This is a genomic window from Methanosarcina thermophila TM-1, assembly GCF_000969885.1.
Taxonomy (GTDB): Archaea; Halobacteriota; Methanosarcinia; order Methanosarcinales; family Methanosarcinaceae; genus Methanosarcina; species Methanosarcina thermophila.
On record NZ_CP009501.1, the window covers coordinates 2,595,218 to 2,652,888 of the forward strand.

The following is a 57,671-nucleotide window of genomic DNA, read 5'->3' on the forward strand; positions in this document are numbered from 1 at the left end:
CGCCAGAGCCGCGGATATTTCTGCACAGATCTCTCAGGGTTCGCCAGGCTCGAAATTGACTTCCAATCCCGTCCTGATAGGCGTGGTTACTTCAGTATCCAACCCTTATTTCTGGATTTGGTGGCTGACTGCGAGCAGTGCCCTTATACTTAAGGAATATGAGCTGGGAGTTATATCTGCAATAGCTTACATGCTCGGGCACTGGACAGCAGATCTGAGCTGGTTTACTATCGTATCTGGATCGTTCAGCCGTGGGAAAAACCTGCTCTCCCAAAAAGTGCACAGGTATATTCTCTATACCTGCGGGATATTTCTGGCTATTTTCGGGTTTTATTTTATGCTTAACTATAATAATTCAATTAAGCTTGCCTGAAAACTTAGCTTTCATGAAGTCCAGACCACACTAGACCACACTGTTCTGAAAGTTCAGTCATTTTACGAGAAATTGTCGCCAGGTTAATCAATCATCCTGAGCTTGTATATGGTTTCCAGCTTATGAAGTTATGAATTTATGGTTTTATTAGCACCTTTTAGCTGCAAGTTTCTTTTTAATAGATCTCTTTTTTGCAAGCGCATCTCTTTTATAAAACTTTGAGAACATGTAGACCCCTCCACTGAAAGTAGACAGGAAGAGAACCAAAAGAATCCTCATGTTTCTGACAGTTTTCCAGCTCCACCTGTTAGCCACGAACAGGGAACTGAGAGCCAGAGTTATAATCCCAAGGAAACCGTGAATATACATAATTAAAGGAGCCGCCCTGGCAATAATTAGCCTTATTCCGGAGTATAACATAAACAGTAAAGATAAGGCTCCAAGGGTATACCCGGCAGTGTTTATTTTCCCGTGTCTTAAAATTCCGTCTTTCTTTAAACGGCTTAGCTTCAGTGCAGTAAATCCAAATATATAAGTTAATAAAGTCGAAGCCTGCAAACCAAGCGAGATTTCCCTGAGTTGATTAATACCCACTCCCATTACCAATTTTAGCACCTCATTAAGGTTAAGTTGTGTTTTTACCTTATTTGAAAATAAGGCTCACGCTTAATGATCTCTTTGGAAGCAAAGATTCTGAGAAATCTTCCGTTACTGAAAAGCCCATCAGACTTCTCTGATTTTTTCAGATTTTAACGTCTGGGAAAATAGCTGGATAAGTGCAGGATAAGTAACTGGGCAGTTATTGAGACAGCTTATTAATAGAAGGATAGCCTTAGGCTTTCGAAAGGTCGATTTTCCATGAGAAGGCAGTGCATAAAAGTTCCTAAAAAGAAAGGAGAATCAACAAGAAGAATTCTCCTTAAGCTTGAGATTCTTGACAGTTCCGTAAAAATAGGCGCAGATGAGACGTTTCTTTATCTTCCTCTGACCAGAGAGCCTACTCCTGACGAACTGAGGAGTTTCCCTAAAGAAGCTGAGCTTAATGAATGTGATTTCCAAATTCAGAAAAAAAAGCCTGTTCCTGAAGATCTGCTTGGTTTCAGCCCAGCCTATGAGGTTATAGGAGATATTGCCCTTCTGGAAGATCCTGATCTTGATACCCAGAAAGCCTCAAGAATTGCTGACGCCTTACTCCGGACGCATCCAAATGTAAAAACTGTACTTAAGCCTCTTACACCTGTAATTGGGGAATTCCGGGTCAGGGATTTTGAGGTTGTTGCAGGCGAGCCCAGAACCGAAACAATTCACAGGGAATACGGCTGTCGATATAAGGTTGACCTTGCGCGAGTTTATTTTACTCCCCGCCTTTCGACTGAACGCTCAAGAGTTCTCTCCTGGGTTAAAGAAGGCGATATCGTTGTTGATATGTTTTCAGGCGTAGGTCCTTACAGCATTCTGATTGCGAAAAAGAAAAAGCCTTCAAAAGTCCTGGCAATCGATAAAAACCCGGACGCTGTACGGTATCTCAGGGAAAATATAATTCTTAATTCTGTGAAAAACATCGAAGCAATCGAAGGTGATGCCAGGGAAGAAGCAAAGAGGTTTGCAGGCGCTGCTGACCATGTGATTATGAATCTCCCTCATAAAGCTTTTGAATTTCTGGATTCTGCGGTGCTCTTGACAAAGCCCGGCGGAATAATTCATTATTACGGAATAACCCCTGAGAACGACCTTTTCGAAAGCTCTATTGAACTAATAAGGGCGGCTGCGGAAAAAGCAGGAAGGAAAATTGAAATTCTGGATAAAAGAGTAGTTCGCTCTTATGCCCCTCACCAGTACAATATCTGCATGGAAGCCAGGATTATTTAAACAATGCAGGGTTATTAATTATAGGATTATTAATTAATGTCAGGGTTATTAAGGGACGCCATAATTATTTAAATGAATCAAAATTATACAGAATCTGTAAAAGCAGACAGCTCCGCCCGAGCGAAATAATTAAATTCTTGATCGCTATTTTAAGTCTGCTTATTCTTCTTATTCATTTGCCGTCGTGGCTTAGCGGTATAGCGGCTGATTCGTAATCAGCAGGCCGAGGGTTCGAATCCCTCCGGCGGCTTAATAATTTTTTTCAGTTCTGTATCTCTTTTATTAGTTCTGTATCTCTTTTATTTACCTACTTAATAATTATCCACCGGATTATAGCATACCTTTTAATGGGTTATTGAGTTAGGGTAAATGTGGATTATGTTTAACTATCCAGAAAAGGGGAATATTTGCTGGACTATCTACTCGATTTTTTGTTAAGGTCAAAATTAAGATAAAACCGATAAATTTAATACACTTATTTGATAACAATAGCAGTTGTTCCTTTGTTTTCTGTGGGGATAAAAAATAAGGAGCATTTTTACAACTTTATTTTTTTAATTTTTGGGTAAAAATAGAATTTAGAGGGTTTCTACAGAGCTGAAAATAAGGAGTAATGTTAGCTAAAGTAATAATCTACCCTGTTTAGGGCATATTACTATCAAAGAAGATCCCGAGGGGAAAAATGGAAAAAATGAAGCTATTTCCCAAAAGGAATCCGGATCCTATAATCAGTGTGGGAAAAGATGGGCGGATTCTTTACTCAAATGGGGTATATGAGCACTTATTGCGTGGATGGGGCATGGGAGTCGAAGAAAAATTGCCTCCCTTTATCATAGATTTTGTGCAAGGGATAATTTCACGGAATAAAGCCGAAGAAATAGAAGTTAAAGTGGGAAATGAAGTATACATAGTCTCTTTTCACCCCTTACCCGAAGAAGAATGTGTAAACATTTATGGATTTGATATAAACAATCAGAAAGATCTTAATGAAAAAGTTCAGGAAAGTGGATCTAAGGAAATAGCGAACGTGGAGCTTGCCGAGATCATTGATATCCAAACAATCCAGTCCCTTATCGATGATTTCTATGAACTTACTCATATTCCAATTGGCTTAAGAGATCTCAAAAACATCGTTCTGGCAGGTGCTGGATTCCAGGATATCTGCTCTAAATTTCACAGGGCTCACCCAGAAACTTGCAAGCACTGTATAGAGAGTATTGTAGAACAATCCAGGAATATACTCCCTGGAGAGTATAAGCTGTACAGGTGCAAGAACAATATGTGGGACATATTGACTCCCATCATGGTGAGTAACCAACATGTAGGCAATATCATCGCAGGGCAGTTCATTTTTGATGACGAGCCTCTTGACTATGAGCTTTTCCGATCACAGGCTAGAAAATACGGCTTCAACGAAGAGGAATATATAACAGCACTTGAGAAAGTTCCGCGGTTAAGCAGGAAAGCCGTGGATACAGCCTTGTCTTTCTTCATGACCATTGCCAATATACTCTCACAGTTAAGCTATAGCAATAACAAGCTGGCTCAATCGCTAGCTGAACGCGAAGCTCTTTTAGAAGCGTTGAGCGCAAGTGAGGAAAAGTACCGCAATATCGTTGAGACCGCAAATGAAGGCATAAGCATAATTGATGCTGAAGAAAGAATTACTTTTGTCAATAAGAAGATTGAAGATATGCTTGGCTACAGTTCAGAAGAACTTATTGGCAGATCGATGTGGGACCTTCTCAGTAATGAAAGTAAGGCTATTATCAGCCAGATGATAGAAAAGGGATGTAAAAGCGCCAATGAAAGTTTTGAAATTAAACTTATACGCAAGGACGGTCATCCTATCTGGATGTATACAAATTCCAAATCTCTTTTTGATAAGGATGGTAAGTTTATCGGGGTTCTGAACCTCCATACTGACATTACAAAACGAAAAGAAGCTGAAGAAGCTCTAATGAATTTCGAGACTTCCCGTAAAAAGGAAATCCATCATAGAATCAAGAATAATCTTCAGGTAATCTCCTCTCTCCTGGATCTTCAGGCTGAGATGTTTAAAGGCAGAAACAACATTAGAGATTCAGAAGTGTTGAACGCTTTCGCAATAAGCATAGACAGAGTTCTTTCTATTGCTCTTATACATGAAGAACTGTACAAAGATGAAAATATCGATGTGCTTAATTTTTCTAAATACATCAAGGACTTAGCTGATAACCTGCTCCTTACATACAGGCTTGAAACCGATGTTAACTTGAATCTCAATCTGGAAGAAGACCTATTTTTAGATATGGATACTGCTGTTCCGCTAGGGATAATTATCAACGAACTGGTTTCAAACTCTCTTAAATATGCATTTCCTGACCGGGATAAAGGAGAGATCCAAATCAAGCTCCATAGGGACGAAACAGGAGAATGCAAAAACAATGGCTGTAAGGGTACTGACTTTGTTCTAATTGTTTCAGATGACGGCATAGGCATACCTGAAGATCTTGATATTAAAGAACTCGATAGTTTGGGGCTTCAGCTTATAACTTCCCTTGTAGACCAGTTAGATGGTGAACTTGAACTGAAAAGAAACAATGGGACAGAGTTCACTATCCGGTTTAGTGGTATAAGAAATGAACCTGAACCATTACAGCGTATCGCTCGTTCCTAATTCCCTTTCTCTCTATAACTCTAGACAAACCAAATCCCGCTCACACTCAAACCCCTTCAATGCCAGAGAAATAAGTGTACCTTAATTGGGGAAGGGCTGCTGATATACAAATATACAGGAATGATTAGTTGATTGGCTGTGCTTTGTAAGTGCAGCATTGTTGTGAAAATAATAAGCCTTTTTCCCTTAAAATACTACATATGTGCTCCTGTAATATCATAAAAAGCCTTAATAACCCCGGCATACAGAAAAAAACTTCTAAGATGTAGTATGTTTGGATATAAAGAACTATAAAGAGATATAAAGAGCCACTACTTCTTCATATATGTTAAATTTATTATTTAAGAGATATACATTAAAAGTAAAAAGATTTTTGGTTTTATAATGTTTTAATTTTGAGTATAAAGTATTATGAAGTTTTAAATTTCTCTTTCTGTTTTTATAAAATATAATAAAAATAAGTATGTATATATTTGAAGATTTCCAAGTGATTTCGATTATAAATGGCTCTTTATTAAACCCAGCCTATTGGGTAAAAAATGTAAAGAAATCGAATAAAACAAGGAATTAGCAGTGATTGTGATTTTTAATCCTTAAATATTTAAGTCCTATGAAATTAAAAACTTTGCAAGGGGAAAGATATGAAGATTAGAGTAGTTAGCTCAAAAGAAGAAATCTTTACATTAAATCCTAATGAACGTGTTGTTCACTTGGCTTTCAGGCCGTCGAACAAGGATATTTTTACACTTGTCGAAACCTGCCCGAAAATTGAGGCTATACAAATTCCAAAATCTTACAGACGTACGGTCTCAAAATCCATTGGAATGTTCCTTGAAATGCAGAGAATCCAGCTTATTGAAGGCGATGTTTGGGGTCACAGAAAGGATATAAACGAGTATTATATCATTCCCCCCTCGGTCTTTGAGAAAATAAAGGAAATGAAGATTGCAGGTAAATCCAATGAGGTGATTGAGGAGAGAATCTTAAGGGAAAGCAGACTTAACCCTGATATGGTTGCCTACATTATGAACAAAGAAGCTCAAGCCTGGGCTTGAGTCAAATAAAAAATTTCTATAACCGGTAAAGCCAGTTATACTATTTTATTATTAATTTATTGACTTATATTTCTGTAAATTTCTGTAAGAAACTCAGAGATTTATAAAGGGTATATGTATTAAAATCAGTGTTTTCAATAGCAATACAAACCGTCATTCCCAATTTAAATCTACCATATCTCCAATTTAAAATCTACTACAATATTACCCTCTTGATTTCTATAAAACTCTATGTTAGAAAGGCTCGATATTGGAATCATCAGATAATGTGAGTCACAACATTTTCGAATAGGCTCTTAAATAAGATAACATCTTATGAGATATTGTGGCATTATCAACAGCTCTATCAGTATAGAATCTGAAGCGGAAGAATTGTTGATAGGCTTGAAAAATATATCCTCAAGAATCTCTTGATTCTGTAATAAAAAGATTAGCTACTTGTGCTTATGATTGGCAGCCTCTTAGTGAAGAGGATATGAAATCAATAGAAGAGGGGTCAAAAGATTATAAGGCTGGTAATTTTACATTGAGAAAAAAGTATGGGGAGATTTGGAAAAAGAATAAAAATTAGGATTGAAGCAGCTGAATTACAAACTCAGTAGCATAATCCTTCATCTAACTCATACTTGACTTTATCTCAAGTACGTAGTCTTGTTTACAATAACCTTTGGGTAAAGCGGGGGGATAGTTATAGTATATTTTTTTATAAAGCACAGGGTCGAAGATTATTCAAAGTGGAAACCTGTTTTTGATGAAGATGGATCAAGGAGAGAAAAAGCAGGCTGTAAAGGCTGGCAGCTTTTCCGCAGTTTGGATGACCCCAATGAGATCTTCATCCTTTTGGAATGGGATACAAAAGAACACGCAACCAACTTCGTAGAATCCGAAGAACTGAGAAAAATAATGAAAAAAGCAGGGGTAATCACAAAACCTGAAATCCGCTTTTTTGAGAAAATCGAGGACTTTTCGTTATGAGTTGTAAAAAGTTCAATGTGGTGGTGGAAGAAATTTACTTTAATTGGTAAGCTTCAAGCTGTCTTAATTTATTGTATTCCCTTTCTTAGGATACCAATCTTTTATAACATCCAGGTTGTAGAAGTCTTTCTCATGCCATTCAATGAGTATAGCGGTTGATTCGTGATCAGGCTGAGAGTTCGGAGTCCCTCCTGCGGCTATTGCAATGGAGGACCACCGCGGCTGTATTCCGTTGAATCCAGGACAGCAAGCCAGTCAAAGTCAGTGAAGCTTTGCGGAGTTAGTGCGAAGTAAGTCGAATTCTTCATACTGCCCGAGCGAATTGGAAGAGCTTCAATTTCAGAAGCTGGAAGTCCCTGACCTTTATAGGTTGGAATGAATCGCCCCGGTCCTGGTGAGCTGGTCAATCGAGCCTCAAGAGTACCGGCTTCGGGTTCACTGATGCCATTGGCTTCTGAAACGCCCACGGCTGTTCCGATTACGGCATAATGTGAGCCGAATATCTCATTGAGTTGGGCTCCTGCTGGCCACCAGATGAGTAAATCAGTGCCCAGTTGCCATTGCGCCTTTCCACGCTGCAGGTGGCTGTTGTGAGCGAAGGCAAAAACTTTCCCCCTGCCGCGTTCACGGCACACCATATACGTCAGATTATCTGCCATTATCAGGTCACGAATGCCGAGGCCTTCGACAAGCCTTTCTTTTGGTTTGGCAGAAGTCCGCGCCAGCACCGCATGATAGTTAAGTAACTGCCTGGAGAGCACTGCATATTGCACAGCTTCCAGATAACGGCTCTCATCACTCTTAGCTACCAATTCGGGACGGCGTAGGCGCAATTCCATAATGAGATCTTCCACTTTAATCCGAAGTGAGGTTGCAGCCGGTGATAAGCCTATTGACTTAGATGGGTCCATCATTGCATCAGGGTTCTCCCAATCAGAGTCCTGACCAAGAAATGCGTCTATACGTTCTCGATGTTTCTGGCTGCTGACACTATCGATCGAGGCAAGGTAATTGAGAACGAAGTATAGAACTTGCCTTGGGCTATCGCTGTAGGTCATTTCTGTCGGGCTATCGAAGCCATAGAATCGAAGTTTGATTGGATGGGAAGGATCAGCGTTGTATTGCCGCATCCACTCCACCAGCTCTCGATTCGCATCGAGCCTGCCAAAACCGTGGCTAAATCCGGAATCCTGCAAATCCTCATATGATGCCGGACCGCGGCCAGCTATGTACTCATTCACAAGGTGCGCTCTGGGAAAACTGCTTTCGATGGCAATGGCACTGTAGCCGTGTGCTTCTACCAGGCGCTGGAAGAGCCGGTTGCGAAGTATATGAGTATCTTCGCCGCCGTGGAGTGCTTCTCCAAAGCCAAGCAACTTCACCGAGCTACCAAGTGAGGTGATAACCCTGTCGACGGCGACGTTGAAGGTTTCGGGTGAATTTACAGAGAAGGGAACCGTTTCGTGTGAAATCCAGTCGTCTAGAGTGGCATACGTCGGGTTGGAATTTCTGTTAAGAGATAGATTTTTTTTCATTTTCCAGGGACTCCTGATAGTCGGAATAATCCAACATTCTGTATTTAATGCTTTTTTGTTAAAGCTAATAGACTTTAATTCTTGGATGCCGGGTGCCTGATAACTAGCAACACTTATTCCGATTTTGAAGTAAAGATATTAATTGATAATTTATTCGATAAAACCGAGAATCTCTGAATCGTAATCTGTGGAGATTTCAATGCGGAATTTGATGTGGTGCTTCTTGGTCCCATTCAGGAAAATAGCCTTCAACAGAATTATTTCCTCTCCGATCCTGCCAGTTATTTCCCTGTCATAATCGGTAGATTTTTAAGAACAAATTTATATATATAATAACATAGATAAAAATAGAGTCAGACTGATTTGGATTTCTGACTGATTTAGATTCTAAATACCGAAATGCTTACAAAATGCTGATCTGAACAGGACAGTAATAGGAAGAGTACAGAAAAGGTATTGAGAAAAACGCAATAAAGGAGTCATAAAAATGCCAGCAAAAGTCAACAAAGAAGAATGTACAGGCTGTGGAACCTGTGTGGAAGAGTGTCCTGTAGAAGCAATCGTCATTGATGAGGACGAAGGTTGTGCAGCTGTGGATGAAGAAGAATGCGTAGAGTGCGGCGCATGTGAAGAGGTTTGCCCTATAGAGGCTATAGAGGTCGAATAACCCCAAAAAACCAGATAGTCAAAAGAATAGAACTACACGCTAGAGCAGCTTTTACAAACAAAAATCACGATTATCTGGAAATTGTAAGAGAGTGGGAACCAGGAAAAGCCTATAAACACTTTAAAGCTGCTTCCCATTCTGATTTTCTATTTTTCAGGAACCGCCGGTTAGCTCCGCTTGAGGAAGGAAGGACTTTCGTTTTATATCCCATTGCCCTTAGAATTGGTTCATACCCTCCTGATTTTTTGCCATTAAAAAGAACAAGTTTCAGGTTAGGAGCCTTATCTTTCAGCATTGAGAACTGGTTTATTTCTTCGTCCTTTATCTTTGCATCCTCGCTTCCTTCTCGTTCTCCGGCTTTAAATACATCCCAAAGCCCTATTTTGTGACGTTTAAGAGTATCAAGCCTGGCTTGATAGCTCATGTCCTGAAGGTTTTCTCCAATAATACTGCCGACCAGCCTCCAGAAGTCGTTGCCCGGATGCGCGTAATATTGATGTTTTCTGATAGAAACATCTCCTGGAAGGGACCCGAGAATGAGGATCTCGGTATTTTTATCAAGAACTGCTGGGAAACCCTGCTTTTTCATATATTAAAGAAGTTAATATATAACACTATATCAAACTTTGGAGGCAAAAATTTAAATTCCAGTTAAACTTCAGTTAAAATTTCATTTGAGCTTTAACTGGATTTATTTGAATCTCAATTGGATTTCAATTCAGTTATCTCTTCGGACAGATCTTTATAATATTTAAAAAGCTCCTGCCCCCAGGCAAGGGCACTTTTCTCAAAGCTTACCATCTCATGATTATAATATCTTCCTTCTTTAGAGATCATGGATAAGGAAATAAAGCGATCTGTAACAATACTGGAGGCAAGCTCAATTTTATTGTCACAGACAAAAAGATGAGTATTCTCCAAACTTAAGAATTCTTCAGCATCTGTCCTGTAGTCAGAAATCAGTTTTTCATAGATTGACCTCTCCAGAACAAGCGAGACTTCAATACCTCTTTTTGCAAGGTCGAGATAGAGGCTCGGATATCCGGGGCGGAAGAACGAAGAGATCTCCATGACTGTTTTTGACCTGTAAAGAGGATCCATGATCTCAGGAGGGTAATCAAAAATATGGGTTCTTTTGGGCAGTATCTCCTTACAACTTCCAAGCTCTCCGATCCGGTCAAGCAGATGGGAAGGAAGGGTCTTCAAATCCTGCCTTGCCCAGTAATCATGGTTTTCATCAAAAACCCGGAAGGTAGAGAGAAGAGGTTCCATTTTGGGGACAATAAGTTTTCCTTTTATAGAGAGCTCATAACTATCTCTTTTTTGCACCAGCAGCCCTTCCTTGAGCAGAATACGAATCTGAGCCATTATAGGGCTGGAACTGACGTTAAGCTCGGTCTTGATTTCCTCAATTGTCTTTGGTCCTTCCTTCAGGAGTAAAAGCAAATTTTTCCTTTTGTCCGAAAAGAAAATTGTGTCTATTAATTGCAGTTCCGCGCTCATTAAAGTTAACTCCGGAAAAATTCTTGGTTAATATCAGGAATTTGGTTGGAAATCTGACTCTAAAGTTAAACCTGCATAAGCTGTCTTGCAATTTGCTTACAAACTACCTTATAAACTACCTTACAAATTAATTTATATACTACTTATAAACTGCTTTATAAATTTCCTTTCAAATAGCCTTTCAGATTACTTTTGAAGCTGCCTTTCAAACTGTTTTTATATCTCAGTGCAGGCTGAGTAGCATGGATTCTGGGAAAGCTTCACTTTCAACTGTACAGACAAAGTTATCAATGCTCTTCTCGCTATCGATCTTCCATGCTCTTGATTTATAGAATTCAAAAAGTTCTTTTGCCCAGTTTACAGCTTCAGGCTCGGAACAGGACATGTAATTATGATAGAATCTTCCATTACTATCAAAGAGTGAGATCATCATTCCATGATCCGAGACCATGAGTTCAGCCAGCTTGACCTCATCATTATAGACAAAAAGTTCAGTGTTTTTCATTGTAGAAAGTTTCCTTATTTTCTTCTCATAATTGTACAGGAATTTTTCGAGTACTGACTCCGTGAAAATAAGGGTAACCTCTGACTCCAGTCTTCCAAGTTTTGTATAAAGGGGCAGGAACTCAGGTCTGTAGAAGGACGAAAATACCATAAGAAAACGTGAAGAAGAGAAGAAATTCAAAAGTTCTGTACGCGGCTCAAAAATCTGGCTCGGATCGGCTTCAATCAGTTTACAGCCCTTAAGGTCTCCTATTCTATCGAGCAAGTACTGAGGAATTCCACTGAGGTCGTGCTCGATCAAGTAATTGTCTCGCTCAAGCAAAATAAGGACATTGACAAGGGATTGAACTTTTTTAAATACAATCTTTCCCATATCTGTCAACTCATAGCTTCCGTTTTTTTGAATAACCAGGTCACTGTCTGTAAGCCTTTTGATCTGGGGCAGGATAGCTGTGGGAGAAACATCAAGTAGAGTTTTGATTTCTTCCATCGTTCTTGGTTTCTCTCCCAAGAGTAAAAGGAGATCTCTTCTCTTCTGGGAACGAAATACGACATCTATTAACTCATGTTGCATTCAAACCACTTCTATCGCGTTTTTGTATAAGTATAAAATACCTGTATCGTGTGACACTAAAGTCTCCGCGCAAAGACGGATGAAAATTTGAGTTCCAGTCTGGTCCTGCAGGATCTGAATGGGAAAAAGTGTTTGTGCCATATATTGGGAATATTCGATATTATCATTTATATAAAAGGATTTGGATGAAAAATTTCAAACGTAAGGGCATCAAGGTAATATAATTTATGAAGTTTTGGAATACCCTTAATTTTCCCTAAAAACGATATCAGCCGGCAGGAATAAAATATTACATGTCCAGACTGGTCGAATAATAAAATTATGTAAAATTATGAAAACTCAAAATAGACATTGAAATTTTTGATCGCTTTTATCTGAATAATTGAATTGTTCAAAAAAATATTCAAAGTTCAAATCCAAATTTTTATCATAAGTTGAGAAATCGGGTCAATTCACCTCAAAAATTTAAGGTCCATTTTTCAGGAAAGAAGCCAGCAAAAAATTTCAGGTATAAAGCAGTGCAATCGGTTCAAAATTTTAGATCTCGTGTTGTTCTGTAAAAACAAGGAAAAAATTCCCGCCGGTTATGGTATATGTGATGATTTCCCCTAATTATGCTGTATACGCTTGTTAAAAGTATAGACAAGCGAACTGCTCAAAAAGGAAAAGTTCCGGTGAAAAGGAGAAGATTAGTTTCGCTGGAAGGTTGCTGAGAAAATCTGGCGAAAGAATCCTATGGCACGGATATACTGCAGATTTTTCAGAACTTAATGCTCCAGAAAGAGGAAAATTTCACGGAGGAAAAGCCGGAACTCACGATGCCGAATATTTCCGGGACTGCAGACCTGGGAACGGTAACGACCTTTTTGCTAAAAACCAAAACGGAGGTTTAAAAATATGTTGGACTTTACAGAGGCAAGTCTGAAAAAGGTATTAACCAGATACAATGTGGCTCTGGAAAAGGCAATGACACCTGAAGAAGCCGCAGAAGAGCTTTATCCTAAAGACGAACTTATTTACCCGATCGCAAAAGCCATCTTCGAAGGCGAAGAAGATGACGTTATCGAGGGTCTCCAGGCAGCAATCGATGCAGGCAAGGACCCAATTGCACTTATCGATGACGCTCTCATGGTCGGTATGGGCGTTGTCACAAGACTTTATGATGAAGGTGTAATTTTCCTTCCAAATGTCATGATGTCTGCTGATGCCATGCTCGCAGGTATCGAATTCTGCAAGGAAAACTCCCAAGTTGCTCCTGTAACAAAGGGAACTGTTGTCTGCCACGTCGCAGAGGGTGACGTTCACGACATCGGGAAAAACATCGTTACCGCTCTCCTCAGGGCAAACGGCTACAATGTAGTCGACCTCGGAAGGGACGTCCCAGTGGACGAAGTCCTTGCAGCAGTTGCTGAGCACAACCCAATAATGGTAACAGGTACTGCACTTATGACCACCACCATGTATGCATTCAAGGAAGTTAACGACAAGCTCCTCGAGAAAGGATATAAGATTCCATTTGCATGCGGCGGCGGCGCAGTTAACCAGGACTTCGTATCCCAGTACGAACTTGGCATTTACGGTGAGGAAGCCGCTGATGCCCCTAAGATTGCTGACGCAATTGTTGCAGGTACTACAGATATCGCAGCATTAAGAGAGAAATTCCACAAGCACTGAGGTGAGTTAAATGGCAGCAAAAAGATACACTTCAATGGCATACGCAAGCGCAGACGAAATGACCTTTGGCGTATCCAAGTACCCAGTAAAGGCAGGCCTCGGTCTCGAGATCGGTGCAGGCTACACAATTCCTGAAGTTAACTACGCACCAAGACCAGAAGCCGGTGCATCCAAGGAAAAACTCATAAGGGAATATGAGAGGATCACCACCGACATTATGTCAAGGATGGTCCAGGTCGGTTTCCCAGCAGTTATCCTCGAAACCGAACACGTTCAGCAGATGTCCAACAACCCTTCCTGGGGAGCAGAAGTTGCACATGCCCAAAAGACCATCATGGAAGAATATCACGATGAATACGGCATAAAGTGCGCACTCCGCCACACAATCGGTGACATCCGTGAGAACAGGGATTTCCTCCAGCTCAGAGGCGACAAGTACTCTGTCTTCCTCGAAGCCTTTGAAGAATGCGCTAAGGCTGGTGCAGACCTGCTTTCCGTAGAGAGCATGGGTGGTAAGGAAGTTTTCGACTATGCAGTTCTCAGGAACGACATTGCTGGTATTCTCTACTCAATCGGCTGCCTTGGCTCCATTGACATGGAACTGATCTGGTCCGACATTGCCGCAATCGCAAAGAAGACCGGCACTGTTGCAGCTGGTGACACCGACTGCGCTCAGGCAAATACCGCAATGTTCATTGGCGGTGGGCTGCTTGACAAGAACCTTGCCCACACCCTCGCAATCATCGCAAGGGCAATCTCTGCCCCAAGGTCCCTTGTTGCATACGAATGCGGAGCACAGGGTCCTGGTAAGGACTGCGGATATGAAAACGTCATCGTCAAAGCCATCACTGGTATGCCGATGACCCAGGAAGGTAAGACCTCCACCTGTGCCCACTCCGATGTTATGGGTAACCTCATTATGCAGTGCTGTGACTGCTGGTCCAACGAGTCTGTTGAGTACCACGGTGAATTCGGCGGTACAACTGTTCAGTGCTGGGCAGAGTCCCTCGCATACGACTGCGCCCTCATGAACACCGCTCTTGAAACCAAGAACGACAAAGTTCTCAGAGACCTTCTCATGCTTTCCGACAGGTACAGAGACCCACAGGCCTATGTGCTTGCATACGACAACGCATACAGAGTCGGTGAAGCAATCGTCAAGGACGGAGAGAACATCTACCTCAGAGCAAAGAACGCCGCAATAGAATGCTGCAACATCGTCAGCGAAGGTGCCGCTGGCAAGCTCGAGCTCTCCAGGTTCGAAGCCAAAGCCCTCGCAGACGCAAAGGCAGCCCTCGAAGCTCTTCCAGACGATATGGACAAGTTCATGGACGACTGCCTCACAAAATACCAGAGTGAAGTTAAAGTCTTCCTGCCGGAGAACTACGGCTTCTAAGCCCTCAGTTCTCTTTTTCTTTTTTAAATTCAATTTGAATCCGTGAATTTCTCCTCATTTCTTACTACTTTTAACCTCTGTTTTTGCAATGATTTTACACGGCTGTCATCATTTTGTGCTCTTCTTTTCTGCCCTTTGATTCACTCAGTTAACAAATTGACAAAAAAGAAATATAAAGAGTAAGAATTGAAGAAGGCAGGACAACAAAATGTAAAATTAAATTAGAGAAATAAAATATATTCTAAGAGCATAAGAACAATACTTAATTGAAGAATTACATAGAAAAAAGAAAAGCATATATACCTGAGAAGAGTATCGATAAATAGTAGCGTGGGACAAAAAAATATATGAACAGACCAAAAACCGTGCCATCAGTAGGAAGTTTTATATAACTCTCCCATGTTACTTCCTTTCCTTTTATTTTAGAATCCTCATAATTCTCTAATTCTAAAGATTAGTAAGTCTCACTCTATAGATTAGACGTTGTTCTAATGTTTTCCCAGTAATTCTCGTAGATTGAATGCTAAGCCGGAAGTTGTCCGCAAATTTTTTAATAAGACCAGAAATATAGAATTAAAAGCTGAAAACTAAGGGAAGAATAAAGGGAAAATAAGTACAGCTTTAAAGGAAAGGATGGGAATGCGAATAATTATTTTAATCTGTGGAGAGGGACTTGGTCATACCAGCCGATGCCTGGCACTTGGAAAAGAGTTTCTTGCGGGCGGGCACGAAGTACATTTCGGAGCTTATGGATACTCAAAGGAAATGGTTGAGAAGACAGGTTATTCGGCACATGAAATTCCTTCTGAAATAAAGCTTATCGGAAAGGCGGGAACCCTGGATTTCAAGGGTTCAATTGAGGCAACTCTTAAAAACGTAGATATTTTAGGGGGACCAAAGCTTCTGAAGCTGATAAAAGATACAGATCCCGATGTCATCTTTTCGGACAGCTATTATCTGGGAACGCTTGCCGGCTTCACACTTAGAATTCCAGTATACCTTATTTTGAACCAATCAAATATGGAGGAATTTTTTAAAAATCGAGGAGTTTCTCTGAGACTTCTTGGGAAAATGACAAGAAGCTTCTACAACCAGATTTTTGAGAAAGTAAACAAAATAATTGTTCCTGATTTTCCCCCTCCCTACACCGTTTGCAGGAAAAATCTGAATTTCCGGGGTAAAGTTCAGGAAAAAGTATTCTACAGTGGTCCCCTTTTAAGGGAGAAGTATGAAGAAGTGGAGCAAATTCCCCTTAAAAAGCCGCATATTGTTTCCCTTATTGGAGGTTTCGGATACAGGGAACCTATTCTCAAAAAAGTAATCGAGACCGCAAAGCTTGATACTTCTATCAACTATACTCTAATTTCAGGTCCCTCCCTTGATCCCTTAAAGCTTGCTGACCTGCCGGAAAATGTAGAACTCCTTAAGTTCATAGAAGATACATACCCATACATGAAGGGCTCGGATGCAGTAATAGCCCCAGGAGGGCACAGTACCATTATAGAAGCCCTGAGCTTCGGAATTCCTATCCTTTCTTTTCCTGACAAGGAGCATAGCGAGCAGGAAAATAACTCTGAAGTGATTGAAGAGGAGGGCTATGGAAGGATGCTCAGCTATTCCACACCTCCTGAGGTAGTTCTCGAATGTATCCGGGAAGTTCTTGAGGAAGAAAGGTACAGAAATAAAACTCAAAGGTTGCGAAGGCTTGCCCGAGAACTGAATGGTCCCAGTGCTGTGAGAGAAATGCTTGAAAAAGAGTTTAAAGAAAAAGCGTTCTGAAAAGCCTCCTTAATTTCCGTCAATAATATCTCTGAAAACTTGGGCTGAGTGGAGAAGTGATCAGGAGAGAACTGCGATCACTTTGGGATAAGGCTCTTCAGATATTCGAGAAGGGCAGCATGATCTTCGAGTACAAGATCCGCATGCTCTACTTTTTCAGGTTCAAGCATACTTGCAACCGCGACACAGTAGAGTCCTGCCCTCTTGGCAGCAGTTATGCCCAGAGGTGCATTTTCAATTACTATGCATTCATTCTTTGTCAGGTCGAGCATCTCAAGGGCTTTGAGATAAGGATCGGGATCAGGTTTCCCACGCTCAAGGTCGCTGCCGGTAACTATGACGTCAAAGCAGTTAGAAAAATACTTATTTACAACCTCAGTTACCGTGTCGACATGTGACCCGGAAACTATGGCAAGCTTAAAGTGCTGTTTTAATTCCTTAAGGCAATCCAGAATACCTTCAAAGGGTTTTATTTTATCAAATTCAAGAGCTTCGCGTTTCTTTTCAGGCAGCTGCTCTAAATGCCAGGTCTCAAGCTCTTTTCCCGCCTTCTCGAAGATTGATTTAATTAACCTCTGGTTATTTGAGCCTTCGAGTTCGTAAATATCTTCCCTGGTGATGCTAATACCCACTTCCTTGAAGGTTTTAATCCAGGCTTCGGCCTGGTAATACATGGAATCTACAAGAACCCCATCCGCATCAAAAATTATTGCTTTTAACATCCATTCAATAGATTGTTATAATCTATGATAAAGATTATGAAAATCAAAGTTCAGTAAAATCTCTATATAGATACATCTTAGATTGTGAAGTCAGAATATTTTTCGAGCAGGTATTTTTCACTTTATATACTTCTCGTACAGGATGCCTCCTAACCAATATCCCAATAAAGCAAAAATTAGTGTGCCCGGAACATAGACTGGTGTGTCTGAGTCCTGAATAGGAAATAGAAGGTTGAAAAACAGAAGGTAGAAGATTAAAAAGATTAAAAATCCTAATATCTCAAAATACTTTTTTTGCAATTTCAAGTTCCGCCCAAATCCCCCTTTCTCCAGCTGTAGAATCTGTAAATTTCAAAGATCCGCTTAACCTGATCTGGTTTTTGATCTTCCTACTTTCTTCCTGGTTTGATCTTCCTACTCTCTTTGCGGTTTGATCTTCCTGCTTTCTTCCTGGTTTAATTTTCCTACTTTCTTCCTGGTTTGGTCTTCCTACTTCTTTTTTGAGCTTACTTTCCTTCTCCGCCTTGCTTGTCTTCTTCCCCTTCTTTCTTAAAATTAAGAGCGATTGAATTAATGCAGTAACGCTTCCCGGTTGGTGCAGGTCCATCGTCAAAAACGTGACCCAGATGACTTCCGCAGCGAGAACACACTACCTCTATTCTGCTCATGAAATAGCTGGTGTCCTCTTTGAGCTTTACCCTGTCACTCGAGATTACATCATAGAAACTTGGCCAGCCTGTGCCAGACTCAAACTTTGTATCCGAGGAAAATAGTTCTTGCCCGCAGGCAGCACAGGTGTAAATTCCTTTTTCTTTATTATAGTACAGACTGCCGGAAAAGGGTCTTTCTGTACCTTTCTCCCTCATGACATGATATTGCTCGGGCGTGAGCACTTTTTTCCATTCTTCTTCGGATCTTTCTATTGTTTTCTGTGCCATTTGCAAACCCCCCCTGTGTATTTAAGTTAATTTTTGTGGAAATATCTTTTTTTCTTGAAATAAGAAGCGGATCAATAAATTTCGTATAAAGCAGGATATTTAAGCAAAATGGAAATTATAAAGAATTATATAATATTTAATATAAATAAAGTTTCAGGAATAAAACCTGTTTAAAAATCTGTTTATCTGAGGCGGAATGGGAGAAGACCTGGTGAAGGGAAAGGATCACAGTATAATTGCCGCTGCACTTATTTTCGCTGTACTTATTTTCTTAATTCTTGCGGCAACCTTTGGAATTGTTGTTTTTAAGCAGATTAATCCTGGAAAGTTTACGCTTCTATTGATTTACATGTGGCGACCTGTTTTCCCCGCAGGCATAGGATTGGAGCAGGTTTGTTAATGAGCAGTTAAAGCCAGAAAGGAACCCTTTGAGCGCGGAAATTCTTGAGGTTTGAGGAAGATAGATTAAAGAGTAAAATTGGGTTTAAAAGGGTAAAATTAGGTTTAAAGGGTAAAATTAGGTTTAAAGGGGTAAAAACAAGTCCAGATAACAAAAATTGCAGACAAAAGGAAAATAAAACGAAGTAAATCAGAGAAGTGGAGTTAAGCATGACTCGGCTTTTCTGAACTCAGGACCAGTAAGGTTAGGAGTCGAGGCAAGTTTTCCGAGCGCTCTTGCTTTTTCAAGCAGCCTGGGTCTGAAGGACACTTCAAGCTTATCCGTGCCAGCGGCAATTACAGTATCCAGAACATCAAAACCGAGATAGTAAAGAAGGCCAGCTGTGTATTTAAAATATGGTTTGAAGGCATCTCTGTCCGGACTGCCCTGGGAGAAGACAAGAATCAGTTTTTTATTGTCAAGTCTGCTCGAAAAATTAGGTTTTAAGAAGGCTGTCATTCGGTCAATTAAGAGTTTAGTCTGGGCTGTCATCTGCCACATGTAAACTGGAGAACCGAGTACAATCATGTCTGCAGTCTGGATTTGTTGATAAATTTCCTGCATATCGTCATCTATGGGACAGCAGCCAGATTCCTGACATTTGCAGCAGGCGTCACAGCCTTTAATGTTTAGTGAGCCCAGATTGTAAATTACTTTTTCTGCACCGTTTTCGGCGGCTCCTTCGAGAATTGCGTTTACAAGCTTTGCTGTGTTTCCATTTATATTAGGACTGCCCACCAATCCAAGAACTTTAATGCTAGAACCCCCGTTCAAACGTTTAAAAATTTAGAATTTTAAACAAAAGTATAAACGAGTAATCAGCATAAAAATGTTTCCCCTGTTGAAAAAAGGAAAATAATCTGGTTAAGGAAGCACGACAGAAAAGGAAAAAAAGAATTAGAAAATGAAGAAAAAAGAAAAAAAGAACTAGAGAGTGAGGAAAAGAGAAAAAGGAATCAGAAAATAAATTAAAAAGAGAATAAACTGGAAAGAAGGGAAAAATGGAAAATTAAAGGAAAAAGAAAAAGAGAAAAAAGAGCGAAATCAAAAAAGATAGGAAAAGAGAGGATAATTCTCTGTTAGCTTTTCCCTGTCTTTTTTTCTGCTTGATTAAACTTCCTTTAATTTCATCTGATAACTCTTTGATTTCTCCTGTTTTTATCTAATTTCGCTTTAATCTCTCTTTATCTTTAAAAGGGCGAAAGCTCCAAGACCTGCAAGAAGTACCGGGAGAACTTTGAATCCAGGAATTGGAAAACTTTTCTCATCTGGTTCTGTGCGAGGTAATGCTGTATAGGTATCGTAATTGAAAATCGAGACTCCCAGGAAAGCCGGATCATTTGAATAATAATCTGAAAGTCCGGCAAAGAGTTCCTGTATAGAAAATTTATCCTTAAAACCTTCTTCCACAGAGACCTCGATTATTCCTCTTGAACCAGCGCCTCTTATCTCTCCCATCCCAAGTGCAACGGTATCAACAATTCCTGGCACTGAGTTAAGCTCTTCAACTTCCGAAGGATAAGCCCTGATGATAAAGAAATCGACAAAAGGAGCGGTTTCTTCGATTCTGGATGCGTTATAATTTAACGGGAGGCTCGCTGAGATGGACACATTTTCTTCAGCTTCTGTACTGGCTGTTTCAAACAGTGTCCTGTAGTCTATTGAGCTTTCTTTAGAGCCTTCCCCGGCAGAGGAGTTTACGTAGATATTTATCCCGTCAAAGGGGGCGAGGGATTTTTCATTGTAATCCAGTATAGTATCCAGTGAACTCTGGCAGGTGTCACCGGCTCTGTTTTCTGTGCAACTTATGTTTTCCAGAATCACTGCGTGTACCGAAATTCCTTTTTCATGAGCCATCTTTACAAAGCGCTCGTATTGCCATACGTCCTTGCTGTCCACACTGAGGAAAATCGTATCTATTCCTGAGGAGTTAAGTTCCTCTACAAGGGTTGGGAAATCGAACCTGTAAGGGGAAGAAAGCCTGATTTCAGAGATATTCACATCGTATTCAGGGAATAGGGGATCGGAAGAGCTGGTTTTATTTTGGCTCAGGTTTTCCTGCGCCTGGACAACTCTCTCAGCAGCCGAGGATTCAGAATTTAATTTGGATCTTTGAGCTGCCTGAGGCTTAGGAAGAGTTCCCGACTGAGAACTAACCCCAGACCAGGAAGTGTTTCCAGAGCTATTCTCAAAGGCGTTTTCAGAGTTGTTTCCGGAATCATTTTCGGAATTATCGCCATAATTATTTTTAGAAAGGTTTACAGAATTATCCTCAAAAGTGCTTTCTGAAGAAACTCCATCTTCACCATGAGCTGAAACAACCTTGACTATCGGTTCGGCTTCGACAAATTTCCGGACAAAAACGTAATCGACTGCCATATAGCCTGTATTCTTCGATGCATCCTTGTAGGAAGCGGCATACAGATAAACATGCATTGGGAAATTGGTAACATAATCATTTGAAGCAAAGTCCATTTTAGAGTCCCGGACACCGTTTTTAAACCATGACACCTTGCGAGTACCGTTTTCCTCATACCAGGCAATTCCTGAGACATACCATTCTCCCTCAGGAACATTGACATCAGTTACGTCGTAGAGAGTATTCTTTTCCTTCCTGTAGGTTGTTCCAAGGTTAACATGGCTTTCATTGGCAAGTTCAGTTTCATGCTTTATTTCATTTTTTTTGCTGTCTATTTGATCTATGAAACCCTGCCGTAGTAAGGGCCCTCTAGCATCCGTGCCTGTAGTGACTTTCATTCTTTTGACAACAAACATAGAATTAATATCAAAATTCTTTTTGCTGTAAATCATAGAGGAGTCGTAAGCATGGGCTTTTGGGGCTGCAACATTACAAATCCCATTTTTAACCTCAACTAAACCTCCTCCTGCACTTTCAGAATTCCATTCAAGCTCGTTGAGGTTATTGCCCTCGAAGTCATCAAAAAAGTCGAATGTTTTCTCTCCATTGCTCATGGCTTCAGCATCCGGGTTCCCATATTTCATTAGGATTTTGCCGGTTTTGTTTGCAGGAAGAGACGGAAGCCTGACCCATATAAGAGCTTCTTTATTTTCAGGGTCCCAGGTTTCAATCCAGTAATTGAGCGTTCTATCTCCTGACAAAAATCGAATATCTGAACCGTCATTTTTTGCATTTGAGAAATTGAAATTGGATGAGTTCAAACTAACAGGGACAGTATATCCTTGCAGAGTTTTGCCGGAGTTCTCAGTAACTACGATTTCCTGAGAGTAGTTCCATGAATTTTCACTTGTTGATGGGTTCCACGTATTGTCTATAGCGCCCAGGGCGCAGCCTGTTAACAAAATTAATAAAAACAATAAAGTAATCCAGCATACAATAGATCTTTTTGTCATCTTTAGAAGCCTCTCATAAGCCCTTTTTAAACCAGATTGAGATTAGTATGAGAATTTTGACAGGTAATGGTTACTTACCTGAAAACAATAAACCTTTTCATAATAATGTCTAAAATAATGTCTAAAATAATAAAGATAATGATATTGGCGGAACTGATAAAAAATCTGAAAAATAACAATGTCCAGTCACTCTAATAGAAAATCTGAAGATTACTATGTCTAATGGTTCTAATAAAAAATCTAAAAAATTACGATGTTTAGGGAAAGGAATCCGAAACTGTAATAAAGAATCTTCGCAATTACAATTCAGATGACGCTTTTATCCAGTACCGAATTGAGAAAACTTATGCAGGCAAATCCTCCTTTGCTTGAAAACGCTGTTGACATCGAGACCCAGATCCAGCCAAATGGGATTGAACTTACCCTGAAAGAAATAAAAACAATAGAAGGTTCTGGAGCTGTGGATTTTGATAATTCTGAAAGAAAGCTGCCAGATGGAAAATTCCTTGAATTCGACAGTGATGGCTGGATTCACCTGCCAAAGGGAATCTATAAAGTGCTTTTTAATGAGATTGTAAATATTCCCATGAACCTGGCAGCAATTGCAAAGCCACGATCAACGCTTATTCGCTGCGGGGCTACTCTTGAGACTGCAGTATGGGACGCGGGATACAGAGGGCGCAGTGAGTCGTTGCTGGTAGTTTATAATGCTTCTGGCTTCAGGCTGAAAAAGAACGCACGAATTATGCAGCTTTTATTCTATACACTGGACACCGAGGTAGAAAAAGGATATTCAGGGATATACCAGAACGAAAATACAAAATGAACTCTTAAAAACGATGATAGAGATCTTTAGAAAATATGTCGATAAGTATATATTATCTGATCTGCAATATAACAGCATGAGCACTATAGGTAAATCCATAAGGATGGAGCGTATCTTCAATCGAAATACGGGTAATACGATTATTGTTCCTATGGACCATGGAGTAAGTTTAGGTCCAATTGAAGGGCTTAGAAACCTTCAGGAAGCTGTAAACAAAGTCGCAGAGGGCGGGGCAAACGCCGTACTCGGGCACATGGGTCTTGCCAAACATGGACATAGGGGATATGGGCGCGATGTCGGTCTTATAATCCACCTATCAGCTTCAACTTCTCTTTCCTCTGATCCGAACCATAAAGTTCTGGTAACAAAAGTAGAAGAAGCTATAAAAGTTGGAGCTGATGGAGTATCGGTTCATATAAACATAGGGGCTGAAGACGAGTACGAGATGTTGCAGGGATTAGGCTATGTGGCAAGAAAGTGTGATAAATGGGGAATGCCTCTCCTTGCCATGATGTATCCACGCGGGAGAAAGGTTCACTCTGAATATGATGTGGATGTCGTAAAACATGCAGCCCGGATTGGAGCCGAGCTTGGGGCTGATATCATTAAGACAAACTATACCGGAAGTCCTGAAACCTTTAAAGAGGTCGTTGAAGGATGCCCTGTACCTGTAATCATTGCAGGCGGTCCGAAAATGAATTCTGAGCAGGAACTGCTGGAGATGATCGAAGGTTCTCTTGAAGCAGGAGGAAGGGGTGTTGCTATTGGAAGAAATGTTTTCCAAGCTCAGGACCCCACAGGGCTTGTCCGCAAAATTGCAAAAATCGTTCATGAGGGCGTGAGCGTGGAGGAGTTATCGAAATCAGGCAGGTAAATCTGAAGGTTAAAAGCCTGATTTAAATTACAATCTTCTTTATTCCTCTTTATTCCTCTTTATTCCTCTTTATTCCTCTTTATTCCTCTTTATTCCTCTTTATTTCTCTTTATCCTCTTTATCCTCTTTACCTTCTTTACTCTTCTTTATTCCTCTTTTATCTTCATTAATTTTTTAGGAAAGATTCCCCCAGAACAAATCACTCAGGCATGATATCCAGAATAGGGAGAACAACTGAGAAGAGTGAAAGAAAACAAAGATGAGTGAAAGAAAACCACTTAGAAGAGTAAAAGAGAACAAAGATGAATGAAAGAGAACAACTGAGGAGAGTTAAGCCGGAAATCATGTATATAACTCAATATATTTTATTGAAAACAGGTTGTTAACCTGTAGATTCCAGTGGAAATAAGGGGGTACTGAAGCTCTCAGGAAAGTTGATAAAAAGATAAGAATGAATGCACTCAAGAGAATAAATATTTACAGACCCTCAAGCGAACTTTAAGAGATAAAATTGCAGAAAAAGTGCCTGAGGGTCTTCAACAATCAAACCAAAACGGAGAAGAGAAACTCTCTAGAATGAAAAATGAAAATATTAGAGATAAATTGAGGAGTATATAGAAAAGAAACAAAAAAGAGAGAAACGAAAGAAATACAGATAGTAAAGAAAATTAACCCGCAGAAGTTTCCAGTGGAAATAAAGGGGTCCCTCTTTACAACAGAGATTAAATAAAGTCAAAAGTCTCAAAAAACAGAGCATAGATAGCGGAGAATTGAAGTAAAAAAATAAAAAAATCTGGAAAATTAAAAGTAAATATGAAAAATTGGAGGAAAGTTAGGAATTAGAGATCAACAAGGGGAACAAGATCACAGCCTGTACATTTCAAGCACATGGTCTTTGCAAGCCTCGGATCGAGTCCATACTTCTTAAGGATTTCGGCTTCAAGTTTTGCGAGTTTTAATATGCGTTCAGGGGACGGTCGCTCAGTAAAACAGTCTCCAGCCCTCAGAGGATGCGGGTTTACCGGCCGCAGAATAGGGATTACTCCCATTTTTGCAAGTGTATTGACTCCTTCCCTTACAGAATCGTCACTTTCTCCAAGCCCGATTATAAAATTACTGAAAACCCGGTTTTTTCCGAAAATGCTTACAGCTTCCTTCAGTCTATCCAGAATATAGTCAATAGATAGGTCTTCACAAACTTTTTTGAAGACATCCCTATCCATAGTCTCAACATTATATTTGACTTCAGAAACCCCTGCCTCATAGAATTTTCTGGAACAACCTTCTGTAGGATACACCGAGACTCCGATAGGAACGTTGTATTTTTTGAGAGCAGGAAGCAATTTGAGCACACGCTCCACCTCTCCTTCAAGAGAGGTTTCAACCCCAGAGGTAAGGGAAATGGCTTTAAGATCTCCAGCCTGTAAAACCTCATCAATTATGCTCAGAACTTCCTCCTCACTTTTAACATTTCCCTTCAATTTGGGCACAGGGCAGTATTTGCAGTCAAATATGCACTTCTCACAAAGGGTTATATAAGCCTGATTAGGACAGTGGGCAAGCGCAGGCTCAAGTTTTCCCTCTACAAGTTTTTTTCCCATATAGAAAAGCGCAACACTTCCTTCGTCCTCATCTTTCTGAATAGAAAGTGGAGAATCTTCTCTTATGTTCAGCCTTACTCGTGTTTCTCCCGATCTGAAGAATACTGATCTTGTACCCGCCCCGGGACCCGCAGTTGACCCCCGAGCTCGTGGAATAAGTGAAGGATCTATGGAAACTGAGCCTATTGAAATAAGGAAAGCTTTCATTTCTGGTGTAATTGACCTGCTTTGCATTCAAATGCTCCTTAGAGTAATTACAAGACGCCGTTAATATAATTATAGAACGATTATAGAGTGATAATAAACAGTCACAAATGATCACAATGTTAACACAAAGGAATTCAAGTTAATTATTTTTGTAGTTCCGATATTCTCTCATCTTTACCAGTAAATATAATTATTCTTTTGATACAATTTAGATTATTTCCGATCAGACCAGAACCGAGAAAAATTACTTGTTTTGCTTTGAATTCATCCTCTCAAACCTGAAATATCTCGAGTTTAACGGGATAAAAAAGCAAAAATTCAGCTAATACAGACTAAATATGTTATAACAGAAGTATAATATTAGGATAACAGGCTAATGTTATAGTTATGTAGTGATTTATAGAGGTAAAATAACAATATATGTTAAAAATTTTAAATATAGTTAATGCATAGTATAAATTGCGTTCTCATCCTTCAACACCCCACTATTTAAATAACTACTCAGCAAGAAAGTGGATAAATCGAAAAGAGAATCAATCAAAACTCGCAACCCATGAACCCTGTACCTCAGTATCTCTTCTCAGCGAATAAATCCCTAAAAGCCGTTCGGAACTTCCAGGTTCTTGGATGAGAACGCAATTTATTTTTCAACAAAATTAAATTATATCGTCGCTCTTTCCCTAAAAGTACCTTATTTCTCGGACTGACTATTTTTTCTAAAAAATTTATGCCTGAGGAATGAAGTGAGCGAAACGGACTGTGCTGCTGCACTTGCAGTGCAACTCCCAGAAAATCTTCGATTTTTCTGTGATTCCGAAGCGAAACTAGGGGGGACTACCAATTTTATATATTAAACAGATTATATTTCTCAGACCGCCTATAAAACAGAATTACTGCACGAAAAAGAGGAAAAAGGCATGAAAGTCATGATCATAGGAGGTTTTCTCGGAAGCGGGAAAACAACCACTATACTGAGAATCAGCAGGCAGCTCAGCAATGCAGGAAAGAAGACTGCAATCATTGTAAACGAGATTGGGGAGATCGGACTTGATGGGGATATTCTTACAAGCCCTGGAATTGTAACCGAAGAACTCACAAGCGGCTGTATCTGCTGCACACTCAGGATAAGCATGCAGTATACCCTTCAGACCCTTGAAGAAGAATACGCGCCTGACATTGTTATCATCGAACCGACAGGTATTGCCTTCCCGGGGCAGATTAGGGAGGAAATAGAAACGATGGGACTCTCCGAGCTTTCCTTTGCCCCGGTAGTGACTCTTGTAGATCCCGGCCGTTTCGGGACAGAAGCAAAAGAGATCCCAAAGTTTATCGAAAATCAGATAAGGGAAGCTGAGATTCTCTGCATAAACAAGATTGATATAACCCCTACCGAAACTGTCCTTGCAGTTGAGAAAATGCTCCATGAGATAAATCCTGCAGCCAGAATCCTGAAATTCTCGGCAAAACATGAAGATGAGAATTTTGAAAAGCTGTTTCAGCAGCTCGCTGTACCTGGGTTTAAAAAACCTTCCGAAGAAACGAAAAACTCTGTTGAACTTTCCGAAGTTTCGGCTTATTCAGTTCTCTATACCCTTGAACCACAGTATCTAAGTCCTGAAGAAAGCAAACAATTTATAGAAGAAAATCTCCGGAAAATTCAGAATGAAATTCAGGAAATTAATCCTGAGTTTGTAGGGCATGTGAAGCTTTCCATGAAACTCTATGAATCTATAGTCAAGGGCAGTGTAACCTCTTCTACAGAAGTACCTCAGATAGAACTTATTCAGACCGGAGAAAGTGAGAAAGCAGAACTCAGGCTTCTTTCCGCTGTTACAAAGGTCCCGAAAAATAAGCTTATAGAGATTGTGGAGAGTACTCTTGAAGAAAATCTTGGGAAATCAGGAATAGTTTTTGAGAAAGAAATTCAGGAGCATGAGCATAATATTGGAAATCATATCGAGCATGAAAAGGAGCAAATATGCAGGATTAATATATTGAAAGATATGAAAACTTGAGGCTTAATTAAGAAAGTTGCAATTACACTTATCCTTTTCGGAACTTTTTAAAAGAAATGGCTTTAATAGAAAAATAGTGGTGTTTCTGCATGAGTGAAGAGATCGATGAACTTGATGTGTATTTCGATAAAATAGGTGAGCCTACTGAAGGCGAAGCTGTCAAACTGGAACATATAATGATGGAAAAAGTTGCCATAAATCCTGCAAGAAGAAAGCTTCTCCGGATAGTTGGAATCTTCGGAAAGACTGAAAAACAATTAAAGGAAAAATCAGGATTAAACGATTTCCTCTTTAAGTTCAATATGGACTTTCTGCTAAAAGAAGGCTTTCTTAAATATGAAGAAGGAATGTATCGCCTGACTGACGCCGGAATTGCTATGCACGATTCAGTATGTTGAATTCGATTTTTTACTTCTTCTTTTATTTATAAATTAAATGATATATTTTAATCCCCGGCTAGTTGACTCCATCCTGATTTTGAAGGCTGCATTTTGTTAAAAAGCGATAAGTTTTTATGTTTATCCTGTCAATGGCGTTATGACCAAACTTTTCGATAACCTATGGAAGTTTTAAAAACGAGCTGTACAATTTCCAGGTATATATCGAGTAACAAAAAGGAGTGTGAAAAAATATGCCAGCATTAGTTAATGCAGATGAATGTTCTGGATGCGGAAGCTGTGTCGATGAATGCCCCTCTGAAGCAATCACCCTTGATGAAGAGAAAGGAATCGCAGTTGTCGACCAGGACGAATGCGTAGAGTGCGGCGCATGTGAAGAAGCATGCCCGAACCAGGCAATTAAAGTAGAAGAGTAAAACGGCAATTAGTTGGAATAAGCTCTTTATTCCACTTTTCTTTTTCCTTTTTATCAATCATTTTTTCTTTTTCGGAGGTAGCTTTTTAGATGGCAGCAATTAAAGCGGGTATTTTAGGCGCCACGGGCGCTGTCGGGCAGAGATTTGTAGAAGCACTTGCAAACCATCCCTGGTTTGAGATTACAGCCCTTGCAGCATCCGAGAGAAGCGCCGGCAAAACATATAAAGAAGCCGCAGGCTGGAGGTTAGACACAGCTATGCCGGAAAGCGTCGAAAACATCGAAGTTGTCCCGGTAGACCCAAAAGCCGTAGACGCAGATGTTGTTTTCTCGGCACTTCCTGCAGATCTTGCCCTGACAGTAGAACCCGAATTTGCAAAAGCCGGTTTTGCAGTCGCAAGTAATGCCTCCTCTCACAGAATGGAAAAGGATATTCCTCTCGTAATTCCCGAAGTAAATTCAGAACATCTCAGGCTTATCGAAGTCCAGCAGGACGCAAGGGGATGGGACGGATATATCATTACAAACCCCAATTGCTCCACAATTGTCATGACCCTTACCTTAAAGCCTCTTATGCAGTTTGGGCTCGAAACCGTACAGGTGGCTACAATGCAGGCTATCTCAGGCGCAGGGTTTTCCGGAGTTGCCGCAATGGCAATCTATGACAATGTAATTCCGTACATAGGAAGCGAAGAAAAAAAGATGGAGACCGAAACTTTAAAACTCCTTGGAGAGTTCAACGGCTCTGAAATAATACCTGCGGATATAAGTGTCAGTGCTTCCTGTCACAGAGTTCCTGTTGTCGACGGGCATACCGAGGCTATCTGGGCTGGAATGAGAGACAAACCAGCGCCTGAAGAAGTAAGGGAAGCCTTTCTAAGATTCGATCCAAAGCTTGGAGAACTTCCTTCCGAACCTGAGAGACCCCTGATAGTAAGGGACGAAGTCGACAGACCCCAACCGCGCCTTGACCGCAACATGGGAAAAGGCATGAGCGTCTCAGTAGGCCGTATAAGAGAAGGAATCCGTTATATCGCAATGGGACATAATACCATCCGCGGCGCAGCAGGAGCAAGTGTGCTGAATGCGGAACTCCTGCATTCCATGGGCAAACTCTGACTGGATAGAGGGGAATAACAAAAATTGAAGTGAAAGCCTTGAAGTTTCAGGCTTTTGCTCTAGAATTATATTCTTATTTCTACATCTCAGCACCCTTTCGTGAGTGAATCTCAGGAGAAAAGCTTTCTTGCAGTCTCCTCTAACTTTCTCATAACCTCTTTAACAGGAACTCCACTTGCTTTTGCGATCTTTTTGCAGTCCTCAAACTCAGCAGAGATATTCAGCAGGACACCCTCAGAATCTCTGGCGACCTTGACCGCAGCTTCATATATCTGCCCACCAACCTCAAATTTAACCTTTTCTATCCACCTCGCAGCCATCAATCTGTGCCGGGTAGGGATAACCCTCACTCCCAGTGACCCTGTCTCGATAATTATTTTCCGGGCAAGCTTTGCAGTGTCCTCTGGTTTTGCAATAACTTTGATAACATGAGCCGGACGGCCTTTCTTCATTGTTGCCGGGAGAATTGCAACATCCTTTGCCCCCATAGCAAGCAATTCTTCAAACAGGTTGCCCAGGATTTCTCCGCTCACATCGTCAGCATTTGTTTCAAGCACTTCAATAATGTCAGGGATAAGACAGGAATCAAGTTCAGACAGCACCCCCTGAAGCACATTGGGTCCTGCAAGTTCAGAATCCCCGGCGCCGTAACCTATTGAAATCACCCTGCCCTGAGGAAAAGTTTCGACGGGTCTTGCAAAATGGGAAAGAATAGCAGCTCCTGTAGGAGTAAGAAGCTCTTTTTGCTCGGTTCCTCCCCTAAAATAAAATTTTCCTCTCCTGAGAATCTCAAGGGTTGCAGGAGCCGGCACAGGCAGAATACCATGTGCGCATGTTATTGTTCCACTGCCCACGTTTATAGGAGTACAGTAGATGGAATCACAGTTAAGGGAATGGATAGCTGCAGACGAGCCAATTATATCGGCAAGGGCATCACTCTGACCAACCTCATGGAAATGGAGGTTTTCAAGGTCAGGCTGTCCATGAACAGAAGCTTCGGCTTCAGCCAGCTTCATGAGGGTATCAAGAGCACTTGCTTCCACTTTGGGGGGCAGTCCTGCAGCTTTTATCGCGTCCACAAGTTCAGGATATGTGCGGACTGGCTCTTTGTCAGGCACGTTTATCCGGACATCCAGGGCTTTTATTCCTTTTTTCACAACTTCTTTTATATCCACGGATACGTTGACAGAGGCTTCTATCAGTTCTTTAACCGTATTTCGATCCGCTCCGAGGTCAAGAGTGCATCCGAGGATCATATCTCCTGCTGCCCCAGAAAAAGGGTTGAATACAAGAGCTTTCATAAGACCCCTACCTGCATTTCAGTTCACTCCGCTATTACTTTCCTTCCTGTTCAACTCTCTCTTCCCTGCCGCGGGTGTAGGCAGCCGCGATCATATTTGCGATTCTGGCAGCGTATGCTCCCGCAACAAATCCTGCATCAATATTTACAACTGCAAGGGTGGAACAGGACTGGAGCATGGCAAGCAGGGCAGCTTTTCCTCCGCCCCCCGCTCCATAACCTGTCGAAACCGGAAGCCCGATTACAGGTACATCAACCAATCCCGAGACTATAGTGGGAAGCGTCCCTTCTCTTCCTGCCGCAACCACGATTGCTCCAGGTTTTATTTCTTTCAATTTATGCAGTGCCGGGATCAGCCTGTGAATCCCTGCAACCCCCACATCGTAAACCGTAACCGTTTCGCAGCCCATTTCCGAGGCTACAACCCTGGCTTCTTCCGCAGCCGGGATATCGGCTGTGCCTGCTGAAACAATCCCTACGATCCCACCTGTCCTGGGGGCAGGCGTACCGTCATGGATAACAACTGTGCGAGCCCTGCTGTTCCATTCGAGCTTATCCTCGCCAAAAGCTTGCTTTAGGACTTCAACATGTTGTGGCGTAACCCGCGTAATAAGGGCTCTTTTGCTCTCTGCAACCATGATCTTGGCAATCTCCACAACATCGTCAGGGCTCTTACAATCAGCCAGGATGGCTTCGATCACTCCTGTCCGATTTTTCCTGTGAGAGTCAAGCTTTGCTATATCAGTATAGGAAACAAAACCAAGACCGCGTACTTGCTGCTCTGCAGTTTCAAGATCCATTTTTCCGTCTTTGACAGCCCTAAGTATATCAGTAAGATCCATGTACCACCTGCACTGAAAAAATTTACCTGATTTAAAGAATCATAAGCTTAAACAATAAGTGGTCAAGCAAGAATTTATGGTTTAGGGGTCTTTAGGGCTTCTCGTTATATGGGGCTTTTGGTAACTTGCTGAAAAAATACTCAGCGAAATATTTAAAAATCCGAATTGTTAATGTGTAGAGATCATCATGCTCATAGTACTTTCATTAGGCGGTTCAATTCTCGCAAAAAACCTTGATCCTGATCGTTTTTTAAAATATGCGGAAGTCCTCCGGAAAGTCTCCAAAAAACATACTCTGCTTGTGGTAGCCGGGGGAGGAGAAGCGGCACGGAGCTATATTGATACTGCAAGGGCAGTTGGTGCCGATGAAGTAACCTGCGACTATATAGGCATTGAAATTACTCGCCTGAACGCACGATTGCTTGCCGCAGCCCTAGGGTCCGATGCTTCTCCAGAAATCCCGACGAATTACCTTGAAGCTGCAAAGGCTATTCGTCCCGGGAGAGTAGTTGTAATGGGCGGGGTTACCCCTGGTCAAACTACAGACGCTGTTGCTGCAATTCTTGCGGAGTTCCTGCGGGCAGACTTGTTGATTATTGCAACATCGATTGATGGGGTTTATTCTGCAGACCCCAATTGTGACCCTTCGGCAGTAAAATATGACCGGATCTCTCCTGAGAAACTCATAAACATAGTCATGTCAATCGAAATGAAGGCAGGCTCCAAATCTCCTGTTGACCCTGTAGCCGCAAAAATTATCGAACGTTGCAAACTCGATGCCCTTGTTATGGATGCCCGGAACCCTGACACGCTCGGTCAAATTCTCGACAGAGAAGCCGCAGAAAAATCTCCCATATCCTGCGGAACCTGGATCACAGCAAAAATGTAAGGTTAAACAGGACTCAGACAAAGCTCAGCCCAGTTTTTGTTCAAACACAAGCGTTGCGCCGCTTGACCACGCAGTCATGCTGATTTTTGATCAAACTTTTTTCCAAAAAGTTTGTGGTCAAGCAGTTTTTTGAAAAGGCTTGCAGAAGACGAAAAGTTAAACATAGGGGTTCCGACATACATTCCAATTAGATTCAGATAATGTACACTTCAATTAGCTTCTAACATACACTCCAATTAGATTCAGATATTTCAGATATACATCTCAATTAAGTTCTGATAATTCCATGAATGGAAAACAGACCAGAATGCTGGTTTCGGTTTCCTGAGGTTTCTATCCTGAAGTTCCTTAAAAAAAGGAGGATTGGGGTCTTGAACCGGCTTGAAAAAAATAGTTTTTTTAAACAAAAAGATATTGTCCGCTTTTTCTCCGCGCTTTTATTTATGATCATTGTCTGCTCATGGATCAATCCTGCTTTTGCAGCGGCAGGTGAGAAAGCCATTGGAGAGGAAAAGCAGGGAGGTGCAGTTATTACAGATTTTTTTTCGGATCATGAACTTGCGGATGCCACAGTCCAGTTTGAAAAACCTCTTGAAAATGCCTCTCTTGTTTTTACTTTGAATTCGGGAAAGAAACTGCTTAAATCGGAAACTTTCCTCTTAGGTTCCGTGGAAAAAGGTCAGAAAGTTACGAAAGTCCTGTTTTGGGGAGTTGAGGAGGATTTTAGAGAAGACAGAGATTCTTATAAAGCACAGGTTTTTGTGAAAAATGGTAGTGAAAACATGGATTCAAAAGAGCTCTCATTTTCCTACCGGAACCCAGCGCTCTTAAAGCTTAAGCTTGTGGATTTCTCGGCAGATTCCGAGAAGGCGTCCGTTTTGATGAGTCTTACCAATCCTGCCGGTTTTGGAAGTGTACAGCTACCTGAACCCGGTGTGGTAGATCTTGATCTGAAACTGCTTTCGGGAACAGATGTGATATACTCTGAAAAACAGAAAAATATCCCTGTTATAAACACCTATTATAATGCAAGTTACTGGCCTTTCCTGCTGGAGAAAGGTAAAAACTATACTGCTCTTTTGAAAGTTCATTCCCACTCTCCTGACATTACCACAGCCTATAGATCAGATTTCATAGCCCAGGAAAAGGTAGAAATTCTTGATTTTGATATCGATGTGGATGAATACGGAGCAAGTGTCACTATTGTCGGAAGATCCCAGGTGCCTTTTGACGGCATTGTAAGGTTCGTGCTGACATCTGAGAATGGAGAAGCGCAAGTTTTTGAAGAGACTGCAGATATCCTGACTGCGGGGAAGGAAGATACTATAGGAATAATCTGGCAGGGAATCCCGAAGGGGGATTATAATGTGAAGATTTATGTGCTCAACCTCGAAGGAGAAATTCTGGACAGCCATGAGACGGTTCTCAGGGTTTTTGAGTCCGTCCCCGAAGCAAACCCAGTCGAGGAATCCCCAGGTACTGGCTTTCTCGCAGCCATGGGAATTATCCTCTGCGCTGGAGTTCTTTCTGGTAGGAAAAAGTAAGCAAGAAATTTTAAAAAAGAGAGAAAAAGCTTGAGAGTTTTAGAAATTATTGGGACCCTGAAAACCTCGTAAACACTGGAAATTCTGAGAATTTTAAGAATTTAAGAAATTTAAAAGCTATGAAAGTTTAAAACTGTAAAACTCAAACACAGGATCATCATGTTTGACCTCATTATTCGAAATATAATGAACAGGAAGGTCAGGAGCGGGCTGACAGTTTGCGGGATTGCCCTCGGGATATTTGCAGTTATCGTTATGGGGGCAATGTCCGAAAATTTCCACCAGACCTTTGAGCGTTCCATGAGTGTGACTAGCGATAAAATCCGCGTCTTTGCCGAAAGCGGAGTCTTCGGAGGCGGACTTACGGATGATAAAGTAAGCGATGTACTCCGGGTTGCAGGTGTAAAAGATGCTTATGGGCTTTTAATGACCACTTTCGATGAGGATAAAATGGGAATGACCGGAAAGCAGATCCTGGGTATACCTCCAGAGAAATCCAGTGTTGCCCTTTATCCCGTAGAATTGAAGGCGGGACGTTTCCTCAATCCCGGGGATTCATACAATGTTGTTGTCGGAAACAACATACAGAGGGAATATAAGCTCCAGATAGGGAGCAAGTTTGAGATCCATGATAAATATTTTACGGTTGTAGGAATCCTGGATTACACTGGCTCGATTTTTGACAATGCGGTAATTATACCCCTCGAGACTGCGCAGGACCTCTATAATGTAGGCGATTCGGTTTCCTATATCTTCGCAGTGCCTGATGAACGGGTAGATGCCGAAATACTCTCCAAGCGCATAGAATTTAGCGTTAAAGGCACAAGCACCCTTTCTCCGGGCGAACTTGAAGTGCAGGCAAGGGAATCTTTTATGATTTTTAGCGTAATCACTATCAGCTCAGGTCTCCTTGCAGCAATCATAGGCGGGCTTTGTGTAATGAATACAATGCTCATGTCCGTTGCCGAAAGGACAAGGGAATTCGGGATTTTGAAAGCCATTGGAGCCGAGACCAGGGATATTTTGCTTCTTACCCTCGGGGAAGCCTCTGTTATGGGTCTCCTCGGCGGAATCCTTGGAATTCTTGTAGGCACAGGGGCTGTTTATCTCATGAATTCCTGGCTTGCAAATACAAGGATTGTACTCTTCCTGATAACGCCCAGGCTTCTTATAATTGCCATGCTGTTTGCCTTGCTAATAGGGGCTCTTTCAGGGCTTTATCCTGCATACAGGGCTTCAAAAATGAGTCCTATGGAGGCTTTGAAGCATGCTTGAAGTGGTAACTGAATTAAAAAGGTTTAAAGTTCCAAAAGAGCCAGGGAAAGAGGTTGATAAGAAAGATTGGATAAATAAAGATCAGAGAGTCATACTGCAGGTTGAAAACCTTTCCAAAACCTATTATCAGGGCAAAATCCCTGTCAACGCCCTTCGCTGCGCCAGTATAACCGTGAGAAAAGGAGAATTGCTTGCGATAATGGGTCCCTCGGGCTCCGGAAAATCCACTCTTCTTGCCCTTATAGGCACACTTGAAAAAGCTACTGAAGGCAGAGTTATTCTTGATGGCATAGACCTCACAGCTGTGCCTGAAAAACTGCTTCCCCGCGTGAGAAGGGAAAAAATAGGTTTTGTCTTCCAGCACTATAACCTCATTCCAACCCTTTCTGCGCTTGAAAATGTTGAACTCTCCCTGCGCTTTTCCAGAGTGCCGAAAAAAGAAAGGGAAGAAAGAGCAAAGGCGCTTCTTGAAGAGCTTGGTCTTGGAGACCGCCTTTCCCATAAGCCATCGGAATTATCTGGAGGAGAACAGCAGAGAGTTTCTATTGCCAGGGCACTTGCGAATAAGCCTGCTGTCATCCTGGCTGATGAACCTACAGGTGAAGTGGACAGCAAGACCAGGGACTCGATTGTGCGGATCTTTAAAGAATTGAGCGAAAAAGGGCAGACAATTCTTGTTGTGACACATGACCCAGAGGTAGCAAAAGAATGTTCGAGAGTGCTAAAGATTACGGATGGGATTATTAAAGATAATTAAAGTCATTGAAAAAGTGGCTGGATACTGAAAAAGTGACCGAAAAATGGAATAAAAATAAAAGAAATGTGTAAAAACCAAAATTTTTTCTCAAATTTCTCCAAGCTCCCAGCCAAGATGCTCTTTTATAACAGTATATGCCATTGCAGGCGGGATGATTCCTATATCGGTTACGATCATATCTATATATTCGGCAGGTGTGAAGTCAAAAGCCGGATTTCTTACCTGCACGTGAGGCAGCTCTTTCAGGATTGCCGGGTCTATGATCTCTTCTGCGTCCCTTTCTTCGATCTCTATGGGGTTTCCGACAATAGTGCTCGGGCTAAACTTGAAGGTCTCGGCAGCGACCATAAAACTTTTCCGGGCTTCATGGGCGGCAAGGGCAAGCTGGGAAGTTCCGATCTTATTTACCAGGGCGCCGTTAGCTGCAATGGCGTCAGCCCCGACAATGACTTTATCCACGTCTTTCATGTAGTAGCGCACTGCGGAATCTACAATCAGGGTTGTAGGAATTCCGAAATCGTTGAGATGCCGGATTGTCAGTATGCCCTGGCATCTGGGACGGCTTTCTGTGGAATATACCGAGATGTCTTTTCCGCTTTCAAAGGCTGTCGTGATAATAGAAAGAGCAGCATGGGAGTTACAATGGGTCATGATAACGTCCCCGTCCTGGATTCTTCTTGACCCGATTTTCCCAATTTTTTCAAGAGCCCTGTCAGCTCTTTCAATAAAAAGGTTTGCATTTTTAATGATTTCCTGCCTTGCGTCCTCCACATTATCCGAAGAGTACTTTGAAGCGAGTTTTACGGCATTGGGAAGGGAGACAGCGGTCGGGCGGGTACTTATTAGAAGATCCGAAACCTCCTTTATTTTGGCACTGAATTCTTCCATTGAGGTTACTTCCAGCTCTGCGGCATAGTCCCTTATAGCCTCAGCAGCAGCCTTCGCAATCCTGCCTGCACCCCGGATTTCCATTGTCCGGATTTTTTCTGCGGTTTCCTTAACTTTCTGCATGGTATAAAGGATAGCGAGAGTGCAATTTATAACTATCTTCTACCTGTTCTGTACCCTGCCCTGATAGAAGTTCAAATTTCGGTTATTCTCTGAGAGATGTTTTTGTAGTAAGCAAAAAGGTCTTCTCCCCATTGGAGGGCAACCGGGTCGAAGCACAGGACATCTTCTTTATGGTCGAAAGTGCCGTCAGAAAAAGGCAGGGTAAGAGAAAGAAACCTGTCAGTAACTACATAGGAGAGTTCTATTTTGCCATCACAGACGTAAAAACTCGCGTTTTCGAACTTAAGGAACTCACTTAGCTCGGTCCCGTACTCCATTTTTGTTCTTTCATAGACCGGGCGGGTTACAAGGATGGAAATCTCAGCTCCCCTCTTTGCGAAAGTAAGGAAAAGAGATGGATAAAGAGGATGAAAAATAGAGGCAATGCCTTTTATTTTTTTTGATTTCCTAAGGTTTTCTACAAATTCCCTGTGAGGCTCAAACAGGCGTGTCCTGTCAGGAGGTTCGGAAAATGTGCAGTTAGCCAGTTCTCCTATCCGTTTCCGCAAAGGATCGGGTATGGACTCAACTGCATGATTTGCCCAGTATTCATATTTACTTCCGAAAACGGTCAGGACATCAATCATTGGTTGCATTTTGCCAGCTACCGCTATCCCTAGAGGAGACAGGCTGTAAACATCGCCTGACTTTAAAACCAGAGAGTTTTCCCTCAGTTTTTTCAATTGAGGAAGAATTGCCACCAGACCCACATTCAAGCTTTCTTTGATCTCTGAGATTGATTTTGGTCCATCCTTCAAAAATAAAATAAGATTTTTCCTTTTTTCGGAGAGAAAAATCAATTCCAGGAGCTGGCTGTTCATGTTTTTGTTATATATGAGCTACTTAATAAATATCTTCCTCATTATGTAGATGTAATTATATTGAAAACTGAACTATTAACAGCCTGCCAAAGGCTTAAAATAAACGTTTGATTAATGCCAAATTCTCAATTTTTTTGTACTGAATTAAATATATTAGAGATTATTAAAAATGTTGAGTATAGAAAATACATAATGTACAAATTATACTCTCATTCCAATAAATTGAGTTTTGAGACGGCTAAATAATTTAATGCGAGGCAAATTTCAAAGTCGTATAGGTTATATACGTCTATAACATAAAGAGGAAGTCAACGATTAAGAGTTAAGGGGTTTTTCTCTTAGTCGTAGGGGTTGAATCACGCGATTGGGAGCCTATCAGAGGTGGCAAAAAGGCTCCCAATTATCACAACTATTTTTGAAGAATCACATGTACAGGTAAGCTATTGTTCTTAAGGACTTTTTTTCACTTATATACTGGACAGGACAGATTATTGATTATTTTACTATATAAAGTAAACTGAATCACGTTAAAGTAAACTGACTCACGTACGTCGCTCATAACTGAAAAAGTTAAGTTTTACCTGCATTTCTCTATAAATAAGTATCCAGGCACATTGGAAAATTCTGAGATAAGGTTAATTAAATCTGAGTTGAGGTTAACTAAATCTGAGCCTCGAAGACAAGTTTTTCTTATTACGAGAAAATGTTTTTGTAACATTAATTGAATAAAAAATCTATAAATAGTATCTGGATTATATGAAATTATTTAACCAAAGTTAATCACTTCCGTATGAGTCTAAATGAAAATTTAATGGAATAGGAACAAAGAATCAGGAGTCAAAAAGTTGAATTTCGATACCGCAGTACAATTTCATGGACATGTTTGCCCCGGGCTCTCCATTGGCTACAGGGTAGCAGTACTTGCCGCTGAACGCTTCAAAGATCGAAGCAAAGATGAAGAGCTTGTCGCAATTGTAGAAAACCGGTCCTGTGCCGTGGATGCGATTCAGGCAATTAACGGCTGCACCTGTGGGAAAGGGAACCTTATTTTCAAGGATCACGGGAAACATGTTTACACGTACTTCAAAAGGGGCGATAACAAAGCCCTGAGGATTTCTCTGAAACCCGATGCTCTCCCTCAGGACGAAAAGCATATTGCACTCTTTGCAAAGCTTAGAGCTGGTACTGCCAGCTCTGAGGAGGAAAAAGAGTTTAGAGAATCTCACAACGCAAAAAGCCAGAGAATCCTGGAAATGCCAGAAGAAGAGCTTTTCTGGGTCAGAGAAGTGGAAATCGAACCGCCTGAAAAAGCTATAATTTACCCAACCCTTATCTGCAGTAAATGCGGGGAAGGTTTTATGGAACCTCTGGGCAGGATAAGAGATGGGGAAATAGTTTGTATTCCCTGTTTTGAGGCAAAAGATGAGTGAAAATCCAGAAGCATCAGAAGTAATTGAAATGATGCCTATAGGCTATGTAGAAAACGACTACCTTGAACCTGTATACAATGAAGAGGTTTACAATAAAGTCTCAAAGGTAATCCTCAGGGAGAAATTTACAGATGGGCTTTACAGGATTGAGGACTTTGAAAAACTGTACATCCTCTTCTACTTCAGTAAATCGAAAGGATACAAACTCATCCACCGCCGCCGTTACGACGGGGAGATTTCAGGAGTTTTTGCCAGCCGAAGCCCCTACCGCCCTAACGGCATAGGGCTTACGCTGGTAGAGCTTTTGAAGGTGGAAGGTAACGTTATACATGTAAAAGGGCTTGATGCAATTAACGGGACACCTGTGCTTGACATCAAGCCTTACATAAAAGAAACTGAAGAAGATGAGGAAGAAAAGACTGAAAAAGAGCCGAGAATTAGTACAGAAAATCAATAAAATTGGAAAATAAAAGGTTTTTTTCTAAATAAAAAAGAAAAGAGGATTGCCCCCTTTCCAAATTCATTACATCCTCTTTTTCCTGAATCCCATATAAATTCCTCCAACTGCCACAACAACGAAGAAAATTCCAACTATATCAGAGCCTGAGAAAGAGAGACCTCCACTTTCCTCTTCCTTTACAGTTTCTTCTTTCTGCATCTCGTAGCCTTCCACGTAATCGGATTTGGAATTCTGCCGAACTTCAGGAGCGGATTCTGGAGAATCCATTCCATAGCCTGTATTGGAGTCCTTTGCGGTCTGATTGCTCTCCTGGGATTCCGAACTTGATCTAGCTGTCTGGTTAAGTTTTTCAGCAACGCTAGTCTGGCGACCTTTGCTGCTGTGGCTGCTGCTCTGAGTATCCGTTGTATCCTTATCGATCTTAGTTGCGGCTTCTATTTGCTCAGCGTAACCAGGAACAGATACTATTCCACTTACGAACTCGTGGAGCAGAGGATTTCCGCAGGTGTGGTGACAACATGCAGCTCCGTTCTCAGCCACAGATTCTTCGTATGCTGTTGCAAGGCTTTCAATAACCTCTTCTGAAGGGGTCCAGTAATCATGCCTGATAGTCTCAAGCATCCTGGCAGTAATTGACTGGTAAGCGTCCGGGTTATTCTGTTTGAACCATTCTCTCATAGCGGGATCATTGGCATAGGTTTCATACACCTGCTGCCAGACAGTGTCATCTACAAGATCAGGATCACTTACCTCCCAACCAAAGAGATTATCCACAAATTCGGACATCATGCTACCGCCCGAATATCCGGAGTTTTGCATACCTTCAATCCATTTGTCATTGAAATATCTGGCTCTAAGATCCTTGCTGAGGTACTCCTGCATTCCTACCATTTCAGCTCTGTCCAGGTCACTTGTATCTGAAATATACATCTCCGGAGTACTGCCGCTAAGATACCTTGTTGCCAGGTTCATGCCGCCAAAATACTGGAAAAGGTCATCGTTATCAAGGGAGTCGTAAAGGTTTGAAGATGAAGAATGTACAGAGGCATCAACGCTTTTCAAGTTACCTTCAAGGAGTTCTCTAGACTTTATGCCCCAGAAGTCCTCTCCATAAGCATATCCCATTTTGTCCAGGTATACATTTGCAATGGCTGCTTCGTTTTCCCATGTACCACTTGCACTGACTGCATCTGCGACTCCTATCTCATAAGTACCATCCATTACTGCAAAGCAGCGCATTGTGGAGAGTTTTGCTGCCGTCTCACTGTCATATCCTGCAGAAACCAGGGAATCGTATAGCGTAACTGAACTCTGGTTAACATAGTTGGGATAGTTTACCCCGGGAAGAGAACTCGCAAGTTTTACAGCGCCGTCTACCATTTTTATTTTATCCGGGAAAGCGTCTCTCATTCCTGCAGTAGTGTAAGTGACGTCAATACGCGGCCTTCCGGGTCTCGAAAGATCATAATTCGGCAATAACTCTTCTTCAGGAATAGCCTCAACTCCGGTTACATACCCGTACTCATCCCAGACAGGCTTCATTCCGAGCAGGTAAAGAATTTCGGCTTCCAGGGTTCCGTGGTCTGCAATAAACTCAACTCCAAACCTTGAGAATGAGACCTTTTCAGGATATGTTCCATGCTCACTATAGTAGTCCTCAAGTAACTGGATTGCAAGAGATTTTCCAATTTCCCAGGTCGCCTCCGAAGGATAGAGCTTTGAGTTTACACTGTAATAGTTTCGTCCTGTAGGCACAGCTTCCGGATTCATAATTGGATCTAATCCTGACGCTGGTGGGATGAAGCCCCCGTTAAGGGCTGAAAGTATCCTGTCAATTTCTACATCACAATCAAGAAGCTGGTCCCTGTATTCCAGACCAAGCTCAAGGTCAAGTGTGACAGAATTGTTGGTCTGCCCGTAGACTTCAAGCTGTGCAGTGGTAACATTTGTATTATTGGTTACAACTTCCCATACAAGCTGTGTAACTTTTGTGTCATTTAATGGAATTCCGAGAGGATAAGCAGATTCGGGATAGAAAGCTGCGGTGATGTTATCCTCAAAGCTTCTTCCGAGCATAGCCCTTACCATTGCAGAGAGCTCATCTTTCTCAGGATCTGTCATGTTCGTTCCTGGAACACGACTGAGAGTATGCATTCCGTATGGGATATTTTCACCCTCTAAATCTTCCAGATACTCGTGAAGGACATTCTTTACAAAATTATCAAATTCTTCTTCACTGTAGTTCTGGAGATCAGTTGCGTTTTCCATTCCCAGATCGACACTGAGGTTGAGCGCCGATATCTCGTCGATAATAGCTTGCCTGTATCCTGTCCTGGTATGAGAAGTAATGCCGGGTTCATAGTACTGCTGGATATTAATTGAAAGGTTCAGCAAGCCTCCGTATAGCCCGCTTCGCTTGAGAGTAGGAGTCAGGTGATCGATAATAAGGGCGTTACCCCTATACTCAGCGGTTATTCCTTCTCCCACGTTGGCAACTATGTAAGGATATATGTTCGGCAGATCCTGAAGAAGCAGAGGGGACCAGTCAGAAGTCCTATTCATACCGTAAGTGGGTCCTGGAAGCCATTCATGCGTACCATGAGTCCCCAGGTGAATAATCGCATCGGGCTGCAATTCATGGTTTAACCAGAGGTAGAAGGCTATGTACTGGTGTGTAGGAGGTACAACATTGCTGTGATATAGGGTATCATTGTTTTGCCCTGTTCCTCTAGCAGGTTGAGGCATGAGCCAGACATTCCCGAAGCGCACCGTGGGTATTACGATATATTTTCCGGCTTCATTCTCATAGATCATAACACTCTTCTCTTGAGGCAGATCTTCAGACCAGGGCTCTCCCCATTCAGCTGTTACATTAGCTCTCAGGTCTTCCGGAATTTCAGACTCAAACCACTCTCTGTAAGTCTCCATGGGTATGAGATGCACCCCCCATTCAGTCCTGTTTTCTACCATTTCGTTAAGAACACCCGGAGCCCAGGAGCCTACATTGATACCCTGAGTCTGGAGCATCTCCAGAAGAGCGCTGTTATTTTCTGGAATTCCGGAAACTTCATACCCGCTTTCATTCATTGCATTGAGAAGGTCAAACATGCTCTTAGTTGTGTTAAGGTAATTTGCTACTATGTTGTCCTTTCCTGAAGGATAATTGTAGTAGATGACAGCTACTTTCTTGTTCTGATTATCTTTTAACTTAAGCTCTGCCCAGTTGATAGACCTGTTTGACATCCAATCAATCTGAGCAGGCAGGGGTTCGTAGTTGCTTTCACCGGTTTCGGAATCATAATTGTCGATTCCTATTACAATATATTCGAAAATCCCGTCAATACTCGGGAGCAGGGTTTTGTACACAACCTCATTATTCGGTATGCCCCTGTTGCTATCAGCAACATCAGTAGAATTAGCAGGGTTGTTAACAACAAGTCCAGTAAGGACTGGAACATCTAGGTCTGTAAGCTCCTGTACCCCTTTATCAGGGGTTTCGTAATTCAAACGGAAACTCTTAAGAGAAATTACACACTGGACAAGAGGCTCCCCGTTTTCATCAAAGTAAAATTTGTGGATATCGTTGAAAGTATCAAAACCCGCGATTACATTGCAGCCCTTTCCTTCCAGGTCGCGGATAAGGGCATCTACGACTTCAAGATTGTCTCCGGTATAATCCGAAGCATGGAACCATATCCCGATAGTGGGCTTACTTTTATCATAAACATGTTTTGATTCATTGAAGTTAGTTAAGTTAGTTGAGTTAGAATACCATTCAAGGTAATCGGTGGTGTTCTCGAACCAGTCAGGCTGGGATTCGTCAGTTGGAGAACGGGCGTCAGGATGGTAAAGACCTGCTTCCGGGAAGTCTACTGGATCTTCATAAACCCAGCTGCCTGTAAGTTCAGGTTTGCCTCCGTACGTTTTTGCAAGATAAATAAGGAAGTTTTCAGCATTTTTCTTCAGAACTCCCCTTGTACCCATATTGTAAAAGAATTTCTCCTCAGTAGAATTGTATGGTTCGGTTCCGGAAAAAATTCGGTCATAATTTGAAGTGTTTATATATGTCGTATCTATTGCAGAAGAGATGTCTATGAGAACGGTTCCATTTTCATGAGCTCTTTTAAGGTCGTCCCCAATTTCTTTGAACTGAGACCAGAGCATGTAGGTAAATATTACATCCTGGTTCTCGAAAGTGACATTACTTAAGTCCGAGTAACCCGAGATATACGTTACATTTATACTTGCATTGTATGGATTGGACTGCTCTGCCGCAGCAAGAGCGCTCCCATCATAACAGATGAAAGTAATATTTACCTGATTTTCATCAGCCGATACATTCTGTGCTAGCAGTAAAAAAATCACTGCACATAAAACCAATAATCTACCTTTTTCTGTAAGCATCTTATCCCCAGAATAATGTCTAATAAACTCAGGAGCACCCTGTAAGGAAAATAACTAGGATGCTTAGTCTACTGATGAATTTTTGTTAAAAGTTTGCGAATTTTAGACGCTGACTGCTCTCGATTTTGGCTTGCAGTTCAAGCCCGGGACTTCCAAAAACTAATAGGCAGCCGATTTTGTATTTCAGACTCAATATTCCGAGCATTGGGGGATAAAATACATAAAACAAAGTTTTTAGATTATGATTATTAGCCGTTTGGATAAAGAGGTCAGCAAATGGCGTTTTTATTCTATATTATAAATTTTCATATCTCTGAAACTCGAAAACAATTTCTCAATTGAAAAGTAAAAACTCGAAAACAATCACTCAATTAAAAAGTAAAAAAGGTAATTCTCAATTTTGAATGTGGCTTCCCACAGGAAATCATCTCAAAATTTACATGTTAGATCAAACTTAGGAAGCCATTTAACCCTGCTATTGAACTCTGAGTATAGGGCTCTGTGGAGAAGTTCTACCAGTAAAACCTGGAATAGTGAAAGCAAGAATCAGTAAATATTGGCTCCAGGACAGTATAACCACAGTTCAGGACGGTATAACCACAGTTAAAATACTGTATATATACCAATCTACTGGCGGGAACTGTCACTTGAAGAGGACTCCGTTGAAGTAGATATGTTGCCCTCAGAGTCCTCAGGCACATAAATTACTCTGCCGTCGGCAAGCCTATAAGCCGTTCCAAGAGCTTCTCCAGTCCCCCCTCCTATATTATCGGTCATGTTCATGACCTCAATTGGTTTCCCTTCTTCTTTGATGATGATTTTCATATTCTGAGCTCCAGGATTTTTGACAATGGTGAAATTCTCGCTGGAACTCAGAAGTTCAGGGAGGTGATATGACATAACAAGCGCAACCAATAGGGCTACAGAAAAGACCATTGCAACATCAAAAACATTGGCAATGTTGGTCATAGGGTTTTGCTCATCCTCATCTTTTAAAAGCCCTGTCCACCTGTATCTTCTGGATTTTCTCATGATTTATTCCTCCTTATTAAGAGATGCTGAACTTCAGTTTTTCTCCTCAATTGTATCCAGGATATAATCTATGTCTGACATATCTTCCCAATACCAGCGCCGTCTGACCTGCGTAAGTACATAGCCTATTACAGCCACGAAAAGCCCTACTACGGTTGTCGCAAAGGCAATCATCAGGTTTTGCGCAAGGGTTCCGATATCTCCTTTGGAAAGCCCTATCAGGGCAGGACCTAATGGGATAAGCGTTCCCATAAGCCCAAGCATAGGACCGACTGTTGAGGTTATCTTTGTATGCTCAAGGCGTTTTGCCATTCTGATCTCGTATTCCTGAGAGAGCTTTTCAATTGCTGGAAAATGCCGCTCTTCCAAATATTTTGCAGCATCTCGTGCAAAAGAAGTGACTATGTAATTTTGTTTGATATTTTTAAGGGCTTTAGACGCCTTCGAAAAATCCGATTTTTTTAGCTCACACTCGATTTTTTTACAATTGGATTCCAGATTATTCCAGTCCCTGTGCCTTTTTGTATACTCTGAAAGAAATTCTCCTAATTGTACCAAGGAAAGAAATACAAGAAGAGTGAGAAGGAACATTACAGGGATTAGCAAAGCCGATGAGAGGACATTCATCATAATAGATAATAAACTCATCAGGCTCACAGGTCATGCCCCCTTATACGCTCCAGGAAAAAACCTGCAAAGACAATGACTCCAATAGCCATAAGAGATACAATTTCTGTTTCTACTACTGCAGTTGAAACAAGATTCATACTTTTTGTCTGTATATACGCTGGGATAAGTAGAGCCCCTAAAAGATAGTAAAACCCTATCAGCATCATTGCACTGCCCATGGTCTCAGGGGTTTTTCCAAATCGAACCTTTCCAAACCTGAAAACAAAAGAAGAAGCCACTACTGATATAAAAAAAGCAAACCCAATAAGAAATCCTACTTTAATCCCGGAAAGGTTAAGACTTTCTGAAAGCAACAGGCAGGATGCAGCAAGGGCTGCTAGACAGACCGGGCAGGGTATGGATATAGCGAGGAAAGTGTGCCTGGAAACATCTTTTCCTGAATTCCACTTTTTCTGGGTGTAAATCCCGGTCATTATAAGAAGCAGAGAAACAAATATATGGATTCCCATGCCCATAGAGTAGAACTTCTCAAAAGCTTCGAGGTTTATTTTATCAATGACGCTTCCGAATAAAAGGGCTAGAAGAAAATAGCTGCCTCCAACTGCTAAAATTACTCTTGTACTTATGTTTGAAAATCCACATCCTATTCCAGATTTAATTCCAAAAACAAGGATACCTACTAAAATACCAATTACAGTTAACATTACAGAGTCCATAATACCTTTTGAGCATCTATAGTGCAATTAAATAAAAATTGGTTTCTGGGTAATATTTGTTATCTTTCAGGATAACAAGGGCATATGCAGTACACATTTTTAGAATAGACTTTAGCTCGATCCTGTTTTTCTACCTGAGAAAGAGAAGCGGGTTTAATTAGTTAAACCAGGCACGTGTAAAAGTTAAGTTAGTAAGGTAATAAAATATTTATTCAGTATTTTTTCCTGAACGACATCAGTCGACAATAGTAATAAAAATGAATTGTAATTTAGCAAATATTATGCAAGATTTAATTCTGCTTATAGGAGATGATGTAGAAAAAACGAAAAGAAAAATTCATAACTAAAGTAAATTTGTTAATATTGAGAATAAAAAAAGCAATGAAAAGATCTAATAGTTTACTTTACTTGTTTTAACAAAGGCAATAATTATAAATATTTGAGATTGAATAGAGCTCATTATGGTAGTAAATGCTATGCGGGATTCTGGAATGAACAGCGACAAAGAAAACCTTTTCAAGGCAGTTTCAAGTAGCACACGCCTCTCAATTCTCGAACACCTGAGTGAAGGGGATAAGCATATATCCGGTCTGGCAAGAGAGATAGGGATTTCCGTGCCTGTTGCTGCAAAACATGTGAGAATATTGGAAAAAGCCGAACTTGTAGAAAGAAAAAAAATCGGGAATACACATATGATAGGCATCAAACTGAACAATGTCTATTCTTTTATAGATCACTTTGCAGAAAACAGGAGGCTTGAGGTTGAGCGTGGTACAACTCTACTTGAAGCTCTGAAAAGCGTGGCTGCAGTAGAAATTAAGAAAATGGGGAATAGAGTCAAGGTTGTCTCTATGGATGGAGATGAGGGATTTTATGTATATGAAGTGGATGGCAAATTCTCGAATAAGACGGTAGATGAATATGAATTTCACGAAGATGCCGTAGTAGAGTGGAAAAAGCTAGTGCCCATAACGAAAAAAAGACTGCTGGTAAGCATCAGAAGGTAATCTTTAAAAAATGTAATGAGTTTGCTGAACATGAAAACTCTCCCCTGAAAAACCGGATAATTCCTGAAAAGCAGGTATTTCACTTTAACTTCGCCAGGATTCCAAGGTGGTCTTCATGATAGGGCTTCAGGTCCTTTGCATTAAGAATCTCAAATTTGGGCTCAAAAGCTTGTTTGAGTTTCTTCACCTCTGCCTTAAAAACCTCTTTTGGATTTGCTGCAGTATCGATACTCCGGGCTTTGATGGAAAGCATGAGGTTTCCATCCTTTTTCAAAAAGCGAGCAGCGTTTCTTGCAGCTATTTCAGCCTGGTTAGGCTGTGCAACATCCTGAAATATAAGGTCGACGGGCTCAACGAGATGAGAGTAACTCTCGGGTTTTCCCGCATCAGCCAGAATCGGGTAGATATTTTTCCTTCTTGATGCGAGCCTTATTAAATCTCTCATACTTCTCGGGGCAAATTCAACAGCATAAACTGCACCTTCCGAGACGATATCAGAAACATGGCTGACCGTTGTACCTGAAGCTGCTCCGAGGTAAAGCACCTTCGAATCTGCCTTGAGAGGGATATTGAACTTTTTAAGGATCATGGCTCCGAGCTTACTCCTGCGAGGGTCCCATGTTCTGTATTCAATTCCTTCTACCGGGATTAGTTTTTCCCCATAAACTATTCTGCCGGGGTCAAGGTTTTTTGTAGCAAGCTGTTTCTTGTCTTTTATGACTTCAAAGATTCCATCAGAAAGTTTTTTGACTTTAATCATTTACCTTCTCCTCCTTTTCTTTGGCTTTGCCTCGATTTCCTGCCTTTTGAGAGAAGGTGTGGGATTTAGAGCTCTGATCTGCGAAACCTTTGCTTCAAGTTTTTCCGCAATAGAAGGATCTATTCCTCTTGAATAAAAATCCATTCGCGCAGCAAGGGAAATTTTTGATGCAACAGCCCGCGCTATTTTTCCCCTTACCCACCAGGGCGCAGTATTTATCAGAGGATGATTGTAAATTATCCCGTGTTTAGGAGAGGGAGCCCGAGCCCTGAGATGTTTGAAAAGCGCTTTGTTGGCACCTATAACCTGTATGGTGCTGGAAGGAAACTCAGCAAGTTTTTCGAGGCTTCCTGCCAGACTTATCAATCTCGCCCCAAGCATTGGACCTGCAATAAGTTTAAGGTTGGGTGCGACCAGCTCCATGCTATTTTCAATATAAGCCTCAAGCTGTCGCCTTCGTTCATAGAGACCGCGCACATTTTCTGCGAAACCTTTAAGGAGTGCTTCGTCTGCAGGCTCAAGTTTTGCACCCATCGAAGTACTTGCTTTCGAATATAATGGGTCTTCCGGGCCAACATTTTCGCGAGAACCATATTTTATGATAAAAAGCGCAAGGTCTTCCCCACTTAGCCCAATTTCCGGGAAATAACCTCCATACCATTCAGAAAGCCTTTCAGAAAGGGCATTTGACGTTTCATTAATATCGTCTAGCGCTTCCACAGCCTGAATAATTCGCTGGTCAGGAGTAAGAGCACCTGAAACCTGGAGTTTTGCAGCTTCAAGAGCAACTTCGTGTAAAATAGAGTAGTATTCAGCCGGAGATTCTACAAACCCGCTCTTAAGAGCTGCAGCTTTAAGATCAAAGCCTTCAGGAGGAAGATTCAACCTGCTGTCCCTTAGAGAAAGAGAATTAAGGGCAATTTCCCGGATGTTTTTTGGGAGAAGTCTGGATTCCAGAATTTCTCCAGCCGTGTTTGTCTCAAGAACTCCAAACCAGGTATTGATCTTCAATCCAGGCCCCCGAAAATGTCTGCACCTCGGTTTCTTGCCTTTGTGAGCAGAACTCTTCCGCCAATGGATTCGTCAAGCATGCGCTGGACTTCTTGCTGTAGCCTTTTGCCTTCCCCTTCACTTCCGACAATTCCGTAAACCACCGGACCGAAAGAACTGACGCCTGAGCCGCTTGCACCATTATCACGCATATATCTCATAATATCCAGAACAGACTGAGGTTGGAGTTCGACTTCCCTTCTCTTAAAGCCTACAGTCTGGAAGTGGTTAACTGCCCTGCCGAAATTTTCCAGGTCTTCCTCTACAAGTGCAGGAAGCATCAGCATTAGAATTACATGGCAGACTTCCTGAACTTCGGCAAGGGGAATTGGGCAGAACTTTTTAAAAATATCTACCTCTTCAGCATCATGAGCCCCTTTGCCGTTAGGAATTGCAAGGACAATAGGCCAATCCGGAAAGTCTCTTCTAAAGAGGACAGGTCCTGGAGGCACATGGCTGGCTGCAGAAGGGGAAAATGCACGTTTATCTTTGAATTTGTGTCCCCCATCCAGAATAAAACCGCCGTTCTCAAAAGCTGCGACTCCGATTCCAGAAGTGCCGCCCCTACCTACTGCAACTGCAAGTTCCCGAACGCTTTTTCCAAGTCCATATATTCTATTTACGGCTGCTGCTGCTGATAGGGCAGCCTGAGTCCCTGAACCGAGCCCTACATGATCGGGAAAACCATCATCAATTTGGATCCTTATTCCTTTTCCTGCTGGGAGAAGAGCCTGTGCGGCTTTTCGCATTTTGCCTGCGAGAAGAGAATCACCTGTAACCTCGATAGTATCAGCTTCAACCGCAGAAATTTCCAGGCCAGGAGATTGCAGGGTGATTCCTGCTCCTCCATCAATCCTGCCTATCTCTGCATTGAGGTCTATTAGGGTAAGATGTAGTCTGGCCGGAGACACTACTTTAATCATATCTATCTGTATCCTCATTACCTATTCTTAAAGCTTAGGAGTGGGACTTCCATCTTCCCCAAACTTTTTCCTTAATAATCAAATAGGTAAAAGATAAAGTTTTCCGGTTTAGCATAAATTTTAACATTGGGAAAATCAGAGAATATATTCTTACACGAATCTCTATATTCCCCCGGAAATCCATCATCGGATTCATAAACACAGGATTGATGGAAAAACTGCAACGCCTGCATCGGCTGTAGATCAATCCCGCAATAGAATGTATGAATCCACAAAGTATGCCCGTGTCTGCCGGATCATCAAGACCAAAAGCCATGTAAGAATCCAGACGCTTAATTTTTATCCCTTTCAGCAAATCAGAAAATAGACGAAGCATAGGTTTTTTCAAGGATTTATATGCTTCAAAGCCCCAATGAAGTTTTTCCCTGGTGGTCATTCTTTTTTGTGGGGCTTTTTCCTCTTCAGGCTCCTTTTCTCTCCTTATCCTTGCAATTATACCTCTTTTACGTTTATGCTCGTGTACTTTCTCCCTTTTATCTTCATATACTTCTATTCTTTCCTCTTTCAGCCTTTTTTCTTCAATCTCCCTTCTTTCCCCTGTTTCAACCTTATTCTTTGTTTCTGTAACGGCTCGCACCCTTTCAGGTTCCTGTGGATCAGCTTCCCTTTGTTCCCCTGTTATTATTCCGCCCTCTATCGGTATTTCGGGCTCTTCAAGAGGTCTCTCTCTTTCTCCAGGTGCCTCAACTGAGAAAGTATGGGAAAAGAGCAGCCATTTTACAGTAAATATGCCTCTAAGTTCTTTCTTTTCTTCCAGACTGAGAACATTAAGCTTGAAGGTGAAACCTATTGCTGTAATAAGTATGAATAAAATCAATAGGAGAATAAGCAGGAGAAGATAGATTGCCAGCATACTAAGCAGGTTAGGGAGATGGGGATAGTCCTGACTATCCCGAAACCCGGATCTTTAAATTCCTATTCCTGGAAAAAATTCCTTTAAAAGGTTTTAAATTCCAGAAATTCAGTGGACACATCCTTCTTCAATCTTAATCTCTGTTTCCTCTACGGTTTCCTTTTTCGGAAATTCTTTCTCCGAAACTTCTCTTTCTTTAATTATTGTTTCCTCGGTTTTTTCTTCTTTTTTCTTGCCTCTCATGCTTTTAAGCTTGTCCATAATCTCAGGCACAAGTTCAGGAAGCGTACTAATAAGCGACCCAGTATCACCTCTTTCCGAGATTCGGAAGATTCTAGCTTCTTCTTCAGAAAGCATAATGAATGCTACAGGCTCAATCTTCGCGCCTGCCCCGCCGCCTCCTCCGTATCCGGATTCAGAGTCCCTCTTTCCCTCTCCTCCGCCTGCTCCGAAACCCATACTAATTTTTGAAATCGGAATAATTGTTTTCCCGGCAGCAGTAATAGGGTCTCCTACTACAGTTTTGGTAGTCGCGATTTTCTCAAGTTCGCTTGCAATTTCTTTAATAGTGTCTTCTACACCCAACTTTCCATCCCCTTTTTTTGTATATTGTTTCGTCTATAAGGATAAATAAAGATTTTCCATAATTTTTTGCTTTTAATCTAATTTAATCAAAATTCTTAGAAATTATATTCGAATTTAATGCTAATTAAATAATCTACGTCCACCAATTTAAAGCTGCTTTAAATTTCAGAAAAAAATTTATTAATTTTAAATGCAATCTTTTTACATTATTTGTAAAAGAGATCTGCATAAATTTATATGTAATGATCTGTATGAATTTGTTGTAAAAATATGTGCGAAAACTCTATTTTCCATTCTGGTTTTTATTGAGCTTGTTCCAAAATTGCTGCTGTATCTTTTCCTAATAAATAGTGCTGTAATTAGCACTAAGGATAGTATTCCGCTCCTGAACCAATGAGCTGGTTTCAAAATTCTGACTACTTATATTTTTGACTAAAAGCAGGTATTCTGTTTAGTTCTGCTGATCTTAATTTACCTGCTCCGAAATTTGAACAACTATAATGAGCAGTTATCTTTACCAAAACCACATGATTTTAAATTTCTCTGTTCAAAGAGTTTCAAAGCTTCTCTGCAAGGCTTCTAAAATCCAGCCGACTAGAAGCCTGGGATTCCAGCTCCTCTTTTTTGGGATTATCTGCTGTTATATGGGCAAAAAAATCTTCCACGAGACTGCCCGCATCTTTTGGCGCGACATCAATGAATTCTTTCCTTTCTTCAGGCGGGAAATAATCAAAAACCGAAAATTTCCCGAGTTTACGTGCCTGGGAGCCCTGATAGCGGGAATCGAGAAGAATCCTTACTCCATAATCTTCCGGGGAGCGTACTACTCTTCCCATTGCCTGTCTGACTTTCCTGATTGTCGGCACCTGGACTGCAAATTCCCAGCCTTCCCCACAACCAAAAACTGTGTCATAGGCAGATTCGACAGCTTTGATACGGTCGTTTAAAGCCGGATATCCCACTCCAACCACAATTACTGTCCTGCCTCTTGAATCCCTGAAATCAACACCTTCGCTTAGTGTTCCCCAGAGATAGGTTACAAGTAAGGCTTTTCCTCCCTGCTCCCCTATTCTAAAGAACTTTTCGCGGATTTCTTTAGCTGAAACCCCTGTCTCGTCAAGGAAAATAGGAATAGAAAGTTCAGGCTCCAGGAGTTTAGTATAACGGAGCGCTTCAGCATAGCTCTGGAAATAAATAATTACGTTTCCGGGTGATGCAGTAATAGCTGCAAGCAAAGCTTCTTTAAGGCTCTCAAGTGTTTTTGGACTGTCTCGGTTCTTTGCAAAAAGAGGAGGAACTGAAACCGCAAGTGTGAGCCTTCTTTCACTGGGAAAGGTAGTGCCGTAAGAAATTTCTTCCACTTCCCTTGTGATGCCAAGTGTAGATTTGATCATTTCAAAGGGGCGGAGTGTAGCCGACATGAGCACTGCTGCATAAACGGAATCCAGCAAAGGCTGAGTTACATTTTTAGGGATGCATGTAAAAAGCTCTATCCTGCCAACTATCCTGTCACTTTTGAAATCTTTTCGCACGTTCAGGATAGGATAATAGTTCTGTCTGTCTGAAAGCACAAGATAAGAAGATAGAAAATCCGCAACATAGCGTATGTGGGAACGTTTCAGGACGGAAAGCAGCCCTTTTTTGTAATTTTCAGCATATATTTCTTCCAGCCTTCCACCGAGTTCACCAATTTCGCGTAACCGAATAAGCACCTTTTCTTCATCCTCAAACCCTTCTTTTACTGCACTACGCAAAAAGCGGGCTTTCAGGATGTCAAAACGTTCATAAGGGTCACTTATCTGAATGTCCTGCCAGTTCTTACCAAGCCTGTTTCTTTCCCCGAATTTCAATTTCGAGTCATATGTATCTCTGAGGGCGGTTAGAAAACAGGTAAACAGCTTTTTCGCATATAATCGAGCTTCATAGTCCTGATCAAGAGGAATGCCGATGCTCGAATCAGCTCCTGCCCTGAAAAAAGGAGAATTGTCCTGCTCGGGAGTCTCACCTACTTCAGAAAGGGCTTTTTCAATAGTCAGTTCTGAGAGTGTTATTGAAGAATGGGAGCGAGCAGACGCTTCAATATTATGTGCCTCATCAAAAATCAGGATAATATCCTCAGGGTCGCGTTCAAGCCATTTAAGTAGAGTCATAAAGATTTCGGCATTGAGCACATGATGGAAATTGCAGATTAGAAGTTCGGTATTTTTAAGTTCCTTTTTAAGCAACTCGTACCCGCACATGTCGCGGTCTTCTGCATATTCAAGCACTTCTTCCGGACTTCTTACATCGGAAAAAAGCCAGGTGGAGAATTCGTTTCCTTCAAATCTCAGCACTTCATAAAGCTTTGGACAGGAGTTGTTCCTTAAAGCCTGAGCTTTTGTCCTTGCCTCTTCCAGTTCTTTTTCAAGCTCATTTCGCAGGGCGTAAAGGGCGGGGTCTTTTGTTCGTTTGTGCTTCTCATAAACGTCCTTTAGCTCTTTTTCCTTTGAGGAAATTTCCCTCTCAAGGTCAAGGAGATCATATGTATTTTCCCCTTTAAGCCTGCATTCTTCATAATCAAGATTCTCAGGGCACATAGAAGTCTTGCCCTTAAAAACAATTGTTTTTATATCGTTAACCCGGGAGATCTCTCTTGCCTCATTTATAAACTGAACCATCTGCTGATGGACATTTGTGACTATAATAACGACCTTATTGAGTTTTTTTCCCACACTCAAAGAAGGAGCAAGTGCACTCAAAGTTTTACCTGTCCCGCAGGCTCCTTCAAAAAGCACGATTTTCTCCTGCAGGATAGCTGAATGAATTCTCTCCATGGCTTCTGCCTGGTTGGGGTAGCAACTTTCTTTTGTAAAATACCGCATATATCCGTTCTTCTGCGTCATACATTTAACCTGGTATCTCTAGGATTTCCGATGTCTAAATATCTTCCCTCTCTGCCGACAATCAGAAATTATGTTTTCAAATTTTAAAATTTTTCTAAAAATATTATTAAAGAGATATTGTTACTATTATAGCTGACTGGTGCAAGTTCTCTTAATTTGCCATCTAGTTCTCTAATTTGCTATATCAATAAAAGCAGAACCCAATATTAAGATACAAATAGGATTTACTTTTACTTGTTGTGTGGTGTCTGTTATTTTAAAACCTTTTTTAGATTAATTTTAAAACCTTTCTGAAATTACCTGGAAAACTCACAAAAAGGTAGGAATGCTAAAATTGCTGGTTAAAATCGATATTTATGAGGTATGTTCTCTGTACTATTAATCCATTTTCTCTGTACTATTAAACCATTCTCTAATTTATACTGACCCACGGAAACAGCAATTAAATAGCAAGCTGCTCCATGATACTACAGGAACCAAAGAAATATATTTTTTGAGCTGAGCCTCTTAAATTCAGCTCCATTAATAAATCTCATTTAACCGTGATGCTTCCGGAGTAGATTAAGGATTTACTTGGGACATCCACTATTTTGATTAATAATTGATCCCCTTGACTAATTGGTAAGTTAGTGTAGTTAAGATCAACAATTGCTGAGTCCCCTGCTTTAAAGTTCCCAAGCTCCGTGAAATTGAGGTAATGTTGTTTATCCCCTATATAAAGTATAACTTTGGTCTCTTCAGGGGATTTAAAATTAATTGGATCTCCTCCGCGGTGCTCGATTACAAGCTTGGTAACTGTTTTATGCGGGACCTCATTTGAGGATTCATCGTGTTCATCGGGGGGAAACTGCGTCCTGAGATTCATCTTCAGACTGTGACGTATCTACTCCGTTTATTGAAACCAAAATGACAAGGTCCTGAAAATCAGCAGCAGGGTCGTCCGGATCTTCAGCAGATACTTCAGTGCCCAACTCAAAAAGATATATTACTTCATTCTCCTTGAGCTTGATATCACCGTTCTCGATATAGTCTGTCACGATATCTTTAATCGAGACCTGATTGTTAAATCCAGGGATATTTGGAACAGAGTCCCCGTTCTTAAGCACCATCAGATTGGATGAGTTGTTCGAGGTGTCAACTGTTATGCGTTTAGACCATCTATAGTTTTTTGAGGATCCTTCCCATTTTTTAACCAGGAGCAAGCTTCAATCCTTACAGGTGTACCTGCCTTAAAAGAGATTGTAGATTCCCAGAAGCGAGGATTTTTTCCGTCATTGAGGTTTCCATCCAGTGCCTTTGTGTAATCTCCCCAGGGGGTATAAGTATGATTCCCTATCTTAAGGCGGCAAGTAACCGGTAAGTTATAACCATTTGGACCATTAGTAATAGCAGAACCAAGCACAGTTGCATTGACCGTGAAATTGTTTTCAGGTACTACAGTATTGTCCTGTACATCGAAATCCACGGTAAAACTCGCCTTAATACGGTGGTTGGAAGATACATTATTGAAGGTATAGGCGGAAACCGGCCCAACGAACTCCCCATCCACCAGCACATCAAAAATTTTATAATTATCTGCAGGCACTATATCGAAGTTGCGTTGCTGTCGGCGAGCACAAATATTCTTCCAGAAGGAGAAATACTGCCTCCAGAACTTGAAGAAGATTCAATTAAATAACCTGACTCTGTCGCATATTGAGTAAAACTACGAGCTTCGATAAAGAGATTTGCAATGGGAGGGTTTTGAGGGATAAAGGGATACATTATTGATGAAGCAAGTATGAAAGCCATCAAAACCATTAAAATCAGCGCATATATTTCTGAAACTGCCTGGCATTTATTGTCAAGTTGTTTAGACTTTTTACCCTCCGCTATAAAAAATCACCTTGAAAAATTTAACTTTAAATACTAAATTGTAAATCTTTTATATTACTTTAACTGTTCGAGAAAACTATTAACTTTGGTTTTTGCAAATAATTGCTCCAGCTGCATCGTGAATTTGTTTTAGATTTGAGATCAAGTTTTTCTGTGTTGGGGAAAATTAATCTCCAGGCACAAAATTTACTAAGTAAAAAATTTCTTGAATCTTTTGTATTCTGTATCATAGTTTTACCTTATGCGTTCATAGTATCCATTTTGTGTTATCATTCGGATTCTAGGTATAGAATATAAGTATAGTTGCTGCAAATTAGATATTGAATAAATATGTTTTATTAAAGAAAGAAGGAGCCGGAATAAACCCAAAATTTATTCCGGTATAAATTCAAAGAAAGCGGAATTCAGAAGTGTTTTAAAAATAAGAGAGATGAAGAAAATGAAAGTCATAGGTATTGTAGGCAGTCCCCGAAAGAACGGAAACACGAATATTCTTGTCCAGCAGGTCCTGGAAGGCGCAGCAGAAGCAGGTGCCGAAACCCGGACATTTATTCTCAATGAGATGAACTACAAAGGTTGCCAGGCCTGTGATTACTGCAAAAGCCATGATAAGTGCAAGCTTGAAGACGATCTTGCAGGGCTGTTCGAGGAAATGAAAACAGCTGATGGCATTGTTTTTGGGGCTCCGATTTATTTTGGCCAGTTTTCAGGTCAGATGCGGCTCTTCCTTGACCGCTGTTATTCCCTTATAAATGCTGATTTTTCTCCACGTCTTCCTGCCGGGAAAAAAGCCATAATTATAGGAACTCAGGGAGCTCCTGATCCGGCAGCTTTTCAAGGGGTCTATGAGGAGTTCAAAGGGCAGATTTCCAATTTCATGCGCATGGACGTAAAAGACACGCTTGTAGGAGTTGGCTATCACGCTCCGGGAGAAATAAAAAATAATATAGAGCTTATGGAAAAAGCGAAGAACACAGGCTTGAATCTGTTCAAATAAAGTGAAATAAAGTGGGAAATCCGGAAAGAAATCCTGAAAA

53 protein-coding genes and 1 tRNA gene (1 of these 54 cut by a window edge) are annotated in these 57,671 nt (G+C 41.2%); 26 read left to right on the forward strand and 28 right to left on the reverse strand.

Translation table 11 applies throughout. The features are described 5' to 3' along the window. On the forward strand, window positions 1-373 hold the 3' portion of the coding sequence (locus tag MSTHT_RS11265) for a LysE family transporter (protein ID WP_048167865.1). It extends 284 nt beyond the left edge of the window; only the last 373 of its 657 coding nucleotides appear in the window; its start codon lies off the left edge, out of view; it ends in the stop codon at window positions 371-373. 147 nt (window positions 374-520) lie between these two features. Here the strand turns inward: MSTHT_RS11265 and MSTHT_RS15225 are convergent, their stop codons facing one another. Further along, complete coding sequence (locus MSTHT_RS15225) at window positions 521-979, reverse strand: hypothetical protein (RefSeq protein WP_231588083.1); 459 nt, start codon at window positions 977-979, stop codon at window positions 521-523. Between the two features lie 252 nt (window positions 980-1,231). Between MSTHT_RS15225 and MSTHT_RS11275 the strand changes: the two genes are divergently transcribed. The 5 genes from MSTHT_RS11275 to MSTHT_RS14135 all read left to right on the forward strand — a co-directional run bounded on the left by MSTHT_RS11275 (window position 1,232) and on the right by MSTHT_RS14135 (window position 6,931). Further along, window positions 1,232-2,242 (forward strand): class I SAM-dependent methyltransferase, encoded by a 1,011-nt coding sequence (locus tag MSTHT_RS11275; RefSeq protein WP_048167866.1) that lies wholly within the window; start codon window positions 1,232-1,234, stop codon window positions 2,240-2,242. A gap of 178 nt (window positions 2,243-2,420) precedes the next feature. Continuing rightward, a tRNA-Thr gene (locus MSTHT_RS11280) sits at window positions 2,421-2,492 on the forward strand. Window positions 2,493-2,924: 432 nt separating this feature from the next. Continuing rightward, window positions 2,925-4,901, forward strand: coding sequence for a sensor histidine kinase (locus MSTHT_RS11285; protein WP_052721884.1), 1,977 nt, complete (start codon window positions 2,925-2,927; stop codon window positions 4,899-4,901). A gap of 641 nt (window positions 4,902-5,542) precedes the next feature. Beyond that, complete coding sequence (locus MSTHT_RS11290; protein ID WP_048167867.1) at window positions 5,543-5,956, forward strand: DUF1699 family protein; 414 nt, start codon at window positions 5,543-5,545, stop codon at window positions 5,954-5,956. 705 nt (window positions 5,957-6,661) lie between these two features. Further along, window positions 6,662-6,931 carry a putative quinol monooxygenase gene (locus tag MSTHT_RS14135; RefSeq protein ID WP_231588259.1) on the forward strand — a complete coding sequence of 90 codons (270 nt, stop codon included), beginning with the start codon at window positions 6,662-6,664 and terminating at the stop codon, window positions 6,929-6,931. A gap of 197 nt (window positions 6,932-7,128) precedes the next feature. Here the strand turns inward: MSTHT_RS14135 and MSTHT_RS11300 are convergent, their stop codons facing one another. Beyond that, window positions 7,129-8,466 (reverse strand): erythromycin esterase family protein, encoded by a 1,338-nt coding sequence (locus tag MSTHT_RS11300; RefSeq protein ID WP_048167869.1) that lies wholly within the window; start codon window positions 8,464-8,466, stop codon window positions 7,129-7,131. A gap of 487 nt (window positions 8,467-8,953) precedes the next feature. Between MSTHT_RS11300 and MSTHT_RS11305 the strand changes: the two genes are divergently transcribed. Next, on the forward strand, window positions 8,954-9,133 hold the full coding sequence (locus MSTHT_RS11305) for an indolepyruvate ferredoxin oxidoreductase subunit alpha (RefSeq protein ID WP_048167870.1): 180 nt from the start codon (window positions 8,954-8,956) through the stop codon (window positions 9,131-9,133). A gap of 109 nt (window positions 9,134-9,242) precedes the next feature. Here MSTHT_RS11305 and MSTHT_RS11310 read toward each other — a convergent pair whose 3' ends face one another. The 3 genes from MSTHT_RS11310 to MSTHT_RS11320 form a co-directional block, all read right to left on the reverse strand. Continuing rightward, window positions 9,243-9,722, reverse strand: coding sequence for a DNA-deoxyinosine glycosylase (locus tag MSTHT_RS11310; protein WP_048167871.1), 480 nt, complete (start codon window positions 9,720-9,722; stop codon window positions 9,243-9,245). Window positions 9,723-9,835: 113 nt separating this feature from the next. Beyond that, window positions 9,836-10,636, reverse strand: coding sequence for a helix-turn-helix transcriptional regulator (locus MSTHT_RS11315; protein WP_048167872.1), 801 nt, complete (start codon window positions 10,634-10,636; stop codon window positions 9,836-9,838). Between the two features lie 223 nt (window positions 10,637-10,859). Further along, complete coding sequence (locus tag MSTHT_RS11320; protein WP_181952199.1) at window positions 10,860-11,714, reverse strand: helix-turn-helix transcriptional regulator; 855 nt, start codon at window positions 11,712-11,714, stop codon at window positions 10,860-10,862. A gap of 897 nt (window positions 11,715-12,611) precedes the next feature. Here MSTHT_RS11320 and mtaC point away from each other — a divergent pair. From mtaC to MSTHT_RS11340, 3 genes are all read left to right on the forward strand, one after another. Continuing rightward, entirely contained in the window at window positions 12,612-13,388 is a 777-nt protein-coding gene (gene mtaC, locus MSTHT_RS11330; protein WP_048167874.1) for a methanol--corrinoid protein MtaC, read from the forward strand. 10 nt (window positions 13,389-13,398) lie between these two features. Continuing rightward, a complete protein-coding gene (gene mtaB / locus MSTHT_RS11335; protein ID WP_048167875.1) occupies window positions 13,399-14,784 on the forward strand; it encodes a methanol--corrinoid protein co-methyltransferase MtaB in 1,386 nt (461 codons plus the stop codon). 639 nt (window positions 14,785-15,423) lie between these two features. Then, window positions 15,424-16,563, forward strand: coding sequence for a UDP-N-acetylglucosamine--N-acetylmuramyl-(pentapeptide) pyrophosphoryl-undecaprenol N-acetylglucosamine transferase (locus MSTHT_RS11340; RefSeq protein ID WP_048168556.1), 1,140 nt, complete (start codon window positions 15,424-15,426; stop codon window positions 16,561-16,563). A gap of 77 nt (window positions 16,564-16,640) precedes the next feature. On the opposite strand, the gene MSTHT_RS11345 is transcribed toward MSTHT_RS11340, so the two are convergent. The 3 genes from MSTHT_RS11345 to msrB form a co-directional block, all read right to left on the reverse strand. Beyond that, the gene (locus MSTHT_RS11345) at window positions 16,641-17,285 is read right to left on the reverse strand and encodes an HAD family hydrolase (RefSeq protein WP_048167876.1); all 645 of its coding nucleotides are present in this window, start codon (window positions 17,283-17,285) and stop codon (window positions 16,641-16,643) included. A gap of 280 nt (window positions 17,286-17,565) precedes the next feature. Next, window positions 17,566-17,892 carry a hypothetical protein gene (locus tag MSTHT_RS14615; protein WP_197071780.1) on the reverse strand — a complete coding sequence of 109 codons (327 nt, stop codon included), beginning with the start codon at window positions 17,890-17,892 and terminating at the stop codon, window positions 17,566-17,568. After that, the gene (gene msrB / locus MSTHT_RS11355; RefSeq protein WP_048167878.1) at window positions 17,792-18,223 is read right to left on the reverse strand and encodes a peptide-methionine (R)-S-oxide reductase MsrB; all 432 of its coding nucleotides are present in this window, start codon (window positions 18,221-18,223) and stop codon (window positions 17,792-17,794) included. The genes MSTHT_RS14615 and msrB overlap by 101 nt, the downstream gene beginning before the upstream one ends. A gap of 196 nt (window positions 18,224-18,419) precedes the next feature. Here msrB and MSTHT_RS11360 point away from each other — a divergent pair, with 196 nt between their 5' ends. Beyond that, on the forward strand, window positions 18,420-18,623 hold the full coding sequence (locus MSTHT_RS11360) for a hypothetical protein (RefSeq protein ID WP_048168557.1): 204 nt from the start codon (window positions 18,420-18,422) through the stop codon (window positions 18,621-18,623). 189 nt (window positions 18,624-18,812) lie between these two features. Here the strand turns inward: MSTHT_RS11360 and MSTHT_RS11365 are convergent, their stop codons facing one another. Then, entirely contained in the window at window positions 18,813-19,436 is a 624-nt protein-coding gene (locus tag MSTHT_RS11365; protein WP_281853515.1) for a flavodoxin family protein, read from the reverse strand. 399 nt (window positions 19,437-19,835) lie between these two features. After that, on the reverse strand, window positions 19,836-22,034 hold the full coding sequence (locus MSTHT_RS11370; protein WP_048167879.1) for a DUF2341 domain-containing protein: 2,199 nt from the start codon (window positions 22,032-22,034) through the stop codon (window positions 19,836-19,838). A gap of 310 nt (window positions 22,035-22,344) precedes the next feature. Between MSTHT_RS11370 and MSTHT_RS11375 the strand changes: the two genes are divergently transcribed. Further along, window positions 22,345-22,860 carry a deoxyuridine 5'-triphosphate nucleotidohydrolase gene (locus MSTHT_RS11375; RefSeq protein WP_048167880.1) on the forward strand — a complete coding sequence of 172 codons (516 nt, stop codon included), beginning with the start codon at window positions 22,345-22,347 and terminating at the stop codon, window positions 22,858-22,860. 76 nt (window positions 22,861-22,936) lie between these two features. Then, on the forward strand, window positions 22,937-23,734 hold the full coding sequence (locus MSTHT_RS11380; protein ID WP_048167881.1) for a 2-amino-3,7-dideoxy-D-threo-hept-6-ulosonate synthase: 798 nt from the start codon (window positions 22,937-22,939) through the stop codon (window positions 23,732-23,734). An 839-nt stretch (window positions 23,735-24,573) separates the two neighbouring features. Here the strand turns inward: MSTHT_RS11380 and MSTHT_RS11385 are convergent. Beyond that, a complete protein-coding gene (locus tag MSTHT_RS11385; RefSeq protein ID WP_048167882.1) occupies window positions 24,574-25,569 on the reverse strand; it encodes a radical SAM protein in 996 nt (331 codons plus the stop codon). A gap of 890 nt (window positions 25,570-26,459) precedes the next feature. Here MSTHT_RS11385 and MSTHT_RS11390 point away from each other — a divergent pair. The 4 genes from MSTHT_RS11390 to asd all read left to right on the forward strand — a co-directional run bounded on the left by MSTHT_RS11390 (window position 26,460) and on the right by asd (window position 29,489). Further along, a complete protein-coding gene (locus MSTHT_RS11390; protein WP_048167883.1) occupies window positions 26,460-27,557 on the forward strand; it encodes a CobW family GTP-binding protein in 1,098 nt (365 codons plus the stop codon). Between the two features lie 89 nt (window positions 27,558-27,646). Continuing rightward, window positions 27,647-27,955: a hypothetical protein gene (locus tag MSTHT_RS11395; protein ID WP_048167884.1), complete on the forward strand. Its 309-nt coding sequence runs from the start codon at window positions 27,647-27,649 to the stop codon at window positions 27,953-27,955. A 233-nt stretch (window positions 27,956-28,188) separates the two neighbouring features. Continuing rightward, window positions 28,189-28,371 (forward strand): indolepyruvate ferredoxin oxidoreductase subunit alpha, encoded by a 183-nt coding sequence (locus tag MSTHT_RS11400; RefSeq protein WP_048167885.1) that lies wholly within the window; start codon window positions 28,189-28,191, stop codon window positions 28,369-28,371. An 89-nt stretch (window positions 28,372-28,460) separates the two neighbouring features. Continuing rightward, window positions 28,461-29,489, forward strand: a complete 1,029-nt coding sequence (asd, locus tag MSTHT_RS11405; protein WP_048167886.1) for an aspartate-semialdehyde dehydrogenase — start codon at window positions 28,461-28,463, stop codon at window positions 29,487-29,489. A 110-nt stretch (window positions 29,490-29,599) separates the two neighbouring features. On the opposite strand, the gene larC is transcribed toward asd, so the two are convergent. Both larC and larB read right to left on the reverse strand, forming a co-directional pair. Then, window positions 29,600-30,790: a nickel pincer cofactor biosynthesis protein LarC gene (gene larC / locus MSTHT_RS11410; protein ID WP_048167887.1), complete on the reverse strand. Its 1,191-nt coding sequence runs from the start codon at window positions 30,788-30,790 to the stop codon at window positions 29,600-29,602. Between the two features lie 34 nt (window positions 30,791-30,824). Next, window positions 30,825-31,631, reverse strand: a complete 807-nt coding sequence (gene larB, locus MSTHT_RS11415) for a nickel pincer cofactor biosynthesis protein LarB (RefSeq protein WP_048167888.1) — start codon at window positions 31,629-31,631, stop codon at window positions 30,825-30,827. Window positions 31,632-31,818: 187 nt separating this feature from the next. On the opposite strand from larB, the gene pyrH reads away from it, so the two are divergent. From pyrH to MSTHT_RS11435, 4 genes are all read left to right on the forward strand, one after another. Further along, window positions 31,819-32,520, forward strand: a complete 702-nt coding sequence (gene pyrH / locus MSTHT_RS11420) for a UMP kinase (RefSeq protein ID WP_048167889.1) — start codon at window positions 31,819-31,821, stop codon at window positions 32,518-32,520. A 371-nt stretch (window positions 32,521-32,891) separates the two neighbouring features. Beyond that, a complete protein-coding gene (locus MSTHT_RS11425) occupies window positions 32,892-34,064 on the forward strand; it encodes a hypothetical protein (protein WP_048168559.1) in 1,173 nt (390 codons plus the stop codon). 159 nt (window positions 34,065-34,223) lie between these two features. Then, window positions 34,224-35,339 carry an ABC transporter permease gene (locus MSTHT_RS11430; RefSeq protein WP_048167890.1) on the forward strand — a complete coding sequence of 372 codons (1,116 nt, stop codon included), beginning with the start codon at window positions 34,224-34,226 and terminating at the stop codon, window positions 35,337-35,339. Between the two features lie 91 nt (window positions 35,340-35,430). Further along, the gene (locus MSTHT_RS11435; RefSeq protein ID WP_181952205.1) at window positions 35,431-36,096 is read left to right on the forward strand and encodes an ABC transporter ATP-binding protein; all 666 of its coding nucleotides are present in this window, start codon (window positions 35,431-35,433) and stop codon (window positions 36,094-36,096) included. A gap of 87 nt (window positions 36,097-36,183) precedes the next feature. On the opposite strand, the gene MSTHT_RS11440 is transcribed toward MSTHT_RS11435, so the two are convergent. Both MSTHT_RS11440 and MSTHT_RS11445 read right to left on the reverse strand, forming a co-directional pair. Then, window positions 36,184-37,107 carry a ribose 1,5-bisphosphate isomerase gene (locus MSTHT_RS11440; protein ID WP_048167891.1) on the reverse strand — a complete coding sequence of 308 codons (924 nt, stop codon included), beginning with the start codon at window positions 37,105-37,107 and terminating at the stop codon, window positions 36,184-36,186. A gap of 71 nt (window positions 37,108-37,178) precedes the next feature. Beyond that, the gene (locus tag MSTHT_RS11445; RefSeq protein ID WP_048167892.1) at window positions 37,179-37,967 is read right to left on the reverse strand and encodes a helix-turn-helix transcriptional regulator; all 789 of its coding nucleotides are present in this window, start codon (window positions 37,965-37,967) and stop codon (window positions 37,179-37,181) included. An 845-nt stretch (window positions 37,968-38,812) separates the two neighbouring features. Here MSTHT_RS11445 and MSTHT_RS11450 point away from each other — a divergent pair. Together MSTHT_RS11450 and tsaA are read left to right on the forward strand one after the other, a co-directional pair. After that, the gene (locus tag MSTHT_RS11450; protein WP_048167893.1) at window positions 38,813-39,397 is read left to right on the forward strand and encodes an FmdE family protein; all 585 of its coding nucleotides are present in this window, start codon (window positions 38,813-38,815) and stop codon (window positions 39,395-39,397) included. Beyond that, a complete protein-coding gene (tsaA, locus tag MSTHT_RS11455) occupies window positions 39,390-39,854 on the forward strand; it encodes a tRNA (N6-threonylcarbamoyladenosine(37)-N6)-methyltransferase TrmO (protein WP_048167894.1) in 465 nt (154 codons plus the stop codon). The genes MSTHT_RS11450 and tsaA overlap by 8 nt, the downstream gene beginning before the upstream one ends. A gap of 66 nt (window positions 39,855-39,920) precedes the next feature. On the opposite strand, the gene MSTHT_RS11460 is transcribed toward tsaA, so the two are convergent. The 4 genes from MSTHT_RS11460 to MSTHT_RS11475 all read right to left on the reverse strand — a co-directional run bounded on the left by MSTHT_RS11460 (window position 39,921) and on the right by MSTHT_RS11475 (window position 46,639). Beyond that, complete coding sequence (locus MSTHT_RS11460) at window positions 39,921-44,261, reverse strand: cobaltochelatase subunit CobN (RefSeq protein WP_048167895.1); 4,341 nt, start codon at window positions 44,259-44,261, stop codon at window positions 39,921-39,923. A gap of 627 nt (window positions 44,262-44,888) precedes the next feature. Then, window positions 44,889-45,293: a DUF2149 domain-containing protein gene (locus tag MSTHT_RS11465; protein WP_048167896.1), complete on the reverse strand. Its 405-nt coding sequence runs from the start codon at window positions 45,291-45,293 to the stop codon at window positions 44,889-44,891. 33 nt (window positions 45,294-45,326) lie between these two features. Continuing rightward, window positions 45,327-45,950: a MotA/TolQ/ExbB proton channel family protein gene (locus tag MSTHT_RS11470; protein ID WP_048167897.1), complete on the reverse strand. Its 624-nt coding sequence runs from the start codon at window positions 45,948-45,950 to the stop codon at window positions 45,327-45,329. Further along, a complete protein-coding gene (locus tag MSTHT_RS11475; protein ID WP_048167898.1) occupies window positions 45,947-46,639 on the reverse strand; it encodes a DUF2162 domain-containing protein in 693 nt (230 codons plus the stop codon). Before MSTHT_RS11475 ends, MSTHT_RS11470 begins: the two co-directional genes overlap by 4 nt. A gap of 491 nt (window positions 46,640-47,130) precedes the next feature. Between MSTHT_RS11475 and MSTHT_RS11480 the strand changes: the two genes are divergently transcribed. Further along, window positions 47,131-47,646, forward strand: coding sequence for an ArsR family transcriptional regulator (locus MSTHT_RS11480; RefSeq protein WP_394297015.1), 516 nt, complete (start codon window positions 47,131-47,133; stop codon window positions 47,644-47,646). 79 nt (window positions 47,647-47,725) lie between these two features. On the opposite strand, the gene MSTHT_RS11485 is transcribed toward MSTHT_RS11480, so the two are convergent. The 9 genes from MSTHT_RS11485 to MSTHT_RS11530 form a co-directional block, all read right to left on the reverse strand. Further along, complete coding sequence (locus tag MSTHT_RS11485) at window positions 47,726-48,406, reverse strand: fibrillarin-like rRNA/tRNA 2'-O-methyltransferase (protein WP_048167900.1); 681 nt, start codon at window positions 48,404-48,406, stop codon at window positions 47,726-47,728. Further along, complete coding sequence (locus MSTHT_RS11490) at window positions 48,407-49,417, reverse strand: NOP5/NOP56 family protein (RefSeq protein WP_048167901.1); 1,011 nt, start codon at window positions 49,415-49,417, stop codon at window positions 48,407-48,409. Beyond that, window positions 49,414-50,379 carry a beta-ribofuranosylaminobenzene 5'-phosphate synthase gene (locus MSTHT_RS11495; RefSeq protein ID WP_048168561.1) on the reverse strand — a complete coding sequence of 322 codons (966 nt, stop codon included), beginning with the start codon at window positions 50,377-50,379 and terminating at the stop codon, window positions 49,414-49,416. The genes MSTHT_RS11490 and MSTHT_RS11495 overlap by 4 nt, the downstream gene beginning before the upstream one ends. Window positions 50,380-50,413: 34 nt before the next feature. After that, on the reverse strand, window positions 50,414-51,292 hold the full coding sequence (locus MSTHT_RS11500) for a DUF2953 domain-containing protein (RefSeq protein WP_048167902.1): 879 nt from the start codon (window positions 51,290-51,292) through the stop codon (window positions 50,414-50,416). Window positions 51,293-51,400: 108 nt separating this feature from the next. Further along, window positions 51,401-51,877 carry a GerW family sporulation protein gene (locus tag MSTHT_RS11505; RefSeq protein ID WP_048167903.1) on the reverse strand — a complete coding sequence of 159 codons (477 nt, stop codon included), beginning with the start codon at window positions 51,875-51,877 and terminating at the stop codon, window positions 51,401-51,403. 557 nt (window positions 51,878-52,434) lie between these two features. Then, window positions 52,435-54,759 carry an ATP-dependent DNA helicase gene (locus tag MSTHT_RS11515; RefSeq protein ID WP_048167905.1) on the reverse strand — a complete coding sequence of 775 codons (2,325 nt, stop codon included), beginning with the start codon at window positions 54,757-54,759 and terminating at the stop codon, window positions 52,435-52,437. 532 nt (window positions 54,760-55,291) lie between these two features. Then, a complete protein-coding gene (locus tag MSTHT_RS11520; protein WP_048167906.1) occupies window positions 55,292-55,624 on the reverse strand; it encodes a hypothetical protein in 333 nt (110 codons plus the stop codon). Then, the gene (locus tag MSTHT_RS11525) at window positions 55,593-55,868 is read right to left on the reverse strand and encodes a hypothetical protein (RefSeq protein ID WP_048167907.1); all 276 of its coding nucleotides are present in this window, start codon (window positions 55,866-55,868) and stop codon (window positions 55,593-55,595) included. Before MSTHT_RS11525 ends, MSTHT_RS11520 begins: the two co-directional genes overlap by 32 nt. 32 nt (window positions 55,869-55,900) lie before the next feature. Then, on the reverse strand, window positions 55,901-56,224 hold the full coding sequence (locus MSTHT_RS11530; RefSeq protein WP_048167908.1) for a hypothetical protein: 324 nt from the start codon (window positions 56,222-56,224) through the stop codon (window positions 55,901-55,903). A gap of 21 nt (window positions 56,225-56,245) precedes the next feature. Here MSTHT_RS11530 and MSTHT_RS11535 point away from each other — a divergent pair, with 21 nt between their 5' ends. Both MSTHT_RS11535 and MSTHT_RS11540 read left to right on the forward strand, forming a co-directional pair. Beyond that, window positions 56,246-56,437, forward strand: a complete 192-nt coding sequence (locus tag MSTHT_RS11535; RefSeq protein WP_048167909.1) for a hypothetical protein — start codon at window positions 56,246-56,248, stop codon at window positions 56,435-56,437. Window positions 56,438-57,064: 627 nt separating this feature from the next. Then, window positions 57,065-57,631, forward strand: coding sequence for a flavodoxin family protein (locus MSTHT_RS11540; RefSeq protein WP_231588084.1), 567 nt, complete (start codon window positions 57,065-57,067; stop codon window positions 57,629-57,631). The last annotated feature ends 40 nt before the right edge of the window (window positions 57,632-57,671 follow it).

Coding starts and splice junctions, on each gene's coding strand:
- MSTHT_RS11275 (WP_048167866.1), top strand. CDS start 1,232: ATGAGAAGGCAGTGCATAAAAGTTCCTAAAAAGAAAGGAGAATCAACA.
- MSTHT_RS11285 (WP_052721884.1), top strand. CDS start 2,925: ATGGAAAAAATGAAGCTATTTCCCAAAAGGAATCCGGATCCTATAATC.
- MSTHT_RS11290 (WP_048167867.1), top strand. CDS start 5,543: ATGAAGATTAGAGTAGTTAGCTCAAAAGAAGAAATCTTTACATTAAAT.
- MSTHT_RS11300 (WP_048167869.1), bottom strand. CDS start 8,466: ATGAAAAAAAATCTATCTCTTAACAGAAATTCCAACCCGACGTATGCC.
- MSTHT_RS11305 (WP_048167870.1), top strand. CDS start 8,954: ATGCCAGCAAAAGTCAACAAAGAAGAATGTACAGGCTGTGGAACCTGT.
- MSTHT_RS11310 (WP_048167871.1), bottom strand. CDS start 9,722: ATGAAAAAGCAGGGTTTCCCAGCAGTTCTTGATAAAAATACCGAGATC.
- MSTHT_RS11315 (WP_048167872.1), bottom strand. CDS start 10,636: ATGAGCGCGGAACTGCAATTAATAGACACAATTTTCTTTTCGGACAAA.
- MSTHT_RS11320 (WP_181952199.1), bottom strand. CDS start 11,714: ATGCAACATGAGTTAATAGATGTCGTATTTCGTTCCCAGAAGAGAAGA.
- mtaC (WP_048167874.1), top strand. CDS start 12,612: ATGTTGGACTTTACAGAGGCAAGTCTGAAAAAGGTATTAACCAGATAC.
- mtaB (WP_048167875.1), top strand. CDS start 13,399: ATGGCAGCAAAAAGATACACTTCAATGGCATACGCAAGCGCAGACGAA.
- MSTHT_RS11340 (WP_048168556.1), top strand. CDS start 15,424: ATGCGAATAATTATTTTAATCTGTGGAGAGGGACTTGGTCATACCAGC.
- MSTHT_RS11345 (WP_048167876.1), bottom strand. CDS start 17,285: ATGTTAAAAGCAATAATTTTTGATGCGGATGGGGTTCTTGTAGATTCC.
- MSTHT_RS14615 (WP_197071780.1), bottom strand. CDS start 17,892: ATGGACCTGCACCAACCGGGAAGCGTTACTGCATTAATTCAATCGCTC.
- msrB (WP_048167878.1), bottom strand. CDS start 18,223: ATGGCACAGAAAACAATAGAAAGATCCGAAGAAGAATGGAAAAAAGTG.
- MSTHT_RS11360 (WP_048168557.1), top strand. CDS start 18,420: ATGGGAGAAGACCTGGTGAAGGGAAAGGATCACAGTATAATTGCCGCT.
- MSTHT_RS11370 (WP_048167879.1), bottom strand. CDS start 22,034: ATGACAAAAAGATCTATTGTATGCTGGATTACTTTATTGTTTTTATTA.
- MSTHT_RS11375 (WP_048167880.1), top strand. CDS start 22,345: ATGACGCTTTTATCCAGTACCGAATTGAGAAAACTTATGCAGGCAAAT.
- MSTHT_RS11380 (WP_048167881.1), top strand. CDS start 22,937: ATGAGCACTATAGGTAAATCCATAAGGATGGAGCGTATCTTCAATCGA.
- MSTHT_RS11385 (WP_048167882.1), bottom strand. CDS start 25,569: ATGCAAAGCAGGTCAATTACACCAGAAATGAAAGCTTTCCTTATTTCA.
- MSTHT_RS11390 (WP_048167883.1), top strand. CDS start 26,460: ATGAAAGTCATGATCATAGGAGGTTTTCTCGGAAGCGGGAAAACAACC.
- MSTHT_RS11395 (WP_048167884.1), top strand. CDS start 27,647: ATGAGTGAAGAGATCGATGAACTTGATGTGTATTTCGATAAAATAGGT.
- MSTHT_RS11400 (WP_048167885.1), top strand. CDS start 28,189: ATGCCAGCATTAGTTAATGCAGATGAATGTTCTGGATGCGGAAGCTGT.
- asd (WP_048167886.1), top strand. CDS start 28,461: ATGGCAGCAATTAAAGCGGGTATTTTAGGCGCCACGGGCGCTGTCGGG.
- larC (WP_048167887.1), bottom strand. CDS start 30,790: ATGAAAGCTCTTGTATTCAACCCTTTTTCTGGGGCAGCAGGAGATATG.
- larB (WP_048167888.1), bottom strand. CDS start 31,631: ATGGATCTTACTGATATACTTAGGGCTGTCAAAGACGGAAAAATGGAT.
- pyrH (WP_048167889.1), top strand. CDS start 31,819: ATGCTCATAGTACTTTCATTAGGCGGTTCAATTCTCGCAAAAAACCTT.
- MSTHT_RS11430 (WP_048167890.1), top strand. CDS start 34,224: ATGTTTGACCTCATTATTCGAAATATAATGAACAGGAAGGTCAGGAGC.
- MSTHT_RS11440 (WP_048167891.1), bottom strand. CDS start 37,107: ATGCAGAAAGTTAAGGAAACCGCAGAAAAAATCCGGACAATGGAAATC.
- MSTHT_RS11445 (WP_048167892.1), bottom strand. CDS start 37,967: ATGAACAGCCAGCTCCTGGAATTGATTTTTCTCTCCGAAAAAAGGAAA.
- tsaA (WP_048167894.1), top strand. CDS start 39,390: ATGAGTGAAAATCCAGAAGCATCAGAAGTAATTGAAATGATGCCTATA.
- MSTHT_RS11460 (WP_048167895.1), bottom strand. CDS start 44,261: ATGCTTACAGAAAAAGGTAGATTATTGGTTTTATGTGCAGTGATTTTT.
- MSTHT_RS11465 (WP_048167896.1), bottom strand. CDS start 45,293: ATGAGAAAATCCAGAAGATACAGGTGGACAGGGCTTTTAAAAGATGAG.
- MSTHT_RS11475 (WP_048167898.1), bottom strand. CDS start 46,639: ATGGACTCTGTAATGTTAACTGTAATTGGTATTTTAGTAGGTATCCTT.
- MSTHT_RS11480 (WP_394297015.1), top strand. CDS start 47,131: ATGAACAGCGACAAAGAAAACCTTTTCAAGGCAGTTTCAAGTAGCACA.
- MSTHT_RS11485 (WP_048167900.1), bottom strand. CDS start 48,406: ATGATTAAAGTCAAAAAACTTTCTGATGGAATCTTTGAAGTCATAAAA.
- MSTHT_RS11495 (WP_048168561.1), bottom strand. CDS start 50,379: ATGATTAAAGTAGTGTCTCCGGCCAGACTACATCTTACCCTAATAGAC.
- MSTHT_RS11500 (WP_048167902.1), bottom strand. CDS start 51,292: ATGCTGGCAATCTATCTTCTCCTGCTTATTCTCCTATTGATTTTATTC.
- MSTHT_RS11515 (WP_048167905.1), bottom strand. CDS start 54,759: ATGACGCAGAAGAACGGATATATGCGGTATTTTACAAAAGAAAGTTGC.
- MSTHT_RS11520 (WP_048167906.1), bottom strand. CDS start 55,624: ATGAATCTCAGGACGCAGTTTCCCCCCGATGAACACGATGAATCCTCA.
- MSTHT_RS11525 (WP_048167907.1), bottom strand. CDS start 55,868: ATGGTGCTTAAGAACGGGGACTCTGTTCCAAATATCCCTGGATTTAAC.
- MSTHT_RS11540 (WP_231588084.1), top strand. CDS start 57,065: ATGAAGAAAATGAAAGTCATAGGTATTGTAGGCAGTCCCCGAAAGAAC.